Origin of the sequence: Collimonas sp., from assembly GCF_035566555.1 — a bacterium.
GTDB lineage: Bacteria > Pseudomonadota > Gammaproteobacteria > Burkholderiales > Burkholderiaceae_D > Collimonas.
Window position 1 is genome coordinate 1 of the sequence record NZ_DATMRB010000045.1, and the last position, 57,228, is coordinate 57,228.

Annotated in this window: 51 protein-coding genes and 1 tRNA gene (1 of these 52 only partly in view); 30 read left to right on the forward strand and 22 right to left on the reverse strand. The window is 60.3% G+C overall.

The genetic code is table 11. The features are described from left to right. From clpX to VNZ65_RS06820, 5 genes are all read left to right on the forward strand, one after another. Positions 1-1,164: ATP-dependent Clp protease ATP-binding subunit ClpX (gene clpX, locus VNZ65_RS06800; RefSeq protein WP_325667336.1), on the forward strand; the 1,164-nt coding region annotated here is incomplete at its 5' end. Between the two features lie 344 nt (positions 1,165-1,508). Further along, on the forward strand, positions 1,509-3,923 hold the full coding sequence (lon, locus tag VNZ65_RS06805; RefSeq protein WP_061941510.1) for an endopeptidase La: 2,415 nt from the start codon (positions 1,509-1,511) through the stop codon (positions 3,921-3,923). A gap of 296 nt (positions 3,924-4,219) precedes the next feature. Further along, positions 4,220-4,492 (forward strand): HU family DNA-binding protein, encoded by a 273-nt coding sequence (locus VNZ65_RS06810; RefSeq protein ID WP_062114624.1) that lies wholly within the window; start codon positions 4,220-4,222, stop codon positions 4,490-4,492. A 118-nt stretch (positions 4,493-4,610) separates the two neighbouring features. Beyond that, a tRNA-Asp gene (locus tag VNZ65_RS06815) sits at positions 4,611-4,687 on the forward strand. A gap of 130 nt (positions 4,688-4,817) precedes the next feature. Beyond that, entirely contained in the window at positions 4,818-6,755 is a 1,938-nt protein-coding gene (locus VNZ65_RS06820) for a SurA N-terminal domain-containing protein (protein WP_325667340.1), read from the forward strand. A 98-nt stretch (positions 6,756-6,853) separates the two neighbouring features. On the opposite strand, the gene VNZ65_RS06825 is transcribed toward VNZ65_RS06820, so the two are convergent. Together VNZ65_RS06825 and VNZ65_RS06830 are read right to left on the reverse strand one after the other, a co-directional pair. Continuing rightward, positions 6,854-7,609 (reverse strand): carbonic anhydrase family protein, encoded by a 756-nt coding sequence (locus tag VNZ65_RS06825; RefSeq protein ID WP_325667342.1) that lies wholly within the window; start codon positions 7,607-7,609, stop codon positions 6,854-6,856. Between the two features lie 257 nt (positions 7,610-7,866). Continuing rightward, positions 7,867-8,559, reverse strand: a complete 693-nt coding sequence (locus VNZ65_RS06830) for an arylesterase (protein ID WP_325667343.1) — start codon at positions 8,557-8,559, stop codon at positions 7,867-7,869. Between VNZ65_RS06830 and VNZ65_RS06835 the strand changes: the two genes are divergently transcribed. From VNZ65_RS06835 to VNZ65_RS06850, 4 genes are read left to right on the forward strand one after another with little or no spacing between them, the layout of a single operon-like run. Next, positions 8,558-9,307, forward strand: a complete 750-nt coding sequence (locus tag VNZ65_RS06835; protein WP_325667344.1) for an ABC transporter ATP-binding protein — start codon at positions 8,558-8,560, stop codon at positions 9,305-9,307. The genes VNZ65_RS06830 and VNZ65_RS06835 overlap by 2 nt on opposite strands. Before the next feature lie 55 nt (positions 9,308-9,362). Continuing rightward, positions 9,363-9,701, forward strand: a complete 339-nt coding sequence (locus tag VNZ65_RS06840) for a hypothetical protein (RefSeq protein WP_325667346.1) — start codon at positions 9,363-9,365, stop codon at positions 9,699-9,701. A 49-nt stretch (positions 9,702-9,750) separates the two neighbouring features. Then, positions 9,751-10,512 carry a YdcF family protein gene (locus VNZ65_RS06845; RefSeq protein ID WP_325667348.1) on the forward strand — a complete coding sequence of 254 codons (762 nt, stop codon included), beginning with the start codon at positions 9,751-9,753 and terminating at the stop codon, positions 10,510-10,512. A gap of 56 nt (positions 10,513-10,568) precedes the next feature. Beyond that, entirely contained in the window at positions 10,569-11,483 is a 915-nt protein-coding gene (locus VNZ65_RS06850; RefSeq protein WP_325667350.1) for a LysR family transcriptional regulator, read from the forward strand. A gap of 10 nt (positions 11,484-11,493) precedes the next feature. On the opposite strand, the gene VNZ65_RS06855 is transcribed toward VNZ65_RS06850, so the two are convergent. Then, on the reverse strand, positions 11,494-11,916 hold the full coding sequence (locus tag VNZ65_RS06855) for a thioredoxin family protein (protein ID WP_325667351.1): 423 nt from the start codon (positions 11,914-11,916) through the stop codon (positions 11,494-11,496). A 90-nt stretch (positions 11,917-12,006) separates the two neighbouring features. On the opposite strand from VNZ65_RS06855, the gene tsaB reads away from it, so the two are divergent. The 5 genes from tsaB to VNZ65_RS06880 all read left to right on the forward strand — a co-directional run bounded on the left by tsaB (position 12,007) and on the right by VNZ65_RS06880 (position 16,010). Further along, a complete protein-coding gene (gene tsaB / locus VNZ65_RS06860) occupies positions 12,007-12,717 on the forward strand; it encodes a tRNA (adenosine(37)-N6)-threonylcarbamoyltransferase complex dimerization subunit type 1 TsaB (RefSeq protein ID WP_325667353.1) in 711 nt (236 codons plus the stop codon). Continuing rightward, on the forward strand, positions 12,714-13,199 hold the full coding sequence (gene rimI, locus VNZ65_RS06865) for a ribosomal protein S18-alanine N-acetyltransferase (protein ID WP_325667355.1): 486 nt from the start codon (positions 12,714-12,716) through the stop codon (positions 13,197-13,199). The genes tsaB and rimI overlap by 4 nt, the downstream gene beginning before the upstream one ends. Further along, positions 13,196-14,095: a uracil-DNA glycosylase gene (locus tag VNZ65_RS06870; RefSeq protein WP_325667357.1), complete on the forward strand. Its 900-nt coding sequence runs from the start codon at positions 13,196-13,198 to the stop codon at positions 14,093-14,095. Before rimI ends, VNZ65_RS06870 begins: the two co-directional genes overlap by 4 nt. Then, positions 14,076-15,056: a DUF1853 family protein gene (locus VNZ65_RS06875; RefSeq protein ID WP_325667359.1), complete on the forward strand. Its 981-nt coding sequence runs from the start codon at positions 14,076-14,078 to the stop codon at positions 15,054-15,056. Before VNZ65_RS06870 ends, VNZ65_RS06875 begins: the two co-directional genes overlap by 20 nt. Positions 15,057-15,191: 135 nt before the next feature. Continuing rightward, entirely contained in the window at positions 15,192-16,010 is an 819-nt protein-coding gene (locus VNZ65_RS06880; protein WP_325667361.1) for a hypothetical protein, read from the forward strand. Between the two features lie 85 nt (positions 16,011-16,095). Here VNZ65_RS06880 and lplT read toward each other — a convergent pair whose 3' ends face one another. Next, positions 16,096-17,358 carry a lysophospholipid transporter LplT gene (gene lplT, locus VNZ65_RS06885; protein ID WP_325667363.1) on the reverse strand — a complete coding sequence of 421 codons (1,263 nt, stop codon included), beginning with the start codon at positions 17,356-17,358 and terminating at the stop codon, positions 16,096-16,098. A gap of 187 nt (positions 17,359-17,545) precedes the next feature. Here lplT and alr point away from each other — a divergent pair, with 187 nt between their 5' ends. From alr to fghA, 4 genes are all read left to right on the forward strand, one after another. Further along, a complete protein-coding gene (gene alr / locus VNZ65_RS06890; protein WP_325667364.1) occupies positions 17,546-18,622 on the forward strand; it encodes an alanine racemase in 1,077 nt (358 codons plus the stop codon). A gap of 85 nt (positions 18,623-18,707) precedes the next feature. After that, positions 18,708-20,078, forward strand: a complete 1,371-nt coding sequence (gene radA, locus VNZ65_RS06895) for a DNA repair protein RadA (protein ID WP_062114656.1) — start codon at positions 18,708-18,710, stop codon at positions 20,076-20,078. Positions 20,079-20,146: 68 nt separating this feature from the next. Beyond that, on the forward strand, positions 20,147-21,253 hold the full coding sequence (locus VNZ65_RS06900; RefSeq protein ID WP_098496737.1) for an S-(hydroxymethyl)glutathione dehydrogenase/class III alcohol dehydrogenase: 1,107 nt from the start codon (positions 20,147-20,149) through the stop codon (positions 21,251-21,253). After that, entirely contained in the window at positions 21,253-22,107 is an 855-nt protein-coding gene (fghA, locus tag VNZ65_RS06905) for an S-formylglutathione hydrolase (protein ID WP_325667368.1), read from the forward strand. The genes VNZ65_RS06900 and fghA overlap by 1 nt, the downstream gene beginning before the upstream one ends. Before the next feature lie 134 nt (positions 22,108-22,241). Here the strand turns inward: fghA and VNZ65_RS06910 are convergent, their stop codons facing one another. Next, positions 22,242-22,964, reverse strand: a complete 723-nt coding sequence (locus VNZ65_RS06910) for a TerC family protein (protein ID WP_414649064.1) — start codon at positions 22,962-22,964, stop codon at positions 22,242-22,244. Positions 22,965-23,290: 326 nt separating this feature from the next. After that, positions 23,291-24,196, reverse strand: coding sequence for a LysR family transcriptional regulator (locus tag VNZ65_RS06915; protein WP_325667370.1), 906 nt, complete (start codon positions 24,194-24,196; stop codon positions 23,291-23,293). 263 nt (positions 24,197-24,459) lie between these two features. On the opposite strand from VNZ65_RS06915, the gene aceB reads away from it, so the two are divergent. Then, entirely contained in the window at positions 24,460-26,058 is a 1,599-nt protein-coding gene (gene aceB, locus VNZ65_RS06920) for a malate synthase A (RefSeq protein WP_325667372.1), read from the forward strand. Between the two features lie 126 nt (positions 26,059-26,184). On the opposite strand, the gene VNZ65_RS06925 is transcribed toward aceB, so the two are convergent. Then, positions 26,185-26,784: a TetR/AcrR family transcriptional regulator gene (locus tag VNZ65_RS06925; protein WP_325667374.1), complete on the reverse strand. Its 600-nt coding sequence runs from the start codon at positions 26,782-26,784 to the stop codon at positions 26,185-26,187. Positions 26,785-26,971: 187 nt separating this feature from the next. Here VNZ65_RS06925 and VNZ65_RS06930 point away from each other — a divergent pair, with 187 nt between their 5' ends. Genes VNZ65_RS06930 through VNZ65_RS06940 form a run of 3 tightly spaced genes read left to right on the forward strand, consistent with a single transcriptional unit; the run spans position 26,972 to position 31,184 of the window. Continuing rightward, complete coding sequence (locus VNZ65_RS06930) at positions 26,972-28,405, forward strand: efflux transporter outer membrane subunit (protein ID WP_325667544.1); 1,434 nt, start codon at positions 26,972-26,974, stop codon at positions 28,403-28,405. 34 nt (positions 28,406-28,439) lie between these two features. After that, positions 28,440-29,630 (forward strand): HlyD family secretion protein, encoded by a 1,191-nt coding sequence (locus VNZ65_RS06935; protein WP_325667376.1) that lies wholly within the window; start codon positions 28,440-28,442, stop codon positions 29,628-29,630. A gap of 12 nt (positions 29,631-29,642) precedes the next feature. Next, positions 29,643-31,184, forward strand: coding sequence for a DHA2 family efflux MFS transporter permease subunit (locus tag VNZ65_RS06940; protein WP_325667378.1), 1,542 nt, complete (start codon positions 29,643-29,645; stop codon positions 31,182-31,184). 25 nt (positions 31,185-31,209) lie between these two features. Here the strand turns inward: VNZ65_RS06940 and VNZ65_RS06945 are convergent, their stop codons facing one another. The 4 genes from VNZ65_RS06945 to VNZ65_RS06960 form a co-directional block, all read right to left on the reverse strand. Then, complete coding sequence (locus VNZ65_RS06945; protein ID WP_325667380.1) at positions 31,210-31,683, reverse strand: spore coat U domain-containing protein; 474 nt, start codon at positions 31,681-31,683, stop codon at positions 31,210-31,212. Continuing rightward, on the reverse strand, positions 31,680-33,893 hold the full coding sequence (locus VNZ65_RS06950) for a fimbria/pilus outer membrane usher protein (protein ID WP_325667382.1): 2,214 nt from the start codon (positions 33,891-33,893) through the stop codon (positions 31,680-31,682). Before VNZ65_RS06950 ends, VNZ65_RS06945 begins: the two co-directional genes overlap by 4 nt. A gap of 67 nt (positions 33,894-33,960) precedes the next feature. Then, positions 33,961-34,686, reverse strand: coding sequence for a fimbrial biogenesis chaperone (locus VNZ65_RS06955; RefSeq protein WP_325667384.1), 726 nt, complete (start codon positions 34,684-34,686; stop codon positions 33,961-33,963). Positions 34,687-34,707: 21 nt separating this feature from the next. Further along, positions 34,708-35,130 carry a spore coat protein U domain-containing protein gene (locus tag VNZ65_RS06960; RefSeq protein WP_325667386.1) on the reverse strand — a complete coding sequence of 141 codons (423 nt, stop codon included), beginning with the start codon at positions 35,128-35,130 and terminating at the stop codon, positions 34,708-34,710. A 432-nt stretch (positions 35,131-35,562) separates the two neighbouring features. Between VNZ65_RS06960 and VNZ65_RS06965 the strand changes: the two genes are divergently transcribed. The 5 genes from VNZ65_RS06965 to VNZ65_RS06985 all read left to right on the forward strand — a co-directional run bounded on the left by VNZ65_RS06965 (position 35,563) and on the right by VNZ65_RS06985 (position 40,619). After that, the gene (locus tag VNZ65_RS06965) at positions 35,563-36,009 is read left to right on the forward strand and encodes an Rrf2 family transcriptional regulator (protein ID WP_325667388.1); all 447 of its coding nucleotides are present in this window, start codon (positions 35,563-35,565) and stop codon (positions 36,007-36,009) included. Positions 36,010-36,114: 105 nt separating this feature from the next. Next, the gene (gene hmpA / locus VNZ65_RS06970; protein ID WP_325667390.1) at positions 36,115-37,323 is read left to right on the forward strand and encodes an NO-inducible flavohemoprotein; all 1,209 of its coding nucleotides are present in this window, start codon (positions 36,115-36,117) and stop codon (positions 37,321-37,323) included. Between the two features lie 235 nt (positions 37,324-37,558). Next, positions 37,559-39,574 (forward strand): S46 family peptidase, encoded by a 2,016-nt coding sequence (locus VNZ65_RS06975; protein WP_325667391.1) that lies wholly within the window; start codon positions 37,559-37,561, stop codon positions 39,572-39,574. 112 nt (positions 39,575-39,686) lie between these two features. Next, positions 39,687-40,247 carry an NnrU family protein gene (locus VNZ65_RS06980; RefSeq protein ID WP_325667546.1) on the forward strand — a complete coding sequence of 187 codons (561 nt, stop codon included), beginning with the start codon at positions 39,687-39,689 and terminating at the stop codon, positions 40,245-40,247. Between the two features lie 51 nt (positions 40,248-40,298). Continuing rightward, positions 40,299-40,619 carry a hypothetical protein gene (locus tag VNZ65_RS06985; RefSeq protein WP_325667393.1) on the forward strand — a complete coding sequence of 107 codons (321 nt, stop codon included), beginning with the start codon at positions 40,299-40,301 and terminating at the stop codon, positions 40,617-40,619. A gap of 10 nt (positions 40,620-40,629) precedes the next feature. On the opposite strand, the gene VNZ65_RS06990 is transcribed toward VNZ65_RS06985, so the two are convergent. The 4 genes from VNZ65_RS06990 to VNZ65_RS07005 all read right to left on the reverse strand — a co-directional run bounded on the left by VNZ65_RS06990 (position 40,630) and on the right by VNZ65_RS07005 (position 45,622). Then, positions 40,630-42,135, reverse strand: coding sequence for an NAD(P)H-hydrate dehydratase (locus tag VNZ65_RS06990; protein ID WP_325667395.1), 1,506 nt, complete (start codon positions 42,133-42,135; stop codon positions 40,630-40,632). A 118-nt stretch (positions 42,136-42,253) separates the two neighbouring features. Further along, on the reverse strand, positions 42,254-43,519 hold the full coding sequence (locus VNZ65_RS06995; protein WP_325667397.1) for a D-amino acid dehydrogenase: 1,266 nt from the start codon (positions 43,517-43,519) through the stop codon (positions 42,254-42,256). 186 nt (positions 43,520-43,705) lie between these two features. Then, entirely contained in the window at positions 43,706-44,908 is a 1,203-nt protein-coding gene (locus VNZ65_RS07000; RefSeq protein WP_325667399.1) for a DUF2252 domain-containing protein, read from the reverse strand. 114 nt (positions 44,909-45,022) lie between these two features. After that, positions 45,023-45,622 (reverse strand): short chain dehydrogenase, encoded by a 600-nt coding sequence (locus VNZ65_RS07005; RefSeq protein ID WP_325667401.1) that lies wholly within the window; start codon positions 45,620-45,622, stop codon positions 45,023-45,025. Between the two features lie 122 nt (positions 45,623-45,744). Between VNZ65_RS07005 and VNZ65_RS07010 the strand changes: the two genes are divergently transcribed. Next, positions 45,745-46,671, forward strand: a complete 927-nt coding sequence (locus tag VNZ65_RS07010) for a LysR family transcriptional regulator (RefSeq protein WP_325667403.1) — start codon at positions 45,745-45,747, stop codon at positions 46,669-46,671. Here VNZ65_RS07010 and VNZ65_RS07015 read toward each other — a convergent pair. The 7 genes from VNZ65_RS07015 to VNZ65_RS07045 all read right to left on the reverse strand — a co-directional run bounded on the left by VNZ65_RS07015 (position 46,655) and on the right by VNZ65_RS07045 (position 53,164). After that, a complete protein-coding gene (locus tag VNZ65_RS07015; RefSeq protein ID WP_325667548.1) occupies positions 46,655-47,251 on the reverse strand; it encodes a spore coat U domain-containing protein in 597 nt (198 codons plus the stop codon). The two genes, VNZ65_RS07010 and VNZ65_RS07015, sit on opposite strands and share 17 nt — an antisense overlap. Then, positions 47,244-49,589, reverse strand: a complete 2,346-nt coding sequence (locus VNZ65_RS07020) for a fimbria/pilus outer membrane usher protein (RefSeq protein ID WP_325667405.1) — start codon at positions 49,587-49,589, stop codon at positions 47,244-47,246. Before VNZ65_RS07020 ends, VNZ65_RS07015 begins: the two co-directional genes overlap by 8 nt. Before the next feature lie 51 nt (positions 49,590-49,640). Continuing rightward, complete coding sequence (locus tag VNZ65_RS07025; protein ID WP_325667407.1) at positions 49,641-50,390, reverse strand: fimbrial biogenesis chaperone; 750 nt, start codon at positions 50,388-50,390, stop codon at positions 49,641-49,643. A gap of 24 nt (positions 50,391-50,414) precedes the next feature. Continuing rightward, positions 50,415-50,930, reverse strand: coding sequence for a spore coat U domain-containing protein (locus tag VNZ65_RS07030; protein WP_325667409.1), 516 nt, complete (start codon positions 50,928-50,930; stop codon positions 50,415-50,417). Between the two features lie 7 nt (positions 50,931-50,937). Further along, complete coding sequence (locus VNZ65_RS07035) at positions 50,938-51,402, reverse strand: Csu type fimbrial protein (protein WP_325667411.1); 465 nt, start codon at positions 51,400-51,402, stop codon at positions 50,938-50,940. 228 nt (positions 51,403-51,630) lie between these two features. Further along, the gene (locus tag VNZ65_RS07040) at positions 51,631-52,098 is read right to left on the reverse strand and encodes a Csu type fimbrial protein (protein WP_325667413.1); all 468 of its coding nucleotides are present in this window, start codon (positions 52,096-52,098) and stop codon (positions 51,631-51,633) included. A 148-nt stretch (positions 52,099-52,246) separates the two neighbouring features. Continuing rightward, positions 52,247-53,164 carry a LysR family transcriptional regulator gene (locus VNZ65_RS07045; protein ID WP_325667415.1) on the reverse strand — a complete coding sequence of 306 codons (918 nt, stop codon included), beginning with the start codon at positions 53,162-53,164 and terminating at the stop codon, positions 52,247-52,249. Positions 53,165-53,298: 134 nt separating this feature from the next. Here VNZ65_RS07045 and VNZ65_RS07050 point away from each other — a divergent pair, with 134 nt between their 5' ends. Continuing rightward, on the forward strand, positions 53,299-54,300 hold the full coding sequence (locus tag VNZ65_RS07050) for a zinc-binding alcohol dehydrogenase family protein (RefSeq protein WP_325667417.1): 1,002 nt from the start codon (positions 53,299-53,301) through the stop codon (positions 54,298-54,300). A gap of 186 nt (positions 54,301-54,486) precedes the next feature. Further along, positions 54,487-57,228, forward strand: the 5' portion of a protein-coding gene (gene purL, locus VNZ65_RS07055) for a phosphoribosylformylglycinamidine synthase (RefSeq protein WP_325667419.1). The gene runs 1,290 nt beyond the window's last position; 2,742 of the gene's 4,032 nt are visible here — the first part of the coding sequence; the start codon lies at positions 54,487-54,489; its stop codon lies beyond the right edge, outside the window.

A 57,228-nucleotide genomic window follows, 5' to 3' on the forward strand; every position in this document is an offset into this window, starting at 1 on the left:
ATCTGCGATGAATGTATCGATCTCTGCAATGACATCATTACCGATGAAGCTTCGAACGTCGAAACGCTGGATGGTCAGAAATCGGAATTGCCGACCCCGCAGGAAATCAGCGAGCTGCTCGACCAGTACGTGATCGGTCAGGAACCGGCCAAGCGCATCTTGTCGGTGGCGGTATATAACCACTACAAGCGTCTCAAGCATCTCGGCAAGAAAGACGACATCGAACTGGCCAAGAGCAACATCCTGCTGGTGGGCCCGACCGGTTCCGGCAAGACCTTGCTGGCGCAGACGCTGGCGCGCATGCTGAACGTGCCTTTCGTGATCGCCGATGCGACCACCTTGACCGAAGCCGGCTATGTCGGCGAAGACGTCGAGAACATCATCCAGAAGCTGCTGCAGAACTGCAATTACGAGGTCGACAAGGCGCAGCGCGGCATCGTGTATATCGATGAGATCGACAAGATCTCGCGCAAGTCGGACAATCCGTCGATTACCCGCGACGTTTCAGGCGAAGGCGTGCAGCAGGCGCTGCTGAAGCTGATCGAAGGCACCATGGCGTCGGTGCCGCCGCAGGGCGGCCGCAAGCATCCGAACCAGGATTTCGTGCAGATCGACACCACTAATATCCTGTTCATCTGCGGCGGCGCTTTCGACGGCCTGACCAAGATCATTTCCGAGCGTTCGGAAAAGAGCGGCATTGGCTTTTCGGCAAATGTGAAGAGCCAGAGCCAGCGCACCTCCAGCGAAGTCTTGCTGGATGCCGAGCCTGAGGATCTGACCCGATTCGGCCTGATCCCTGAACTGGTCGGCCGCCTGCCGGTGATCGCGACGCTGGCGGAGCTGAACGAAGCCGCCCTGATCGAGATCTTGATCGCGCCGAAGAACGCGCTGGTCAAGCAGTACTCGAAATTGCTGCAAATGGAAGGCGCCGAGCTGGAAATCCGTCCAGCTGCCTTGCAAGCCATCGCCAAGCGCGCGCTGGCGCGTAAGACCGGCGCCCGCGGCCTGCGCTCTATCCTGGAGCACGTATTGCTGGATGTTATGTACGATTTGCCAAGTCAGCAAAACGTCGCCAAGGTAGTGGTCGATGAAAATACCGTCAACAGCGGCGCCAAGCCCTTGTTGATTTATCATGAGCAGCCAAAGGTGTCGGGCGCCAAGTAAGCGCCCGGGATTGAGTCGATTCTTGCCGGTGCTGGCCGGGGCGGATTTTGCCTGGCCGGCGCCATGTAGGAAAAGCGGGTAATTTTGTAAAGCCTTGTAAAAAGCAGGGGTTTAAGCAGGCTTTTCACTCAAAAGTAGTACAATTTCCCAAAATATACGATTTGGCTTCAATCGCAAAGCCACCCGAAGTCAGCTTCGCGTGTGGCTTTTTTTATTGCCCCACGCAAAAACCGGGGGCTTTCCCGAAGGCCCCCATAGAAGTGGTGATTTATTGTTGAAACTGGGGCTTGATTCTCGGCCACTCGTGCCAACATCATTAGTAAGTTTTTTTGATAAGGCTCGCCATGACGACTTCTACATTTACTGAACAGACTCAGTTGCCTCTCTTGCCTTTGCGGGACGTGGTTGTATTTCCGCATATGGTGATCCCATTGTTCGTCGGTCGTCCTAAGTCCATCAAGGCCCTGGAAGCTGCGATGGAGCAGGGTAAGAGCATCATGCTGGCAGCCCAGAAAGCTGCCGCCAAGGACGAACCGTCGCCGGACGATATTTATGAAATCGGCTGCGTCGCCAACATCTTGCAAATGCTGAAACTGCCTGACGGTACCGTCAAGGTGCTGGTGGAAGGTGCGCAGCGCGCCCGTATCCATCACATCAGCGAACTCGACACGCATTTCGTAGCCGACCTGACGCCGCTTGAATCCGAACTGGGCGACGAAGCCGAGGTGGAGGCAATGCGCCGCGCCATCGTCCAGCAGTTCGACCAGTACGTCAAACTCAACAAGAAAATCCCGCCAGAAATCCTGACTTCGCTGTCCGGCATCGATGACGCCGGCCGTCTGGCCGACACTATCGCCGCCCACTTGCCGCTGAAGCTGGAGCAAAAGCAGGTGATCCTGGAGATCTTCAATATCGCCAAACGCTACGAGCACTTGCTGGGCCAGCTCGAAGGCGAGCTGGACATCCTGCAGGTGGAAAAGCGCATCCGCGGCCGCGTCAAGCGCCAGATGGAAAAGTCGCAGCGCGAATACTATCTGAACGAGCAGGTCAAGGCGATCCAGAAGGAATTGGGCGAAGGCGAAGAGGGTGCGGATCTGGAAGAGCTGGAAAAGAAGATCCTGGCTGCCAAGATGCCGAAGGAAGCACTGGAAAAAGCCCAGAGCGAACTGAAGAAGCTGAAGCTGATGTCGCCGATGTCGGCCGAAGCCACCGTGGTGCGTAACTACATCGATACGCTGGTCGGCTTGCCATGGAAGAAAAAATCCAAGGTCAACAACGAGCTCGGCAATGCCGAGAAAGTCCTGGAAGGCGATCACTATGGCCTGGACAAGGTCAAGGAACGCATCCTGGAATACCTCGCCGTGCAACAACGCGTCGACAAGTTGAAAGCGCCGATCCTGTGCTTCGTCGGTCCTCCTGGCGTGGGTAAAACTTCGCTGGGACAATCGATCGCCCGCGCCACCAACCGCAAATTCGTGCGCATGGCTTTGGGCGGCGTGCGTGACGAGGCTGAGATCCGCGGCCATCGCCGTACTTACATCGGCTCGATGCCAGGCAAGATCCTGCAAAGCCTGACCAAGGTGGGGGTGCGCAATCCGTTGTTCCTGCTGGACGAGATCGACAAGCTCGGCATGGATTTCCGCGGCGATCCGTCGTCGGCGTTGCTGGAAGTGCTGGATCCTGAACAGAACCATACTTTCTCGGATCATTACATCGAAGTCGATTTCGACTTGTCGGATGTGATGTTCGTTGCGACCTCGAATTCCTTCAACATCCCGCCGGCCTTGCTGGACCGGATGGAAGTGATTCGTCTGTCCGGCTACACCGAAGATGAAAAGACCAACATCGCGCTGCGCTACCTGCTGCCTAAGCAAATCAAGAACAACGGTTTGAAGGCAGAAGAAATCAGCGTCGCCGAAGGTGCGATCCGCGACATCATCCGTTACTACACGCGTGAAGCCGGGGTGCGTTCGCTGGAACGTGAAATCTCCAAGATCTGCCGCAAGGTGGTCAAGCTGCTGCTGTTGAAGAAGCAAGAGAAGAAAGTGGCCGTCACTACCAAGAACATCGACAAGTTCCTCGGTGTGCGGCGCTTCGACTACGGCGTGGCGGAGAAGGAAAACCAGATCGGCCAAGTGGTCGGCCTGGCATGGACCGAAGTCGGCGGCGAGCTGCTGACCATCGAAGCGGTCAAGATGCCTGGCAAGGGCGCCATCATCCGTACCGGTACGCTGGGCGACGTGATGAAGGAATCGATCGAGGCCGCGCGCACCGTGATGCGCAGCCGGGCCGCAAAGCTGGGCATCAAGGGCGAGGCTTTCGAGAAGAGCGATATCCACATCCATGTGCCGGAAGGCGCGACGCCGAAGGACGGTCCTTCGGCCGGCGTCGGCATGACCACGGCGCTGGTGTCGATCTTTACCGGCATCCCGGTGCGCGCCGACGTGGCGATGACAGGTGAAATCACTCTGCGCGGCGAAGTCTTGCCGATCGGCGGCTTGAAAGAAAAACTGCTGGCGGCGCATCGCGGCGGCATCAAGACGGTACTGATCCCAGAGCAGAATGTGAAGGACTTGGCCGAAATTCCGGACAACGTCAAGAACAAGCTGGAAATCGTGCCGGTGCGCTGGATCGACAAGGTGCTGGAAATCGCACTGGAACGTCAGCCGGTGCCGTTGACCGAAGAGGAAGCAGTGCTGGATGCGGCGACGGTTGCCAAGACCGGCGAGAAGAGCGACCCCAGCGTGGTCAAGCACTAAATCTCTTTAAGCTGTTGAATTCACGGTCTTAATTTCCGTGATTGAAGAAAGCGTCCGCAAGGGCGCTTTTTTTTATGCGCACAGCTGTCTGATGTTGAAACTATCAAGTTTGTAAAATCAGGTTAAACCCACCCCGTAATGCCGGAAAGGCGCTTGACACAAGGCTTTGCGGCTTGTTTAATACGAGCTTGCAGATTTTTTCTGCACGCCGCCCGCGATGTTTTTACTGCACGATGCTGACCTTGTCGCATCTCGAAACTCGCATCTCGAATTTCCATTCATATGAGGGGACCTAAGTGAATAAAACCGAATTGATCGATCATATTGCCAAGTCGGCAGACATTTCCAAGGCGGCGTCGACACGCGCGCTGGATGCGATGATCGCGGCAGTAAAAACCACGCTGAAGAAGAACGGCAGCGTGACGCTGGTTGGTTTCGGCACCTTTTCCGTAGGCAAGCGCGCAGCCCGTACCGGCCGTAATCCGCGCACCGGAGAAGCAATTAAGATCAAGGCAGCGAAAGTTCCTAAATTTAAGCCTGGCAAAGCGTTGAAAGATGCTGTAAACTAGCGTTCTTTGGCGTGGTGACAAACGCCAAAATGTTTGACCGGTAGGTTTGTCGTGTTTTCTGCGGCGTGGTCAGGCAGGAAAATGCGAATTTGTTTTATAAGATTTGCGAGCAGTTTCAGGAGTGGTAGTTCAGCTGGTTAGAATACCGGCCTGTCACGCCGGGGGTCGCGGGTTCGAGTCCCGTCCACTCCGCCAAAATACAAAAAAGGCGAACGAGAGTTCGCCTTTTTTCTTATGTGCATTTGGTTTATATAGTTGCCTCATATGAAGTATTCCTATATGTTGCAGCTTTATTTATTAGCCGCTTGATCTCGATTGGCCGACCATGTTTGAATTTGTCCGTACCCATCAGCGCTTGATGCAGTTCTTGCTGCTGCTGTTGATCATCCCTTCCTTCGCTCTAGTCGGTCTGCAAAGCTATAGCAGCTTTGGCGACAGCGCCAATACGGTAGCGAAAGTCGCCGGCCAGCCGATCACCCAGCAAGAGCTGGATGGCGCCTTGCGCCAGCAGATGGAGCGCATGCGCCAGGCGTTTGGCGACCGTTTCGATCCGAAGATGATGGAGACGCCGGAAGCCAAGCAAGGCGTGCTGGACAATCTGATTTCGCAACGGGTGCTGGCGGCAACCGCCAACAGCGAGCATCTGACAGTCACTGATCCGGCCATTCAGCAGGTCATCCTCAGCCAGTTTCCAAACCTGCTCGGCGCGGATGGAAAATTCGACAGCAAAACCTTCGATCAATTGCTGGCCATGCAAGGCATGACACAGATCAGCTACGCTGCCCGCTTGCGCCAGGACATGGCCATGCAGCAGCTGAACGGTGCGGTGCAGTCGACGGCATTCACGCCGAAGACCGTCGCTACCCGTCTGTCTGATATCAACGATCAGGAACGCGATGTGCAGGAACTGCTGTTCAAGTCTGCCGACTACGCTAGCCAGGTGAAGGTCACTGACGCCATGCTGCAAGACTATTACAGCAAGAATCCGAAGGAATTCGAGATTCCGGAGCAGATCAAGGCTGAGTACGTCGTGCTCGACAGCAGTGCGGTTGCGGCGCAAGTCACGGTCAGCGATGCCGATATCAAATCCTATTACGACCAGAATGTTGCCCGCTATACGGTGCCGGAAGAGCGCCGCGCCAGCCACATCCTGATCGCTGTGAAAAAAGACGCGCCTGCCGCTGAGCAAGCTGCCGCCAAGGCCAAGGCGGAAAGCCTGTTGGCCGAAGTGCGTAAGACGCCAGCCGACTTTGCGAAAATCGCCAAGGCGAATTCGCAGGATACCGCTTCCGGTGAACTGGGCGGCGATCTCGGCTATTTCAGCGCCGGCAGCATGGTCAAGCCTTTCGAAGATGCCGCCAACAAGCTGAAGCAGGGCGAGATCAGCGATCTGGTGCAATCCGATTTCGGCTACCACATCATCGAACTGACCGGCATCAAGCCGGCCCAGGTCAAGCCGCTGGATGAAGTCAAGACAGAAATCGCCGGCGAGATCAAGAAGCAGCTGGCAGCACGTAAATTCACTGAAATGGCGGAAGCCTTCAGCAATACCGTGTATGAGCAGGCGGACAGCCTGAAGGCAGTCGCTGACAAACTGCATCTGCAGATCCAGACTGCCGCGAACCTCGGTCGCCAGCCGAATCCTGCAGCTGCGCCTACCGTTCCTTACAACAATCAGAAGTTCCTGACTGCGCTGTATTCCGACGAGGCCTTGAAGAACAAGCACAACACCGAGGCAATCGAAATTGCGCCAAGCACCTTTATCGCCGGCCACGTCCTCGAGTACAAGGCAGTGACCAAGCGGCCATTTGAAGAAGTCCAGGCCATCATCCGCGACAAGGTCACGCGCACTGAAGAAGCGGTGCTGGCCAAGCAAGCAGGTGAAGCCAAGCTGACTGCCTTGAAAGCGCAGGACAACGCCAGCGGTTTCGCCGCGGCGCAATCCGTATCGCGCACCAAGAACCAGGGCATCAATCCACAGGCCTTTGAAGCGGTCATGAAGGCTGACGTCAACAAGCTGCCTGCCTATGTCGGCGTTACCCTGCCGTTGCAAGGCTATGGCCTGTATCGGATCGGCAAGGTCGGCCAGCCGGCTGCGCAGGACCAGGCGCGCCGCGTGGCGGAACAAGAACAGATCACCGGCATCCTGGCGCAACAGGAAATGCTGGCTTATGTGGATGTCTTGAAAGAGAAAGCCAAGGTCAAGATCCTCAAGCCGATCGCAGCGGCGCCGGTGGATGGCGGCAACGGCGAAAACAAATAGAGGCGGAAACTTCTAGCCTGATCAGAACAGCCCATGCAACGTCAGTCGCATGGGCTTTTTTCTGTCTGTCTGTGCGGCAGAGGAAATGGCGTAGAAAATTATTCCTCGCTGATCTGGCGTTGATTCAATTTCTGCAGTGGCCGGTGATTGTCGCGGAAGATCGCCTCGAATGCGGCAATCTGTTGCTTCGACATGGCGATCGGCTGTTCCAGCACGATCCAGTTGACCGATTCCGAGCAAGGCGGCGTAGTCAGCGAACCGGAGTAGATCAGGGCTTTTTTGTCGCTCGGCAGCAAGGCCGCGATATCGACTTGCGCCTGTCGCCCGGCTGTTGCCTGGGTTGCCGGCAGATCGACAAAGACTGGCTCCAGCGCCGGATTTTCTGCGCCTTCCTGGATGAAGATGCCAACCACGGTGATTTGTCCGTTGCTGCTCTTGTTCACCAGGTGCAGTTCCATCGGATAGGATTTCCCATCCAAGGTGTGCTCGCTGGGGGTGTGGAAATGGAATTGATCAAGCTTGTATGTTTCGCCTTTGTAGACCACGGTGTCGTTGGCATCGCTGACATTGGCCTGGATGGTATGGCCGTTATTCAGCAGAGCCACGCTGCCGGCTTCGTAGTGGATCGCAAAGTCCTTGCTGGCGACGCGCTGGGCAGTAGCTTCGGACAGGGCGATCGGCGATTGCCGGCGGCCAGAACGGCAAGCGGCATTGTCCGGAACGCCGTCGGCCCAATGGGTCGGATCGGCTTTGCCATGATAGGACCAGTGCACCCCGGTTTCAGTTGAAAATGCCGATGTCATGGCAGTAGCCAACAGGCTGGCGGCGATAGCGGATTTGAGAAGTCTCTTCATTGTTTTCTCTGGAAAATGGAGGAGGGCTGTGATCGGATTCGATGACAGCAAGCCGTATTCTAAGAAAAGAGATCTTCAAAATCTGTAGGAATGGTCCTTTGCGCGAGCCGGGTTTTTCTGGAAAACTTCCGGTTTTCGGAGCTGCCGGCAGCTTGTGCGCGCCGGGCGTGGCAACTATCCGCATGCGCCCTGGGCAGATATTAATCCTGGCTGGTGCTGCGGTTGATTGGTCGCCGCTCGAAACGCATGCGCAAAGACTATTTCGCCAGCAGCGGCTTCAATCCCGACCAGACATTATTCAATATGATCGGATGCGCCTGTGCCAGCGGGTGCATGCGGTCGGCCTGGAACATGTCCGGCTTGTCGGCGACGCCATCCAGCAGGAAGGGCACCAGCGCTGCCTTGGTCTGCTTTGCCAGCGTCGCATACTGTGCAAAGAATTTTTCGGTGTAGTCGCGGCCGTAGTTGGGCGGTATCCGCATGCCCACCAGCAGCACCTTGGATTTTGCTTGCTGGGCCGCGCCGATCATGGCGCGCAGGTTGCTTTCGGTAGCGCTCAATTGCAGGCCGCGCAGCGCATCGTTGGCGCCCAGTTCGATGATGACGATATCCGGCTTGCGCTGCAGCAGGGCCGGCAGGCGCGTCTTGCCGCCGCTGGTGGTCTCGCCGCTGATGCTGGCGTTGGTGATGGTGGCGTCAATTTTTTCAGCCTGCAGCCGCTGCTGCAGCAGCGCCACCCAGCCGCTGCCGCGCGGCAAGCCGTATTCCGCGGAAAGGCTGTCGCCTAACACCAGTATCGTTTTTGCTGCAGAATAGGCATTGTTCGTCCATACTAGACCCAGCAGGCCGAGCAGAATGACAGCTCGCCGCGAACCGCTAGCGATCTTGCCGGTCATACGTCCAGCCCATTCCTGACAACCATTCTTCAACCCGGAGTCGATAATCTGCATGCCTCAGTCCTCTTCTGTTAATCCTGCAACGGTGAATTCCAGGGCGCCGGCCATCGATGTCCAGCATTTGAGCAAGCGGGTCGCCGACGCCAGCGGCGAGCTGGTGATTCTTGATGATATCAATTTTAACGTCCAGGGCGGCACCACGCTGGCGATTGTCGGCGCCTCCGGTTCCGGCAAGTCGACTTTGCTGGGCTTGCTGGCTGGCCTGGATACGCCATCCTCGGGTACGGTGCAGATCGACGGCAGCGATATCTTTGCGCTGGACGAAGACGGCCGCGCCGGCTTGCGCAAGGAAAAGCTGGGTTTCGTGTTCCAGTCCTTCCAGCTGCTGAGCCATCTGAGCGCGCTGGAGAACGTCATGCTGCCGCTCGAACTGCGGGGCGACAAAGATGCGCGCCAAAAGGCGCAAGCCAAACTGGAGCGGGTCGGCCTGGGCAGCCGTTTGCAGCATTATCCCAAATACCTGTCGGGCGGCGAACAGCAGCGCGTGGCGCTGGCGCGCGCTTTCGTGACCGAGCCGCCGCTGCTGTTCGCCGACGAGCCGACCGGCAGCCTGGACGCTGCGACCGGCGATGCGGTGATCCAGTTGATGTTCGACTTGAACCAGGAGCGCGGCTCCACCCTGGTGCTGGTGACGCACGATACTTCGATAGCCGAGCTGTGCCGCCAGACCATCACGATTGCCGCCGGCCGTTTGCTGCGGCCGGGCGATACGGCGGCGACCGACCAGCAGATATTTCAGTAAGTCCGGATCAAACCGGATACGCGCTAGCGCAGATCAGGAAATGGGAGATTGGTGGATGTCAGCATGGCTTTCGGTAACAAAGGCGGTGCTTCCGTATGTCAGCGATATTATCTCGGTGGCGGTGCCGGTATTTACCCGCCGCAAAGGGAATACGGAAGAAAGCCAGATCCAGATCCTGCAGCAGCAGGTGACAGAGTTGCAAGGAGCTTCTTTGCAGAACGCGAGCGACATCAAGGCGCTGGCGGAACAGCTGAGCGCAGCTTTGCCTTTGCTGGAGCGGGAAGTGCAGGCGGTTGACGCCAAACTGGCGCGCGCCAGCCTGGTGTGCGGGGTTGGCGTCGGAGTTGCCGTACTGGCGCTGGTGGTCAGCTTCATGGCTCTGCTGGCCAAATGAGCGGATGCCTGGAAGCCAGTAATTTTCTATATGACTTGATGCCGCTGACATGACTTTTATTGTTCTCTTCCTCCTGATCGCCACCGCCGCCATACTCACGTTTCTTCAATGGCAGCGTTCGGGCCGCCTGTTGTATGCGCTGGCGCTGCTGTTGTTCATCGCCACCGGGGTCGGCATCCTGCCGAAATATTTGCTTGGCAGCCTGCAAGTGCCTTATCTCGCTTCCGCCGCCGTGGCGGATATGCGTTGGGGTGCACAGAATGTCATCGTCCTGCTCGGCGCCGGTACCGAAGCAGTCGCCGACCAGGTCGAGACTGGCACATTTGCCTATGGACGCGTGGCGAAAACGGCGATCTTGTATAGCGCTTGCAGAAAATCCGCAGGGCAATGCAAAGTGATCGTCAGCGGTGGCGACGCACAGCGGCGCGGCGTTGCCGAAGCCGTTGTGTACGGCGCATACCTGGAGCAGTTGGGAGTGGATAAAGCCGATCTGACGCTGGAGACAAGCAGCAGGAATACATGGCAGAATGCGCAGTTCAGCGCGCCCTTGCTTACCCGCGACGCGGGCCAGGTGGTGCTGGTGACGTCCGGCATTCACATGCGCCGCAGCCTGCTTTATTTTTCGCATTTCGGCATCGACGCCAAGCCGGTGCGGGCCGATTATCTGGCGGCCAAGGGCAACTGGTTTCCGCTGGCCTACAATTTTTGGGTAACTGATCTGGCGCTCAGCGAGTACATCGGCGTATGGCGCTATCATGCGTATAACCTGCTGGGCTGGAATGCGCCGGCTGTCAAGCCGGCGCTGCATTGAAGCGGCGATCAGGCGCGCTGGCGATCAAATACTTCTACGGGAAATAAGGACACTGGATGGACCGCTTGCAATCCATGCGCGTATTCGCGAAAGTGGTGGAGCAGGGCAGCTTTGTCGCTGCCGCCCAGGTGCTGGACATGTCGAATGCCGTCGTCACGCGCCTGGTGGCCGATCTCGAGAACCATCTCGGGATCCGTCTGTTGCACCGTTCGACCCGCCGCATGGCCTTGACCGAACCAGGCCAGGCCTACCTGGAGCGGGTGCGCCAGATCCTGGACGAAATCGACGAGGCGGAGGCTGCCGCCTCCGTGCTCTCGACCAAGCCTGCCGGCACCTTGCACATCTATTCGCAGATCGGTTTTGGCCAGACTCAGCTGGCGCGCCTGCTGCCGCTGTACTCGAAACAATATCCGGATGTCCAGCTGGATGTGACGTTGTCGGACCGCACCGCCGATCTGATCGAAGAAGGTTTCGATGTCGGGATCTTCTCGGTCAACCAGAAATTCGATGTCAGCATGGTGGCGCGCCAGCTCGGCATCGCCGAAGTACTGCTGTGCGCTTCGCCGGCTTATATCGCTGAGCACGGCGCACCGCAGGCGCCGGAGGATCTGGCGCGGCACGCCTGCCTGAACTTTTCCCTGGAACACTTGCGCCATCACTGGACCTTCCAGTCGGCGGAAGGCACCTCGGTGATCCCGATTGCCAGCAAAGTCATGTCGAATAATACGGAACTGCTGCGGCATTGCCTGCTGGCCGGGATGGGCATCGCCATGCGCAGCTCCTACACGCTGGGCGACGACATGGCAGCGGGGCGGGTCGTGCGGGTGCTGCCCGAGCATCAGATCAACAAGGTGGCGGTGCGCCTGGTGTATCCGAGTCGGCGCCTGTTGTCGGCCAAGGTGCGCAGTTTTGTTGATTTCATGATGGCGCAGTTTCCGCACCCGGATTGCGACCCCTGGCTGGTGTCCTGAGCTCTAGGTTTTAGCTGTTGGTCAGGCGCCGCAGCAAATTGCCTTCCTGTTGCCACAGGCGGCGTTCTTCGCTGCTCTCGGCTTCAGCCCGCAATTCTTCTACGCTCTTGCTCATCTGCGACTGCAGGATGCGTTCAGCCAGGCGCAAATCCATTTCCACCGGGGCCAGGAAGGCCACCACATCGCCACGCTGGATCAGCAAGGTGGGAAAATTGTCGATATCCAGGTCGCCCACCAGTTCAGCCTGGTCTTCGATATCGATCCAGGCAAATTGCACTTGCGGGTGGCGTTGCGCCAGCGCCGTGAAATTCGCTAGATATTCCCGGCAGCTGCCGCACCAGGCGGCACACAGGCAGGCCACCACCCAGCCGTCGTCGCTGAGGATATCGGCAAGTTGCGAGTGGTTGTGGCGGTCGAGAGTCAGGATCAGCATAGCCGGTATTTTACCGTGACTGCGTCCGAATCTGGACGATCCTGCTCGAATACCGCTCGGAGGCCTGCGCGGCACGGTAAAATACTGTCTATGCAAACAATTCTTGCCATCGAAACATCCACTGAACTGGCTTCCGCCGCCTTGTTGCGCGACGGCCAGGCGATTACCCGCGAATCGGCGGGCGTGCAAACCCATTCCCTCGCTATCTTGCCTATGGTGCAAAGCTTGCTGTCTGAAGCCGGCATCAGCCTGGCGCAGTGCGACGCGCTGGCGTTCGGCGTCGGCCCCGGTTCGTTTACCGGCGTGCGTACCGCCTGCGGCATCGTTCAGGGCCTGGCCTTCGGCGCCGGCCTTCCGGTGCTGCCGGTGGTGACCCTGGCCGCCATGGCGCAGGCCTGCCGCGAACTGAATGGCGCGGACGACGTGCTGGCCGTGCTGGATGCACGCATGGGCGAGGTCTACTGGGCGCAATACCGTTTCGCCGACGCGCACTGGCACATCATTGTCGAACCGACCTTGTCGGCGCCGGCGGCCGTGCAGCCGTTGCCATTGGCGGCCGGGGCAAAGGCTTTGCAAGCCTGCGGCAACGGTTTGTCGGCCTATGCCGAGGCTTTTTCCGCGGCGCCATTTGCTGCCGCCGGCTTGCCGGACGTGATGCCGAATGCGCGCCAGATTGCCGAGCTGGGCAGCATCGCTTTTTCTCAAGGAAAAGGCTTGAGCGCGGTAGAAGCGCAGCCTTTGTATTTACGTAACAAAGTCGCGCTCACTACCGCCGAGCGCGCGGCCAAGGTGCAGCCATGAGCGCCAGCCTGCAAGAAGCTCCGGCATTGCGGCCGCCGCTGGCCTTCGCGGCGATGCGTATCGAAGATCTCGACGAAGTGGTCGCGATCGAGAAGAGCGTGTATTCCCATCCATGGACCCACGGCAATTTTGTCGATTCGATCCAGAGCGGCTATCAATGCTGGGTGCTGCGCGATGCCGACAGCGTCCTGCTGGGATATTTTTTCATGATGGCGGCGCTGGACGAGGCGCATTTGCTGAATATCAGCGTGCACGGCGACATGCACAGGCGCGGCATCGGCAAGATGCTGCTGGATAAGGTATGCATCCTGGCGCATCAGCAGCAGATGCAGTCGGTGCTGCTTGAAGTGCGGCCCTCCAATACGCGCGCGATCGGGATTTATCAGCGCTACGGTTTCGCCGAGATCGGCCGCCGCCGCGATTATTATCCGGCCGCCGATAATCAGCGCGAAGAAGCGATCGTCATGAGGCTGTTCCTATGAGCGAAGCGACCAGGCGCAGCGTTTTCCTTGACGAGATCGGACTGGGGCCGATCTGGCTGCGGCGCGAGCGTGTGCCTGCCTCGAACGAAGCTGCGCCAGAGCTGGCCGATGTTTCTCCGCCGGCGGCTGTGGCGCTTGCGGCGCAGCTGCCCGTTGTTGCCATGAGTGAGGCGGAGCCGCAGCCCGCAGCAGTGCTCGCACCTGCTGCTGTTGCGTCGGCGCGGGATGCGGCGCCCTCGGCCTGGGCCGAGGATGGGGCCGTCAATTCTGCGCCGCCGGCGCCGGCCACGGCTATTTCATTGCTGCAGTCGCCGGCCGCGATGGACTGGCCGCAGCTGCAGACAGCCGTTGCCGAATGTACTGCATGCGGACTTTGCCGGGGACGCAAAAACACCGTATTCGGCGTCGGCGACAGCAAGGCCAGATGGCTGTTCATCGGCGAAGGGCCTGGCCGCAACGAGGATATCCAGGGCGAGCCGTTCGTCGGCCCGGCCGGCAAGCTGCTCGACAATATCCTGCTGGCGATGGGACTGGCGCGTGGCCAGAACGCCTATATCGCCAACATCGTCAAATGCCGTCCGACCGATGAAAATGGCCGCGACCGGCCGCCTGCCGCCGACGAAGTGGCCGCCTGCATGCCGTATCTGCAGCGCCAGATCGAACTGATCCAGCCTACCGTGCTGGTAGCGCTGGGCAAGACCGCCGCCTTGTCCCTGCTCGGGCTTGATCCGTCGACACCGGTGTCCAAGCTGCGCGGCAGCGTCCATCGCTATGCCGAACGTCCTTTGATCGTGACCTATCACCCGGCCTATCTGCTGCGGCAATTGGCGGACAAGGGCAAGGTCTGGAGCGATTTGTGCCTGGCGATGAGCACCTATGCCAATACCCCGGAATGAGGCTGCAGGGCTAGCGCAGGTGGTGCCAAGCGCTACCTGCCAGGAACAATTCCATCGCCGCTGGAATCACTTGCAGGATCCGCATGTCAGGGCGCTGGCCTGGCTGCTGGATGCGCCCGACTTGCTCGATCCGCAGGCGCCGCAATGGCTGGGCCGGATCGCCACCTATGCCGACGCGGATCTGGCGCCATGGCTCAATGCGCTGGACCGGGAGCCGCAAAAACTGCAGGATTTGCATGACTACATAGGCAGCTTGCCTTCAACCCGCCTCGGCCTGTATGCGGAAAAACTGCTGGCGTACTATTTCGAGCGGCGGCAGTTGCTGGTGGCGCACAGCGTACAGGTGCGGGCCAGCAAAAACGATACAGTCGGCGAGTTCGATTTCCTGTTGCGGCTCAATGGCGGCCTGGTCCACTGGGAGTTCGCCAGCAAGTTCTATCTGCTGGCAGCCAGCGGCGCCAGCCCAAAGGCGGACGATTTTATCGGCCGCGACATGGCGGATTCGCTGGGTTCGAAAATGCACAAGCTGTTGCACCAGCAACTGGCTTTATCGCAGCATCCTGCGGCTCAGGCACATCTGAGCGAAGCGGTTGTGTCGGCGCAGGTATTGATGAAAGGCTGGCTGTTTTACCAGGACCCGCTGCACCCGGCTGGCGTTCCCGGCGTATCGTCAAATGCCTGCCGCGGCTATTGGTGCGCCTGGTCCGATTTGCAGTTGGATGAGACCGCCGGGTATTATCTCTTGCCGCGTCAGCGCTGGCTGGCACCGGCCAAGGTGGCGTCTGAAGATGTGCGCAGCGCGGCGCAAATGCAATTGACGTTGTCGGGACATTTTGCTGACGATGCCTCGCCAGTACTACTGGTTACCTTACGTTCTGAAGGTGAGTTTTCCCTGGAAACCGATCGCGGGTTCGTTGTGAGGCCCGGCTGGGCGCTGCAAGCCGCTGCCCGTCGCCGTTAATGGCTTATCTGTTCTGCCGCGGAATAAACGAAAAATTCTTTTTGGTAAGAATTTCTTTCCAGGCAATGTTGTTTCCGGCATAATGTATTTTTAACTCAATATTTCAAAAACACTGCATTAAAGACCAGGGAACACATGAGGAAGTTAGCAATAACCACAACAGCACTGCTTGGTGCTTTTTTTTCGTCTGCCGCTCAGGCAGAGGATATCATTTCTCGCTTTACGGTCCGGGACCAGGGCCAGTTTGCCGTTGACGGCAGCTTGGCGGGGAGCCGCGGCCATTCTTCTTATGGTAGTCCTTATGCCCCGGGACTCTCGGCGGAACAGCATGACTACGACAGCAGGGCTATTCTTGGCGGAAATATTGGACTGGGCTACGGCATCGAGTTGTACGCCGCTCTCCCATATGTCCTGAGCAACCATGTCGGAGTGGATTACACCTACCAAGGCAATCACTTTTCCCGTGACTTTGACGGTGACAAGGGCTTCAGCGATGCGACCTTCGGTCTGAAATATCGGGCTTTCAAAAGCGCTGATGGCAGCAATGAAGTGCTGCTCAGGGCCGCCGTTTTGCACCACAGCGGCTCTTCGGGATTTATCAGTGCGGAAGCAAGCTACCTGCATATGTTTGCTCCGGCAATCAAGACGGCCATTTCGCTGAATTACGAGAAAGTGCAGGGTGGACCTGATAGCGCAGGCATGGGTACGTATCTGATGTGGCAGGTGTCGCCGCAAATTGCTTTCGTACCGTATGTCCGGGCTGATCGTATCAGCGGATACCAGGGGCTAGCTAGCTATAGCGCGGTGGCGGGCGGCGTGCAGTTGCGCTATTCGCCGGTCAAAGGCTGGAACATCACGCCAGGCCTGAGCGGAAGCCATGCCGGTAAGCGTGGCAGCTATATCGGTAGCTCGAATTCCATAGGTGCGTCGTTGATTGTACAGAAGGAATTTTAATCATCCTGGCCATGCTGCACGATCAGGGAACAAAAAAGCGGGCTTGCCCGCTTTTTTTATTGCCCTGATTTCACCACCAGTTTGACTAGTGCTTGACTTCGCCAATCAAGGCCAGCGAATCATGCTCGCGCTGGTTGGCTGCATGCTTGCGCATGATGAGCAGCATGATGCAGGCCACGAAGGAGCCGAACATCAGGATCACGATATTCACGTCCAGATCGATCTTGATCATCAGGGCGTACAACACCAGCATGGTCAGCACCGACAGGTTCTCGTTGAAATTCTGCACCGCAATCGAATGGCCGGCGCTCATCAGCACATGGCCGCGATGTTGTAATAACGCATTCATTGGCACCACGAAATAGCCTGACAGGGCGCCGATGATGATCAGCAGCGGATAGGCTACCCAGACTGAATGCACCACGGTCATGGCCATTACGACAATCCCCATCACGATGCCCATCGGCATGACAGTCAGCGACTTTTTCAGCGGGATCATGCGGGCTGCGGCGCCGGCGCCGATGGCCACCCCGAACGCCACCACGCCTTGCAGAATGGCAGCCTTGTCGAGCGGCATGCCGAGCGATTTCTCCGCCCATTTCAAGACAATGAATTGCAGGGTGGCGCCGGCGCCCCAGAACAGGGTGGTGACGGCCAGTGAAATTTGGCCCAGCTTGTCTTTCCACAAGATCGCGCAGCAATTGGCAAAGTCGGCAATCAGCTTGCTCGGCCTGTGCTGCTGATGCGGATAGCGGGCGCCGGTGTCGGGAATCTTGAGGTTGAAGATGGTGGCGATCACATACAGCGCGCCGATCACCATCAGTGCCGCATGGGTGGGCGTGTTCAGGTGCCAGTTGAAGATAGGTATGTGCCATTGCAGCAATATCGACACCACGTGCGGACTGACCAGAGCGCCGCCCAGCACTGTACCGAGGATGATGGAGGCCATGGTCAAACCTTCAATCCAGCCATTGGCCGCGACCAGTTTCTCAGCGGGCAACAATTCTGTCAGGATGCCGTATTTGGCGGGCGAATATGCCGCCGCGCCAAAGCCGACCACCGCGTAGGCAAGCAAGGGATGGACATCGGCGAACATCATCAGGCAGCCGGCGATCTTGATCATGTTGGTGATGAACATGACTTTGCCTTTGGGCAAAGAATCGGCAAAAGCACCGACAAAAGCGGCTAACAGCACGTAAGACAAGACAAAAAACAATTTCAGTAAGGGTGTCATCCAGTCCGGCGAGGACATTTCCGCCAGTAAGGCGATGGCCGCTATGAGTAGGGCGTTGTCGGCTAGCGAAGAAAAAAACTGCGCTGCCATGATGGTGTAAAAACCGCGATTCATCCGCATCCCAGAATGTAACAATGTGTCCCCGGCCTGCTTTATACCATGAAAATATGACCGTTCCGTGTTTATGACGGCAGCAAAAGTCAAAACGTTCAGGGGAATTATTGAGAAATTGCCAATCCTTTGCCGCGCTTGCTTCCGGTAAAATAGGGCGCTCTACGAATCTTCAGCATTTCTGCCATTCATGCCCAGACCGCTCCTTGCCTCGATAGACATTTCTGCGCTACAACACAACCTGCGTATTGCCAAGTCGCATGCCCCATTGGCGAAAATCTGGGCGGTGGTCAAGGCCAACGCCTACGGCCATGGCCTGGAGCGCGCCATGCGCGGTTTCGCGGAAGCCGACGGGCTGGCCCTGATCGAGCCTGAAAATGCGCTGCGCTTGCGCGAACTGGGCTGGCAAAAGCCGATTCTGTTGCTTGAGGGAATTTTCGACGCCGCCGACCTGGAAACCGTCGTACAGGCCGGGCTCGACTTTGCCGTGCATTCGCCGGACCAGATCCTGCTGCTGGAACGCGCTGCCTTGAAGGGGCCGCTGGATGTCCACCTGAAAATGAACAGCGGCATGAACCGGCTGGGCTTCAAGTCCGAGGTTTACCGTGCGGCCTATCAACGCTTGCGAGCGATTCCTGCCATCCGCAAGATCACGCTGATGACGCATTTCGCCAATGCCGACGATCCGCTTAATCCGGGCTTGCCATTGCTGCAACAAGTGCAGTTGTTCGAGCAAGGTACGGCCGGCATCGAGGAACAGCGCAGCATCGCCAATTCAGCTGCCGATCTCATGCATCCCGAACTGAAATCGGACTGGGTGCGGCCCGGCATCATGCTGTACGGCGCCAGTCCGGGCGGCGCCAGCGCCGAACAGTTCGGCCTGAAGCCGGCGATGACGCTGACCAGCAAGATCATCGGCATCCAGCGCATAGGCGCGGGCGAGGCGATCGGCTACGGCAGCCGTTTTGTCGCCGCCGCGCCGATGATCGTCGGTGCGGTAGCCTGCGGTTATGCCGACGGCTATCCGCGCCACGCCCCCAACGGCACGCCGGTGCTGGTCGATGGCGTCCGCACCGCCACCGTCGGCCGGGTGTCGATGGACATGTTCTCGGTCGACCTGACCAATGTGCCCGGCGCGGCGGTCGGCAGCAACGTGACCTTGTGGGGCGCCGGCTTGCCGATAGACGAAGTGGCCCATGCCGCCGGCACCATCGGCTATGAATTGATGTGTGCTTTGGCCGCGCGGGTTAAAGTGCTGGAGTCTTGAACGCAGGACGGTAAAAAGCGTCCACCAAATGGGTAGATGGTGGGCAGATCAGTTGTGCATGCATGTTATGAAACTATAGAAGCGAATGGCCAAAGCTAAAACCAATTACACCTGTACCGAATGCGGCGGCGTCGCCAATAAATGGACCGGCCAGTGCCCCTCGTGCGGGCAATGGAATACGCTGGTGGAAACCATCGTGGAAGCGGTCGGCAACCGTTTCTCCAACCAGCACCAGGGCCTGGCGCAGACGGCGCCGGTGATGACCCTGGCCGATATCGAGGCGATCGACGTGCCGCGCTTCGGCACCGGCATCGAAGAGTTCGACCGCGTGCTGGGCGGCGGCCTGGTGGCTGGCGGCGTGGTGCTGATCGGCGGCGATCCGGGCATCGGCAAGTCGACCTTGCTGCTGCAGGCGCTGGCCAACCTCTCCAAGATCAAGAAAGTACTGTATGTCAGCGGCGAAGAGTCGGGCGCGCAGATTGCCTTGCGCGCCAAGCGCCTGGCAGTAGATGCCGGCGACCTGCGCTTGCAGGCGGAAATCCAGCTGGAAAAAATCCTCAACACCCTGGTGGAACACAAGCCGGAGGTTGCTGTGATCGACTCGATCCAGACCGTGTATTCCGACGCCCTCAGTTCCGCCCCCGGTTCGGTGGCCCAGGTGCGCGAATGCGCGGCGCAGCTGACGCGGGTCGCCAAGCAGTCCGGCATCACCATCATCATGGTTGGTCATGTCACCAAGGAAGGCGCGCTGGCGGGGCCACGCGTGCTGGAGCATATTGTCGATACCGTGCTGTACTTCGAAGGCGACACCCATTCCAGTTTCCGTCTGGTGCGGGCGTTCAAGAACCGCTTCGGCGCGGTGAATGAGCTCGGCGTATTCGCGATGACCGAAAAAGGTCTGAAGGGCGTGTCGAACCCGTCGGCGCTGTTCCTGTCGCAGCATGACAGCCAGGTGCCGGGTTCCTGCGTGATGGTGACGCAGGAAGGCACGCGGCCCTTGCTGGTGGAAATCCAGGCCTTGGTCGACGCTTCGCACGTACCGAACGCGCGGCGGCTGTCGGTGGGGCTGGAACAGAACCGTCTGGCGATGCTGCTGGCGGTGCTGCACCGGCATGCCGGCATCGCCGCGTTCGACCAGGACGTGTTCATCAACGCCGTCGGCGGCGTCAAGATCACCGAACCTGCCGCCGATCTGGCCGTGCTGCTGGCGATCAATTCCTCCATGCGCAACCGGCCTCTGCCGCGCGGACTGGTGGTGTTCGGCGAAGTCGGCCTGGCCGGCGAGATCCGGCCGGCGCCGCGCGGCCAGGAGCGCCTGCGCGAAGCCGCCAAGCTGGGCTTTTCGATTGCCATGATTCCCAAGGCGAACATGCCGAAACAAGAGATCGAGGGCTTGAAAGTGATTGGCGTGGAACGCATCGATGACGCTCTGAGCAAGATACGTGACGCGGAATAAATGGCAAGCTCGCCATCCGTAATGAATAATCCTGTATTCACCAATATATCCTGGTAAAGGTCAGTCAAATGAAAACCAAAGCAGCTATCGCATGGAAAGCCGGTCAGCCACTGACCATCGAAGAGGTCGAGCTGGGCGGCCCGCGCGCCGGCGAAGTGCTGGTGGAGATCAAGGCCACCGGCATCTGCCATACCGATTACTACACCCTGTCGGGCGCCGATCCGGAAGGCATTTTCCCGTCTATCCTCGGCCATGAGGGCGCGGGCGTGGTGGTCGATGTCGGCCCTGACGTCAAGAGTTTGAAAAAGAACGATCACGTGATCCCGCTGTATACGCCGGAATGCCGCCAGTGCAAATTCTGCCTGTCGCAGAAAACCAATCTGTGCCAGTCGATCCGCTCGACCCAGGGACGGGGCCTGATGCCGGACGCCACCAGCCGTTTTTCCATCGACGGCAAGCCGATCTACCACTACATGGGTACTTCGACCTTTTCCAACTACATCGTGGTGCCGGAAATCGCTCTGGCCAAAATCCGTGAAGATGCGCCTTTCGACAAGGTTTGCTACATCGGTTGCGGCGTCACCACCGGCGTCGGCGCGGTGCTGTTTACCGCCAAGGTGGAGGCGGGCGCCAATGTCGTGGTGTTCGGCCTCGGCGGCATCGGCCTCAACGTGATCCAGGCAGCGCGCATGGTGGGCGCCGACAAGATCATCGGCGTCGACATCAATCCGGCGCGCGAAGCGATGGCGCGCAAGTTCGGCATGACCCATTTCATCAATGCCAAGGAAGTCGAAAACGTGGTGGACGCCATCGTCGGCCTGACCGATGGCGGCGCCGACTACAGTTTCGAATGCATCGGGAACACGACTACGATGCGGCAGGCGCTGGAATGCTGCCACAAGGGCTGGGGCCAGTCGATCGTGATCGGCGTCGCCGCCGCCGGCCAGGAAATCAGCACCCGGCCATTCCAGCTGGTGACTGGCCGGGTCTGGAAGGGTTCCGCTTTCGGCGGCGCCCGCGGCCGCACCGATGTGCCGAAAATCGTCGACTGGTACATGGACGGCAAGCTGAACATCGACGACCTGATCACGCACCGCTTGCCGCTGGAGCGCATCAATGAAGGCTTTGACCTGATGAAAAGCGGCGAGTCGATCCGTTCGGTGGTGATCTACTGATGGAAATCATCAGCGAGCATGCCTGCTTTGGCGGCACGCAAGGTTTCTACCGCCATGCATCGCGCGAAATCGGCCTGCCCATGCGGTTTTCCGTATTCCAGCCGCCGCAGGCTCGTTCCGGTCCGGTGCCGGTCCTGTTTTTCCTGGCTGGGCTGACCTGCACCGACGAGACCTTCATGATCAAGGCCGGCGCGCAGCGCAATGCGGCGCAGCACGGCATCATGCTGGTGGCGCCGGACACCAGCCCGCGTGATACCGGCATTGATGGCGCCGCCGACAGCTGGGATTTCGGCAACGGCGCCGGCTTTTACCTGGATGCGACGCAAGCGCCGTGGGCGCAGCATTTCAAGATGTATTCTTATATATTGCACGAGCTGAGGCAGACGGTGATCCGGGAGTTTCCGGCGCAGGCCGGCAAGATCGGCATCTTCGGCCACTCAATGGGCGGCCATGGCGCGCTGGTGCTGGCCTTGCGCAATCCGGACGTGTTTCGTTCGGTGTCGGCGTTTGCGCCGATTGCGGCGCCCAGCCAGTGTCCGTGGGGGCAGAAGGCATTCGGCAATTATCTGGGTGCGGACCAGGCCGGTTGGCGCGACTACGACGCAACGCAGCTGATGCTGGATTTGCCGCAGCCGTTCCCGCAGGAGATCCTGATTGATCAGGGGCTGGGTGACAAATTCCTGGCAGAGCAGCTGCTGCCGGAGCAGTTTGAAGCTGCCTGCGCGCAGGCAGGACAGCACTTGACGCTGCGCCGCCATGCGGCTTACGACCACGGTTATTATTTCATTTCGACCCTGATCGAGGATCATCTGGCTTTTCACCAGCGGATACTCACGGCGAAACAAGCGCTTTGAAACGCCGGTAGGGTGGGCACGTTTTTGTGCCCACGCTGTGTCGCTATCCGCGTGGGCACAAAAGCGTGCCCACCCTACGACGTAAAAAAGCCCCGCCTGGCCAGGCGGGGCTTTCACATTCAGCTTCCTCGGTCTTACTCGGCGACCTTGGCGCCTTCACGTCGCTTCGACACCAGCCAACCCCCGCCCAGCACCACCACAAAGCCCAGCACGTAAGCAGCATAGTTCAGGCCGGGCAAGCTGTCCCAGAATGTCTTCAAGACAGGTTCGGTAACGATCATGTGCATCGCGGTGTACACCAGGATCGCAGCGCCGATGAAGATCGTCAGCGGGAAGCGTTCGATCAGCTTCAGCGCCAGGGTCGAGCCCCACACCATGATCGGCACCGAGATCAGCAAGCCGATGATCACCAGCGCCATGCTGCCCTTGGCGGCGCCGGCCACGCCGAGGACATTGTCGATGCCCATGACGGTGTCGGCGATGATGATGGTTTTCAATGCGGCGGCCATGGTGGTGGCCTTGATGCCGTGCGCTTCGCCGCTATCCGACTGCGTCAGCAGGCGGTAGGCGATCCACAGCAGCGCCGCGCCGCCGACCAGCAGCAGGCCCGGTATCTTGAGCAGCCAGACCACGCTGATGGTCATCAGCACGCGCATCACCACGGCGCCGGCGGTGCCCCACAGGATGGCCTTGCGGCGCAGGTGGTCGGGCAGGCTGCGCGCCGCCATGGCGATCACGATGGCGTTGTCGCCGGCCAGCACCAGGTCGATCACGATGATCGCCGCCAGCGCCGTGAAGAAGGCGCCGGCATTCCAGTCGGCCATGCCCAGCATTGAAAGTAAACCAGAAAAATCCATAAAGTCTCCAACAGGGTTAACGAATAACCTCAAAACATGGATAACAGCAGGAGTGACGAGAAGTAGACGCGACACAATGCCTGCATGGAATCCATGCTGACAAAGGTCTTGCTCAACAGCGTTGCTGCCAAGGTAACCGGGCGCAGGCGTTGTGCCTGTTCCGTGATGACGACTACCTTGCAAAACATTGCGGCGACAGGTCGTTGAAACGCGTCAGCCAGTACAATATTCAGGAGCTACTCCCCTTTGAGAGGGTGTTGCACGAAAGCAATCGTGCAGCTGGCGATAATTATAAACCAATATTTCCAAACTGCGAGAATTTAGCGTCAACCCTGGCGCCAATAGTCGGGCTGGGCATAGGCGCGTCGCAAAAAATCCACAAATACCCGGATCCGCAAGGGCAGGTGACGCCGCTGCGCGAAGACGGCGTAGATATCGTTGCCGGGTGCGGCGAACTCGTCCAGCACGGTCACCAGCTTGCCGGATTCGATCTCGCTGCCGACTTCCCACATCGAGCGCCAGGCCAGGCCCTTGCCGGCCAGCGCCCAGTCGTGCAGCACCTGGCCATCGTTGCAGACCATGTTGCCAGCCACCCTGACGGTGACGATCTTGCCGTTCTGACGGAAGCTCCAGCCGCGCTGGCTGCCTTCGCTGCTGATCGCCAGGCAGTTGTGTTTTTGCAGGTCGTCCACGGTCAGCGGCTTGCCGTGCCGCTTGATGTAGGCGGGCGAGGCCACCACGATGCGTTTGTTGTCGGCCAGTTTGGCGCCGATCAGCGACGAGTCCGACAATGAGGCGATACGGATGGCGACGTCGATGCCTTCGCCGATCAGGTCGACCACGCGGTCGTTCAGGTTGAGGGTCAGGGTGACGTCGCGGTGCTCGGTGAGAAAGGAGGGCATCAGCGGCGCCACGTGCTGCCGTCCGAAGCCGGCCGGCGCCGAGATCAGCAGGTGGCCGCTGGCATGGGCGCTGCGCTCAGAGACCGCGGATTCCGCATTTTCCAGGTCGGACAGGATGCGCTGGCAATCTTCCAGGAAGGCTTCGCCCTCGTTGGTCAGCGCGATCTTGCGCGTGGTGCGTTGCAAAAGTTTAACACCGAGGCGTTCCTCTAATGCATCCAGCCTCCTGCCGATCATGGCCGGAGCGATGCCTTCGGCGCGGGCGGCGGCCGACAGGCTGCCCTTGGCGGCCACCTCGACGAAGGTAGAGATCTGCTTAAATTGGTCCATTGCGTTGGTCTACTGCGCTGCCGCCTCGGGTTGGGGAAAGGGAGCTGTGGTAAGCTCACTTGTGACTAAAACGCATAGATCAAATGATAATTCGTTCAACCTATGATGATTTGGTTTAAATATACTATATAGCGTAAAAATTAGATAATGCCATTCGGGATTTTGCATAGCCGACATGGTAAAAAGCGGAATGTAGCACTGCACCATGGTCCAGTGCGCAGGCTGTAGAAGACACCAATTCATAGAACAAACAGGAGTAGAGCATGACGCAACTGACACTGCCAGCAGGAATGGAAATCAAGGGCACGATTGAAGCCGAGGATGCAGAAAAATACGCAGAAATTCTGACGCCTGAGGCGCTGGCGCTGGTCGCCAAGCTGAGCCGCGCTTTCGAAGCGCGCCGTCAGGAATTGCTGGCTGTGCGCGTCGAGCGCGCCAAGCGCCTGGACGCCGGCGAGCGTCCGGATTTCCTGGCTGAAACCGCGCATATCCGCAGCGGCGACTGGAAGATCGCGCCGATCCCGGCTGCGCTGGAATGCCGCCGTGTGGAAATCACCGGCCCGGTCGAGCGCAAGATGGTGATCAACGCCTTCAATTCCGGCGCTGACAGCTACATGACCGACTTTGAGGATTCCAATTCGCCGGTCTGGGACAACCAGATCACCGGCCAGATCAACCTGCGCGACGCGATCCGCAAAACCATTTCGCTGGAACAGAACGGCAAGTCCTACAAGCTGAACGACAAGGTTGCTACCCTGGTGGTGCGTCCGCGCGGCTGGCACCTGGATGAAAAGCACGTGCTGGTCGACGGCAAGCGCATTTCCGGCGGCATCTTCGACTTCGCCCTGTTCATGTTCCACAACGCCAAGGAGCAGCTGGCGCGCGGCGCCGGTCCTTACTTCTACCTGCCGAAGATGGAATCGCATCTGGAAGCGCGCCTGTGGAACGACATCTTCGTGATGACGCAGAACGAACTCGGCCTGCCGCAAGGGACCATCAAGGCCACCGTGCTGATCGAAACCATCCTGGCCGCTTTTGAAATGGATGAAATCCTGTACGAGCTGCGTGAGCACAGCTCCGGCCTCAACGCCGGCCGCTGGGATTACATCTTCTCCTGCATCAAGAAATTCAAGCTGGACAAGGATTTCTGCCTGGCCGACCGCGCCAAGGTCACCATGACCGCGCCATTCATGCGCTCCTACGCCTTGCTGCTGCTGAAAACCTGCCACAAGCGCAACGCGCCGGCGATCGGCGGCATGGCCGCGCTGATCCCGATCAAGAACGATCCAGAGAAGAACGAGATCGCCATGGGCGGTGTGCGCACCGACAAGGCGCGCGACGCCACCGACGGTTACGATGGCGGCTGGGTTGCCCATCCAGGCCTGGTCGAGCTGGCCATGACCGAGTTCACCAAGGTATTGGGCGACAAGCCGAACCAGATCGGCAAGCAGCGCGAAGACGTCAACGTCAGCGCCGCCGACCTGCTCGATTTCAAGCCGCAAGCGCCGATCACTGAAGCCGGCCTGCGCTACAACATCAACGTCGGCATCCATTACCTCGGCGCCTGGCTGGCCGGCAACGGTTGCGTACCTATCCATAACCTGATGGAAGATGCCGCCACCGCGGAAATCAGCCGCGCGCAGGTATGGCAGTGGATCCGCTCGACCAAGGGCGTGCTGGAAGACGGCAGGAAGGTGACTGCCGAGATGGTGGTCGCGATGATTCCGGAAGAACTGGCCAAGGTCAAGGCATTGGTGGGCGACGGCGCTACTTACGACCGCGCCGCCAGGATCTTTGAAGAAATGTCGACGTCGGCTTCGTTTGCCGAATTCCTGACGCTGCCGTTGTACGAAGAAATCTGAGTTTGCTTTGCGGCGCTTGCGCCGCATGCAAGCAAGTAAAAAGCCGATCTCGCGATCGGCTTTTTTTATGTCGGTGCGCAGCGGCGTTCAGGAGATGCGACAGACGTGCCGGCCGCCTTGCCTTGATCAAAAGGCGTAGATGCGCATGAAAGCATCGACGGCGCGCTCGGTAGAAGCCTTGATCTGGTTTGGCTCCGCTCCCGTCACTACGCCCAGCATCCTGATTTCCATCCACTCGCTTTCCACCAGTCCGCGCAATTGCAGGGCCGCCACCCAGGCGTCGGCGCTGCGCAGCTGCTGCTTGTCCATTGCCTTTTTCAGGAAATCGGCAACCCGGGTCCAGCCCAGTTTCGGACCGCGTTCGTACAGCATCTTGCCGATATCCCAGCGCTCGGCGTGCGACAGCACCAAGCGTTTGACTGCCACCACTTCCGACATCAGGATCACTTGCAGGTACTTTGCACCGAGGCGTTGCAGGGTCCGGCGCAGATCGTCGCTTTCCACCAACTGCTCGAACACCGCTTCATAGTGCTGGCCAATCTGCTGGCGCATGGTTTCGACAAAAATTTCCTCCTTGGAGGAAAAGTAGTTGTACAGGGTCGCTTTCGATCCTCCCAGGCGCGCCGATATTTCCGACATGGAGGCTCGTTCAAATCCTATTTCATTAAAGATCGTTGCCGCGACATCGATGATGGCCTGCCGTCTTTCCTCGCTTTTCTTGCGCATGTGTCAATTTTTCCTGTTTTGCGGCATCAAAACCGCCGTATTTGTGCGTTGCTTTTTGGGCTTGTCGGCGCCTAGTTTTACTTGACGACGCTCAAAAGTCAATACTATACTGTACCGTACAGTTCAGTTATGAATGGATTTTCTCATGCAAGGCTTCCGTTTTTCCCCACCTGTTTCACCTTATGCCATGCCTGGTTTGCGCGGAGCCGCAACCCTGTGCGTGCTGGCGTTCGCCCTCAGCGGTTGCGCGCAATTTTCCGAAATCGGACCGCGCGCCGAACCGAAAGATATCGCGGCGTATCAAGCGTCGCAGCAACTGGCCGGCAACGCCGTGGCCTGGCCCGATGATCAATGGTGGGTCGTCTACGGCGACAAGCAGCTCGACACCTTGATCAGTGAAGGCTTGCAAGGCGCACCCTCGCTGGCGGCAGCGCAGGCGCGCCTGCTGAAAGCGGAGGGCAGCGCGCAGCAGCAGGGCGCCGCCTTGCTGCCGCAGGTCAGCGCCAATGCTTCGGTCAACTATATGAAGCAGAGCTACAACAATGGCGTGCCGGCAGAGTTTGTGCCGCAGGGCTACAACAACGAAGGCAGCGCCACCCTCAATTTCAGCTACGAAATCGATTTCTGGGGCAAGAACCGCGCCGCGCTGGCGGCTGCCACCTCCGAGCTGGAAGCCGCGCGCGCCGATGCGGCGCAGGCAAGAATCACCTTGTCGACGTCGATCGCAGCGGCCTACGCCGAATTCGAAAGATTGCTGAGCCAGCGCGATACCGCCGAAGCAGCGCTGCAGGTGCGCCGCGAAACCTACGATCTGTTCGAGCAACGCCGCGTCAACGGCCTGGAAACCCTGGGCAGCGTCAAGCAGGTGCTGGCGCGGCGCGCCATGGCAGAGGCCGACCTGCTGAACGTGACCGAATCCATCAATCTGCAACGTAACAAGCTGGCCACGCTGGTCGGCGCCGGACCGGATCGCGGCCTGCGCCTGCTGCGCCCCGAGATCGACATGTCGCATCCGTTCGGCATGCCGCAGCAGCTGCCGGTCAACCTGCTGGGCCGGCGGCCGGATGTGGTGGCCTCGCGCTTGCGGGTGGAAGCCGCGGCCAAGCAGATCAAGGTGGCCAAGGCGCAGTTTTATCCGAACGTGAACCTGACTGCCTACCTGGGTTTGCAGGCGCTGGGCCTGGGCATGCTGAGCAAGGCCGGTTCCGACGTCGGCAGCATCAGCCCGGCGATTTCGCTGCCGATTTTCGAAGGCGGCCGCCTGCGCGGCCAGTTCCGCTCCGCCAGCGGCAGCTACGACGAAGCGGTCGCCAACTACGACAGCGCAGTGACGCAGGCCTTGCAGGACGTCGCCGATGTGGCGGTCAGCGAGAAGGCCTTGACAGGCCGGCTCGACAAGACGCAAGAGGCGGTCACGGCGGCCGACGATGCTTACCGCATCGCCCGCAATCGCTATGAAGGCGGCCTGGCGACCTATCTCGACGTCCTCAATGCGCAGGACACCTTGCTGACCGACCAGCGCGAGCTGTCAACGCTGCGTTCGCGCCTGTTCGCGCTCGATGTCGCGCTGGTGCGCGCGCTCGGCGGCGGCTACCAGCGCGATGAGCGCGGCCAAGGCTGATCAAACACTCAAAACATATTCTAAGGATAGCAACATGTCACACAGCGATTCGCAAGTCATCAAGGACCTGGCTGCAGAAGAAGCCGTTGCCAAGGCAGAGGCCAAGGCCACCACGCAAAAGCGCAAGAAGTTGTTCGGCGCCCTGGCCGGGGTGATCCTGGTTGCCGGTCTCGGCTATACCGCCTACTGGCACTTCATCGGCTCGCGCTATGTCAGCACCGACAACGCCTATACCGCAGTGGAAATCTCGCAGTTGACGCCGGCCATCAACGGCATCGTCGCCGACGTCAAGGTGGTCGACACCCAGGCGGTGAAAAAAGGCCAGGTGCTGGTGGTGATCGACGACAGCGACGCCAAGCTGGCGCTGGCGCAAGCCGAAGCCGACCTGGGCCGGGCGCAGCGCCGGGTGCAAGGATATTTCGCCAATGACAGCGGGCTGGCGGCACAAGTGCTGGCGCGCGAAGCGGAGCAGAAGCGGGCCGCGGCGCAGACTATCTCGGCGCAGGCTGACCTGCAGCGCGCCGAGCTGGACTACCGCCGCCGCGAAGCGTTGTCGAAATCGGGTTCGGTCTCGGGCGAAGAGCTGAGCAATGCGCATAGCGCCTTGCTGACCATGCAAGCCAACCTGAAAGTGGCGGAAGCCGGCGAAGTGCAAGCCAAGGCCAACCGCTTCGCCACCGTCGGCGCACAAAAAGCCAGCACGGTGCTGACTGCTGACACTACCGTCGACACCAATCCTGAAGTAGCGCTGGCGCGCGCCAAGCGCGACCAGGCCAAGCTGGACCTGGAACGCACCGTATTGCGGGCGCCGGTGGATGGCGTGATCGCGCGCCGCCAGGTGCAGATCGGCCAGCGGGTGCAGGCCGGCACTGTCTTGCTGTCGGTGGTGCCGACTCAGCTGATGCACGTCGACGCCAATTTCAAGGAAGGCCAGCTGACCCAGGTCAAGATAGGACAGCCGGTCACCATGAAGGCCGACATCTACGGCGGCGCGGTGGAATACCATGGCACGGTGGAGGGCATGTCCGGCGGCAGCGGCTCGGCATTCGCGGTGATTCCGGCGCAGAACGCGACCGGCAACTGGATCAAGGTGGTGCAGCGGCTGCCGGTGCGGATCTCTGTCGATCCCAAGCAATTGCAGCAGCAACCGCTGAGCGTCGGCTTGTCGATGGAAGTCGAGATTGATACCCGCGCCGCCAAGGCAGCGCCTTCTTCCGCCATGTAAGAAAGCAGCATCATGTCATCCACCTCGTCTTCCGAACTGCCGCTGCAGCCGCTGCAGGGCGCGCAATTGCTGGGCGTCGGCCTGCTGCTGGCGGCCGCCAACTTCATGGCGGTGCTCGACACCACCATCGCCAACGTCTCGGTCTCCACCATCTCCGGCGCGCTGGGCGCCTCCTCCAGCCAGGGCACCTACGTGATCACCTCGTATGCAGTGGCGGAGGCGATCACGGTGCCGCTTACCGGCTGGCTGGCCAACCGCTTCGGCGCGGTGCGCGTGTTCATCACTTCGATGATCATGTTCGGCATTTTTTCCGCACTATGCGGGCTGGCGAATTCGCTGGGATTGCTGATCGCCTTCCGTGTCATGCAAGGGCTGGCCGGCGGTCCGCTGATCCCCTTGTCGCAAACCTTGCTGCTGCGGGTTTTTCCGAAAGAGAAGGCGCCGGCCGCGGTCGGCTTATGGGCCATGACCACCCTGATCGCGCCGATCGCCGGGCCGATACTGGGCGGCGTCCTGTGCGACCAGTACAGCTGGCCCTACATCTTCTACATCAATGTGCCGGTGGCGCTGATTTGCGGCTATATCGGCTGGAAAATGCTGAAGCGCTTCGAGTCGCCGCTGACCAAGCTGCCGATCGACAAAGTCGGGCTGGGGCTGATGGTCGTCTGGGTCGCAGCCTTGCAGCTGATGCTGGACAAAGGCAAGGAGCTCGACTGGTTCGCCTCGACCGAAATCGTGGTGCTGGCGTTGACCGCCGCCGTCGGTTTCATCGCCTTCCTGATCTGGGAGCTGACCGAGCGCAATCCGATTGTCGACCTGCGCGTGTTCCGTCATCGCGGCTACTCGGCCAGCGTCACCACCATCTGCCTGGCTTTCGGCGCTTTCTTCGGCGCCACGGTGCTGACGCCGCTGTGGCTGCAAGGCTATATGGGCTATACCGCGACCCATTCAGGCCAGACCACGGCCCTGTCCGGCATCCTGGCGGTGCTGACCGCGCCGTTCGTGGCCAAGCTGTCGACCAAGGTCGATCCGCGCAAGCTGGTCTGCTGCGGCGTGCTGTGGCTGGGCATGGTGACTTTGTTCCGTAGTTTCAACAGCACCGACATGACCACCTTCCAGATCGGCTGGCCGCTGTTGATGCAGGGGATAGGCATGCCGCTGTTCTTCGTGCCGCTGACGGCGCTGGCGCTGAGCAGCGTGAATCCGTCCGAAACCGCATCGGCGGCCGGTCTGATGAGTTTCTGCCGTACCATGTCCGGCGCGATTGCGACTTCACTGGTCAACACCGGCTGGGAAAACAACGCCACCCGCTATCATGCGGAACTGGCTGGACTGGTGGACCAGGCCGGCGACGCCGTCAACAGCCTGATGCAGTCAGGCATGTCGATCGACCAGGCGCGGGCCAGCATCGAGCAGACGCTGCAGTCGCAAAGCATCATGTTGTCGACCAATCATATGTTCATGATGGCGGCGCTGTCTTTCCTGCTGGGGGCGATTGCGGTGTGGTTTGCGCCCAAGCCGAAGCGCATTGCGGATACATCGGCGGCGCATTAAAGAATCACGAACCGGGGGAAGTTGGCTAGTAAGTGATAGTGACGGTCAAGGTATCGGTATAGGTTCCTGCCGGTTTGTTTTGAGCAGCCGGGATGCGGCCATACGGTGTGTAGTGGCGTGTCGTGGGGGTCAGTAGAATCAGATAGCTGTCGGATTCGGTTTGCGTGGCGCCGGTGCCATCACCCCAGACGATGCTGCGGGCGGTGTCGGTGTAGACATTGTAGGTGAGGGCATTGGCGCCCGATTTTAAAGTGCGGTTGACAAAGGTGCCGCTTCCCGCGTTAAGGGCAATTGTATAGCTGCCGGTGCCGATCACCAGTGTGGCGGTGCAGGTGACGGCAATGTCGCCGGTGCTGTCTGCGATGGCGCCGCCGGGAGAGGTATAGGCAGGAAACGTGATGCCGGTAGCGCTTACGGTGCATGTTGCGAGCAGGGCGTGTGCGCTCAACGGCAGCGCCAGCATGCACAGGGACACCAAGCATTTCAAAGCGTGTTTCATTTCATCTCTCGATCGCAGGCAAATGGCCCCAGCACTGGAAAAGCCTCGATCCTGGCAGGGCTTGGGATTTCGAAGCTGCAAATTGCCTGTGCTGCATTGTCGATGACCGTAATTTTGGCAGGATACGTCATTGCAGGAATAAAGACCTGTCCGCGCAAGGCCACTTCCATCGCTTCCGCACCGCCATTTACATACACGCGAGTGCCGGTGGCAAGCGGCGCTCCCCGCCGGTCTCTGAGTATCAGTGTCGCACTCTGGTTCTGCTGCGCGCTGAATTTCAGCAGGCTGCCGGTGCGGGGGCCGGGAGTTACCGATTTCTGGTTCAGGTCCAGCGTCATCGACAGCGGCAAACCGGCGGTATCCAGGTAAACGTTATTCGGTTCGTAGGCAATCAGGCGCGGAATGAAACCGACGCCATCCTTATCGGTATGGCCGACCTTGATATTGTTGGCATAGATGTCGATAGGCTGCGACACCGGCACTTCCACCATGGCGAAGCTGTCGTCCATCCAGCGCGTTGCCCGCACATGACCGCCGAGCAGGGCGATGCCGCCGCGCGCTTCCAGCTGGAGATTGCTTTGGCTATCGACATGATTCGCGCTCATCGTGTATTCGCCGGTGGTGCCCAGGTAATTGGCGCCGACATCTTCGCCGCCGTTGTCGAACAGGCTCTTGCGCGCGCGGTAGCCCCAGCCGCCTTCCTGCGGCGCGGCTTGCTGGTATTCGGCGCTGAAGGATTTGCTGCCGGGCTGGCCATTGGCCACCAGCTGTACAAAGCTCTGGTGTTCCAGCGGGATCACCCAGACCACATTGGCCGACAACGGCCGGTCCTGCGTCAGCGATTTGAGCAGCCCGACGCTAATGCTGCCATAGCGGCGCAAATTGAAATTGACGCCGGCATTCACGGCCCGTATGTTGTCCTGGCCACGGTTGACCTGGCTCAGGTAGCCGAACGCCAGGTTGGTGCTTTGGCTGATTGAAAAATTGGCTTGTGTCTGGATCTGTTGCGCCGGCGCCAGAATGTCGTCACCGAGGCCTAACTGCCAGAAGCGCGCACCTGCGGTCTGTGCACGTACGGTCAAAGCGTATCCGCTGCCTTGGCGGTCGAACTGCAGGTATTGCAGGGTGTCGCTGCCGCGCTCGGAATTGCTGGCGGCGACACCGCCGCTCACCAAGCCTATATCCTTGAGCGCAAATGTGCCGCCGATACCGACCGATTCCCGTCCGCGCATCACCTCGCCATGGCCTTCAACCGTGCTGCTGTCGCTGACGCCGTAGCGTACGGTGGCAGAGCTGAAGACCTGGCCATAATCGCTGTCCTTGCTGCCGAAATTATTGCGCAGCGCACCGACTTCATAGGACACATCCTTGCTGCCTTGCCGCAGCAGCTGGGCGCTGGTGATGTAGCTTTGCGTGTAGACCTGCTGCCGCCCCAGCACGTCGTGCACCACCATCTGCACATTGCCCTGGCCGGCATACACCGGCAGGTTATTGATGGTGAACGGACCGGTGTCGACCGGCTGCTTGAGGCGCAGGATATTGTCGACGTAGATGTCGACCACCGAGGGTGCCGCCGCAGTGCCGCTGAAGGCCGGCAGCGGAATCGGCTGGTAGCCGGGAATGGTGGAGAATTTGGTGTGCCATTGCAGGCCGCCGAAATACACCTGGCGCGAAAAGGAACTGCTGCCGGTGACGCTGTCGCCCACCACCAGGGTTGCCTGTTGCGCAGGGAAGTCGCGCGTGTACTGGCTGTCGAGCCGGAACACCGAGCGCGCGCCAGTCAGGTCCTGGCCGACGAAGCGGCTGGTGTAGGTGCCGCCGCCGCTGAATACGCCGAGTTCGGTTACCGCCGACAGATTGTTCTGGCCCTGTCCCTTGGCGTAATTGATGTCGTAATTGAGGAAGGCGCCGGTTTCGGATGCCTGCTCCAGCAAATGGCGATGAACGCCAAGATCGAATTCCGAACCGGTGAAGGCGGCCGCGCTGGCGCGGATCAGCAGCGTCTGGGTGCTGCTGTCGATTTCGGCGCTAACGCCCGGCAGGGCGTCCAGTGGATAATAGTTTTCCTGGTGACTGCTGATGGCGGCGGTAGTCGGCAAGCGCAAGCGGGCCTCCGTCAATAGCTGCGACGGCACGATGATGCCATTTGCCGCAGTGCGCAGAATAAGCGTTGCGTCGGTCAATTTCTTGTCGTTGACGACAACGGCCAATAGTATTTCCTGCTCTGCCAATGGCTGCTCCGTTGTTGCCAGTGCCGGGATCTGGCAGGCGATCAGGCTAGCGGCTAGATACCTGGTCAGCCTCCAGCGTGAGGTGTTCTTCAATCTCGCCCTTGTCTGTCAGAATGTGCAGTCGGACCGCGCCGTCACGGATTTTGCCGTTCGCCAAGGACCATTCCTTGCGCTGGCCCGGCAAAACATAAGCGGGAGCATTGATTTGCAGAGCGTCCTTGTCGTCGCCGTTGCTGAGCCGCAGCTGGTTGATCTTGCTGTGAACGTTGCCCTCGTTGGCGGCGCTGAGCACCAAAGCGCCAGCGACGCGTTTGAGTTGCCAGGAAATTTTTTCCTGTCGGACCTTGGGGGTGATAAATACCGGGATGCTGACCCTCAGCAAAGTCCTCAGGCCGGGGCTTTGCGGGCCGGCTTGCGGCACTTCATCGATCAGCAGCCGATAGCTTTTCTCGGTGGGTGAATTCTGCGGATGACGCAGGCCGAAGCGTAGAAACTGCAGCTGTCCCGGCTCAATGCTGAAGATCGGCGGATTCAGCAGCAGCGCATCGGTATCGCTCAGTACCTCCTTGCTGCCATCGGTGCTCCAGTCGACCGCTTCTACCTGGATGCGCACCGGCTGGTCGCCGGTGTTCCTGATCTGCAGGACGCCGGCACTGCGCTCGGTCGTGAGGTCGAAGCCGATCGGGTTGACGTTGAACGATGCGGCGCATGCCATGGCTGTCGCGCCGGCACACAGTCCGGCGGCCAGCAGCTGCCGCCATTTATTCAGCATGGACGCCATTGATTACCCCGTCTAGAAAGTGACAGTGGCGATGACAGAGTCGGTATAGGTTGCGGCAGGCTGGGACTGGGCCGCCGGAATGCTGGCGTAGATCGTGATCGGTGTCGCCAGGCCGGTGGCGGTGACAGCGGTAGGCGCGGTCGCAGGCGTGCCGCCCCAGGTTGTGACATGGCCGCTGTCTTGAAACAAGCCGTAGTTGAGAAAGGCGGTGCCGTTGGAAAGGCGGCGCAGCGGTACAGCGGCTGTCGAGCCGGTATTGGCGTGCGCGCCCTGGTCCAGCGTGATCACCGGACTGGCGCCGACGGTGCAAGTGGTGGTGACGCTGGCCGTCGCGGTCTGAGGCGTCGTGAGGTTGGTGACAATCGGATCGTAGGTAGTGGTGAAGCCAATCGTGGAAATGGTGCAGATGTTGGCGATGGTGACCGTGTTGGTCATGGTTGCCGTGGCGGTGCCTGCGGAAGCAGTATTGGAAACAGTGCTATATACAGTTGCAGACGCGATAATCAAAATGCCGTTCCGAACAAACCTTTTCATGACAAATCTCCCGATTGACATTTACTTTTGTGGAAACCCAAGCAAGCGCTTGGACATTTGTTATGTGCCGCACCTTCCCCTTTTTTTAATTTTCCATTAGGAAACTTTTCTTTGGCTCAATAGTGGCGTCATAGGGAAGCGACGTCAAGTTACATTTTGTATTTTGTCAAAAAAATAAGAATATTCTTCCGCGTCCTCCGGCATCGGTTAAATCCTCAACGAATGTATTTAAGGCAGGATTGTTAAATGGTTTAATTGTTGCTTTTTAAATGCAACAATTATATGATGATTGCATCCCGGACCCATGTCCGGTGTTCAGCGGGAAGCAAAGCCATGCAATTCACTAAATTTACAGATTTCGGTTTGCGCGTCTTGATGTATCTGGCGGCCACGCCGGAGCAGGGCGTGATTACGGTAGGCGAGCTGGCGGGCCATTACGACATCCCCAAGAATCACCTGAACAAGGTGGTCAACCGCCTGGTCAAGCTGGGCTGGGTCAGCGCCACGCCTGGCCGCAATGGCGGTCTGCGGCTGGCGCAGGCGCCGGCCAGCCTGAAGCTGGGGGATATCCTGAGTGCTCTGGAAGGCGACAAAGGCCTGGTGGATTGCGACGAACCGCCTTGCGTGCTGCGCGGCAGCTGTCATCTGAAGCGGGTGCTGGATATCGGCCAGCGCGAATTCTATGCCGGCATGAACCGGCATAGCCTGGCGGAACTGGTCATGCCGCCGACTTCGACGGCGATTGCGCGCATGCAGTTCCAACCTGTGGCGGCCCATTGATTTTATAGAAAACCGGTGCGCTGTCCGTTGCTTTCTAGGGCAAACATGGCGGCGCGTTTTTTTAACTTAATTGTAGTATTTTAAATGTCACAATAGGAGTTTGATATGCTGTCAGCTGCTTCCCGTCCCTACATCGCCGCTTCCGTTCCAGTCCTGCGTGAGCATGGCGTCGCCATTACCCGTTGCTTCTACCAGCGCCTGTTTGCCGCCCATCCGGAACTGAAGAACATTTTCAACATGCCGAACCAGGAGTCCGGCAAGCAGCAACAGGCGCTGGCTTCGGCCATTTTCGCCTACGCCGCCAATATCGATGATCCTGCCGCGCTGGCGCCGGTCATCAGCCGCATCGTGCAAAAGCACGTCAGCCTGGGGATCCGCGCCGAGCACTACCCGATCGTCGGCAAGCATCTGCTGGCGGCCATCGCCGACATCCTCGGCGCCGCCGCCACCCCGGAATTGATGGCCGCATGGGCCGAGGCCTATGGCTTGCTGGCGGACGCCTTGATCGGCGAAGAGCGCAAGCTGTACCAGGCGCTGGGCGTCGAGCCGGGCGAGTATCGTGCGGTCACGATCGTCCGCAAACAGAGAGAAAGCGAAACCGTCAGCTCTTTCTATCTGCAGGCCAGCGACGGCGCGGCGCTGCCGCCTTTCCAGCCGGGCCAGTACATCAGCATCGCCGTCAATGTCGCCGAACTGGCCTTGCGCCAGCTGCGCCAGTACAGCTTGTCCGATGCGCCGGCCAGCGGTCACTGGCGCATCAGCGTCAAGCGCGAGGAGGGCAGCCCGGCCGGACTGGTGTCGAACCTGCTGCACGACCGCTATCAGGAAGGCGACGTGCTGTGGGTCAGCCCGCCCTGCGGCGATTTCGTGCTGCCGTCGGGTGATATCGACACGCCGCTGGTGCTGATCAGCGCCGGCGTCGGCGTCACGCCGATGATGAGCATGCTGCATGGCAGCTTGCTGGAAAGCCCGCAACGCCCGGTCAGCTTCCTGTACGCCACGCTCGACGGCCAGCATCATCCGCTCAAGCGCGAATTGCGCAGCCTGATGCTGCAGCATAGCCGGATGCAGTCATACGTGGCTTATGAAAGGCCGGCAACCAACGATTGCGTACCGCAGGACTATCAGCAGCAAGGTTACCTGAGCCTGGCGACAGTGCCGGACAGCTTGCTGCCGCAGAACGCGGTGTATTTCCTGTGCGGCCCGGCGCCGTTCATGCGCGCCCAACGCAAGGCCTTGCTGGCGCGCGGTGTGCCGCCGCAGCGCATTCAGCAGGAGGTGTTTGGTCCGTCCTTGCTCGAACATTTGCAATAAGCGCTTGAACACAGGCGGCAGGCATGCGGCGCTGCCGCCGCAAATCGCTGGTTCCAATGTCAAACTGGATGGGGAATTCAGTCAGGTGAATGTCAAATCGCCGCCAGCGAATCTGCCCCGCATTCATGGTGACGATTCTCATTTCAGTGTGGTAATGTCTCACTCCTAAAAATTATTTATAGTTAGGAAGACGATGCGAATTCATTGGCTTTTTGCAGCACTGCTGGTTCCAGGCATGAGCATGGCAGCGGAGGGGATGTGGACCTTGGACAATTTGCCGAAGGCGAAAATGCAGGCCGAGTACGGCTTCACGCCCAGCGATGCATGGATCAAGCGCACCATGCTGGGTTCAGCGCGGATCGCCGGCGGCTGTTCGGCGTCCTTTGTCTCGAAAGACGGCCTGGTGATGACCAATCATCACTGCGCCTCTGAATGCCTGGACCAGATGTCGACGGCGAAAAAGAACCTGATCAAGGATGGCTTTCTGGCCAAGAGCCGCGAGCAGGAACTGAGCTGTCCGGAAATCGAGCTGAACCGTCTGGAGCAGATCACCGATGTCACCACTGAAGTCAAGAATGCCACGGCGGGACTGGACGGCGCCGCTTTCAAGAGCGCGCAGAACGCCATCAAGGCCAAGCTGACTTCAGCCTGCGTCGGCAAGGACAAGGAAACTGTCCGCTGCGACCTGGTCGATCTCTATCACGGCGGCCAGTACCAGGTTTACAAATACCATCGTTTCCAGGATACGCGCCTGGTGTGGGCGCCGGAAAAGGCTGCTGCGTTCTTCGGCGGCGATCCGGACAACTTCAATTTCCCGCGCTACGATCTCGACATCACCATGCTGCGTGCCTATGAAGACGGCAAGCCTGCCAAGATCGACAATTATTTCCCGTTCAGCAAAGACGGCGCGCAAGACGGCGAAATGGTGTTTGTCACCGGCCAGCCCGGTTCGACCCAGCGCCAGCTGACCGTCGCCCAACTGACCACCATGCGCGACCTGACCCTGGTCAACACGCTGATCCGCTTGTCGGAATTGCGCGGCGTGCTGGAACAGTACAGCAAGAGCAGCCCGGAAGCAGCCCGCAATGCGGGACAGATGCTGTTCGGCGTGGAAAATGGTTACAAGGCCTTGCGCGGGCGTCTGAGCGCCTTGCAGGATCCGGTCTTGATGCAGCAGAAGCAGGATGACGAAACCGCCTTGCGCAAGTTCGTGGCGCAGACGCCGGCGCTGCAAGCCAAGGTCGGCGGTGCCTGGGATGCGATTGCCGCGTCTCAGCAAGCCTATCGCCAGATGGAAGCGCCTTACGGCATGATCGAAGGCGGCCGCGGTTTCAGCAGCAAGTACTTCAGTTACGCACGCGACCTGGTGCGCGGCGCCGAAGAGCGCGCCAAGCCGGACGGCGAACGCCTGCCGGAATACGCCAACGCCAAGCTGCCGGAAGTAGAGCAGGAACTGTTTTCCACGGCGCCGGTTTACCCAGACTTTGAAAAAGTCACGCTCTGCCTGTCGCTCACCAAGATGCGCGAAATGCTTGGCACCGACGACGCTTTCGTCAAGCAGGTGCTGGGCAAGCAGTCGCCGGACCAGCTCAGCGCTGCCTTGATCGACAACACCAAGCTGGGCGATCCGGCAGTGCGCAAGGCGCTGTGGCAGGGCGGCAAGGCAGCCATCCTGAAATCCGACGATCCGTTCATCAAGATGGAACTGGCGCTGGATCCGGCCGCGCGCGCGATTCGCAGCCGTTATGAAAAGGAAGTGGATTCGGTTCAGCAAAAGAACTCGGAACTGATCGCCCAGGCTCGCTTTGCCCAGCAAGGCACCAGCGCCTATCCGGATGCGACTTTCACCCTGCGCTTGTCGTATGGTGAAGTGAAGGGCTGGAAAGAAGGCGACAAGCAGATTCCGCCGTTCACCACCATCGGCGGCGCCTTTGAGCGCGATACCGGCGCCGATCCGTTTGCCCTGCCGGCTTCCTGGCATGCCGCCAAGAGCAAGCTGAACCTGGCGCAACGCTATAACCTGGTCAGCACCAACGACATCATCGGCGGTAATTCCGGCAGCCCGATGATCAATCGCAACGGTGAAATCGTCGGCCTGATTTTCGACGGCAATATCCATTCGCTGGGCGGCGCATTCTGGTACGACCCGCGCTTCAACCGTTCGGTGGCGGTGCACAGCGGCGCGATTCTGGAAACGCTGAAAAATGTCTATGGCGGCGGCGAGCTGGCCAAGGAAATCCTGGCGCACTAAGCCACGCCGGGCGCATTTCTCCTATAATCAATCCCTCCCGGTGGCGACGCCGGGAGGGATTTTTCATTGCAGCTCCCGTCGATAGCCTGTCTTCAAGGAGAGTGATTTGGAAATGTTGATTCTCGGCCTGGTGCTGTTCATCGGCCTTCATCTGGTCCCCACCTTGCCGGCGGTGAAAGCCGGCATGCTGCAATCGCTGGGGGAAAAACGCTACAAAGGCATGTTCGCCATGCTGGCTGCGCTTGGATTGATCCTGATCGTCGTCGGCTACGCCAGGGCGCCGGCCGAACCGCGTCTTTTCAACTCGTTCATCGGCGCCAGGCATGGCGCTCCGCTGGCCATGGCGATCAGTTTCATCCTGTTGGCGGCGGCCAACATGAAAGGCCACATCCGCGCCTGGGTAAAGCATCCGATGCTGTTGGGGATTGGCATCTGGGCATTGGTGCATCTGCTGGCCAACGGCCACGAGAAAGCCACCATACTGTTTTCAGCCTTCCTGGCTTTTGTTGTGATCGATTTGATTTCAGTGCTCAGGCGCCGCAGCTACAAACCGTTCGAGCCGGTGCTGAAGTACGATGTGATCGCTGTGGTCGGGGGTTTGCTGCTGGCGCTGCTGGTCATGACCTTCCATCGCCAGCTGATGGGCGTGGCCGTGGTGCCGTGGGGTGTGTAGTGTAGCAACCGGCGGTACTGCTCAAGCGCCGCTATTCAATCAGGGATTTTTATGATTTTTTTGCAATACGTGGCGAATTTCTTCGCCGGCGCCTTCCTGTGCAACTGCATCCCGCATTTGTCCTGCGGCTTGCGCGGGGAGCCGTTCCCTACACCCTTCGCCAAACCGCGCGGGGTGGGCGATTCGTCGCCGCTCGTGAATTTCCTGTGGGGCCTGGCCAATCTGCTGATCGGTGCCGCACTGTACGCGCCTTATCCGTTTGCGTTTGGCTTTAATCCGGGCTGCGCTCTGTTCTTTGCCGGCTTCCTGGTCCTTGGGCTCTACCTGGCGCGCCATTTTGGCGCAGTCCGGCGCGACAGGAATGCACGATAGCAAGCGCTGCTCAGCGCTCTTGCACCAGTTGATTCAGTAGCAGCCGGACTTCCGGAATCAGCTCGCTGGCAGTCAGTCCGATTGGACCGATGCCTTGCGCCACCAGCTGGTCGGCGGCGCGGCCATGCAGCCATACCGCCGCCAGCGCCGCTTCCCACTGGGGCCAGCCTTGCGCCAGCAGAGCGCCGCAGATGCCGGAGAGGACGTCGCCGCTGCCGGCGGTGGCCAGCGCCGGATTGCCGGTGGGGTTGACGACTACCGCGCCATCGGCGCGGGCAATAATGCTGCCGGCCCCTTTCAGCACCACCACGGCATTGAAGCGGCTGGCCAGCTTGCGCGCCGCCGCTACCCGGTCGGCCTGGATGTCACTGGTGCTCAGGCCCAGCAGGCGCGCCGCTTCCAGCGGGTGCGGCGTCATCAGCACGGCGTGCTGGCGCTGGGCTACCTGCGCCTGGAGCTGCGGCTGGCGCGCCAGCAGGTTGAGTGCATCGGCGTCCAGCAGCAGCCAGCTGAGCGCATCCAGGGCGCGCGTCAGCAAGGCCAGCGCGCTGTTGGCCATGCCCATGCCGGGGCCGACCACCAGCACCGCGGAGGAAAAATCCAGGTCGGCGGCATGGCGGCACATCAGTTCCGGTTGTGCCTGGTCATACGCCGGCGGATTGTCCGTGTAGCCGACAAACACGCGGCCGGCGCCGCATCTGGCGGCGGCACGCGCCGCCAGGATCGGGGCGCCGGCCATGCCGGCAGCGCCGCCGATCACGGCGACGTCGCCAAAACTGCCCTTGTGCGAATTGCGTTTGCGTGGCCGCAGATAGTCGCCGAACAGCTCGGGGTGGCTCAGCCACATAGTAGGTGCGGGCAGATATTGAGCTGCAATCGCGAGGGTCGCCAATTCGACGCTGCCGGCGTAATCGGGGCCGTCGCCGGTGTACAGGCCGGCTTTGTCGGCGATGAAGGTAATCGTGTGGCTGGCCGTGACGGCGATGCCGCCGGCGCCGCCGACCACGGTGCCGGTATCGGCATCGAGGCCGCTCGGCACATCCAGCGCCAGCACCGGACAAGGCATGGCGTTCACTGCCTGCACCAGGCTGCGCCAGTCGCCGTCGAGAGGGCGGCTGAGACCGATGCCGAACAGGCCGTCGATGACCAGGGTCCACTGCGCGCTGTCGATATCGGCAAACTGCTCGGGCGGCATCAGGTGCACCCCTTGTTGCTGGGCGCGCGCCAGGGCCTGGGCCGCATCGGGTGGCAATTGCGAGGGCGGGGTCTTGAGCAGCGCCAGCACTTCGCAGCCAGCCTTGGCCAGACCGGCTGCCGCTTCCAGGGCGTCGCCGCCATTGTTGCCGGGGCCGGCCAGCACCAGGATGGCGGCGCTGTGGGGCGGGCAGGGGAGCAGGCGCAAGGCGGCCTGGGCAGCGGCGTGGCCGGCGCGTTGCATCAGGGTGTATGGCGGCAGATCGCGCAGGGCTGCCTGCTCGATTTTACGGATGTCGGCTACGGGATAAATAGCGCTCATTGGGGTGGTGTGCTCCGTGGTCCGTTAACTGGGGTCAGAGTAATTTTACGACGATAAAGCGTGTCGTAAAAAAAACTCTGGCTCCAGTTAACTACATTGGTCGTTGACCCGGCGGCAGTTAGCGATAGCGGGCTACAGTCAGGCCATCCAGGTCGACTTCCGGCACGCGGCCGGAAACCTGGTCGGCCAGGACCTTGGCGGCGCCCAGCGCCATGCTCCAGCCGGAGCCGCCGTGAGCGATATTGACGAACACGTTGCTGGCGCCGGTGGGGCCGATCAGCGGCACTTCGTCGGCCAGCATCGGCGTGTGGCCGCACCAGAAGCTGGCGCTGTTGAAATTGGCGGCGTCGGGGAACCAGTCGTGCGCCACTTTCAGCAAGGTGCGCAGGGCTTTGTCGTCGAACGCCATGTCCTTGGCGCCGAACTCGGCGACGCCGGCCAGGCGCATGCGGGCGCCGATACGCGCCATGGTGATCTTGTAGCTGTCGTCCAGCACCGCCATCTGCGGCGCCACTTCATAGTTCTTGACGCTGGCGGTGGCGGTATAGGTCTTGATGGCGTGCAGCGGCAAACGCAGTCCCAGCGGCCGCAGCAGCTGGGCGCTGGCGCTGCCGGCGGCGCATACCACGGCATCGGCGCTCAAGACTTCGCCGCCTATGTGCAAGCCGACTCTGGCGCCTTGCGCATCGATAGCGGTGACGGTGCTGTCGAAATGAAACTGTACTCCCAGCCCCTGCAGGATGGCTTTCAGCTGTTTGGTGAACAAGGTGCAGTTGCCGGAACCGAGATCCGGGAAGTGCAGGCCGCCGGCCAGCTTGCCGGCGCTCAGCAGCGCCGGCTCCAGCCTGCGCACCGCAGCTTCATCCAGCAGCTGATGGGCGACGCCGCACTCGCTCAACAGCTCGCGGGTGGGCGCCAGCGCGGCGAGTTCGGCTTCGCTGCGGAACAGCCGCAGCAGGCCCGGGCTCTGTTCGAAATCGAGCTGGAAATGCTGCTGTATCTGTTCCAGCAGATCCTGGCTGTAGGACGCCAGCCTTTGCATCTGGTGGGTATGGGAGCGGTAGCGCTGGAGTTCGGATTCCGCCATCCAGCGCCGCATCCAGCGCCATAGCGATGGGCTGAAGCGGGCATTGAGGACGTTCGCGGCTTCCTGGTTGAACATGCCGGCAAGGATTTTCTTGCGCATGCCAGGCGCGGACCAGGGCAGCGCCGAACCGGCCGACAAGATGCCGGAATTGCCCAGTGTCGACTGTTCTGCCACATTGCTGCGTTGTTCGACCACGGCGACCTGGTGCCCGGCTTCGGCCAGGAAATAGGCGCTGCAGACTCCCATGACGCCGCCGCCGATCACCACGATTTGTTTCTGTGTCTGTTGCTGTATCACTATTGTTCTCAAGGGGGTTTTGCGCAGATGTCCGGGCAGGTTCGAGCGTTGCTCCAGGATCTCTTTCTGGTCTGCGTACTGGATGCAGCGATCAGAATCATACCTTGAATTACTTAATAATAGGACAGCACCGTACGCTTTTAGTCTTCCTGCCGAGACCGGCGTGCGAATTGCCGGCTTCCCGGGCTACGGCGTAAAGACGCCGGCGTCATAGGCCTTGCAGTAAGCCAGCCAGTCCTTGCGCACCTGTGCGGCGCAACTGTGGGCAGCGTCCAGCAGCTGCTTTTTCCATTTTTTGCTCTGGCCGAAGGCGATCAGTTGGTCGGCAGTGGCCGAACCCTGTCGGCCGGAACTGCGCAACTGCGCCCAGGCGACGATGTCGCCCATCACGGTCATGACTTGCTGGATTTCCGCGACGCTGTGGCGCGGCTGCTTGAGCACAACCCGGTCTTCGCTAGGTTGCAGGCCGCGCAGCACATACGAGGTCTTGCCCAGCTTGACCGGCTGCAGGAAAGCCATGGACACCGCCTGGCAGCGCCGCTGCAGGCTTACTACGCGCTGCGCTTCGCTGCTCCACTTGGGTTGCGCCACCTTCAGGTAGGGCGTCAGCGACGAGGGCAGCGCCTGTTTCAGGTCCAGCAGGTAATTGCCGTCCGGCGAACCCTTGCCTTCGACCAGGATCACATAGCGGTCGACGCCCAGGCTGCCGGTGCCGGCGATGCGGCGCGCCACGTCGAGCACCTTGTAGAACGCCGGATTGGGCTGTTCGCTGGCGAATTTCTGCATGAATTTGGTGACCCTGGCGCGCTGCTTGTCGGTGACCGGCAGCGCTTTCTTGCCGTCCACCCGCAGCGAACGCTGCTTGCCCTTGCGCAGGCTGCGGCTGTCGAGATAGGTCGATCGCAGGCGGCCGCGCAGGCCGTTCAGTAAATCGCCGACCATGCCGCTGGCGGTATCGCGTTCGATCCAGCGCGGCTTGCCCAGGCTCAGGGCATTGCTATAGGCGTCGATGAAGCTGCGGCACAGCAGGCGCGTATCGGCAGCGCTGGCTGTCGAGCCGTCGGCGGCAATCAGCACGCTGGTCAGGAACCGCACCAGCTCCCAGCTCGCGGGGGCCAGCACCGCTTCGTCGAAATCGTTCATGTCGAAGTAGGCGAGGCGGTTGTCGCCCTTGTAGCTGCCGAAGTTTTCCAGGTGCAGGTCGCCGCAGATCCATGTCAGCGGCGCGCTGCGCATCAGACCGCTATACGGGAGACGCTCGTAAAACAGGTGGCAGGTGCCGCGCAGGAAGGTGAACGGATCGTTGCGGATGTTCTTGTACTTGAGCTGGAGCCGCTGCGGATCGCGGCCGGCGTTGTACTCCTGGATGCGCTTTACTACGTTCACCATGAAAGGCCTCTTGAAAGGGGGGGATGGGCTGCGCGTGTTATGCCGCCAATCTTACCGCATCATCTTGACAAAATCCTGACAGCGACGATGCGGCTTTCCCTGAGGCCGGTCTGATTACCAGACCCGGTAAACCTGGCCGCTTTGCGCGCCTTCGACGCTGCGGCTGTAAGCCTGCGCCACGCGGCTGGCCGGCGCCGCTTCAAAACCATAGAAAAACGGACCATAGCTGGCCAGCGATTCCTGCAGTACGGTAGGGCTGACGACGTTGATGCGGATGCCGCGCTTGAGCTCGATGGCGGCGCTGCGCACGAAACCGTCCAGGGCAGCGTTGACCGTGCTGGCGTTGACGCCTTGCAGGATCGGCTCGTCGCTGAGGATGCCGCTGGTGAGGGTGATCGAGCCGCCGTCGTTGAGGTGGTGCTGGGCCACCAGCGCCAGGTTGATCTGGCCCATCAGCTTGTCGCGCAGGCCGACTTGGAATTTTTCCGGCGTCAGTTCCTGCAGCGGGCCGAAATGCAGTTTGCCCGCCGTCGAGACGATAGCGTCGACCTTGCCGATCTGCTCGAACAGTCGTTCAACGCTGTGAATGTCGGTGATGTCGACCTGGTATTGGCCGCTGCTGTTGCCGACTTCGATGATGTCGTGGCGGCCAGCGAGTTGCTGGACTACTGCCTTGCCGATGGTGCCTGTGGCGCCGATAACTGCGATTTTCATGATGTGCTCCGGGTTAAGTGAGATCAGTAATCGATTATGATTGCTTCTCATTGGTGGATAAATATCTTATTATTACTTTCACTTGAAACCCATGGTGTTTAATTGAGAATGGATGGCAAATCATGGACCGGCTGACCAGCATGCAGATTTTCGTCCGCGTGGTAGAGAAAGGCGGATTCTCCGCCGCCGCCGAAGAGGCCGGGATTTCGCCCACCATGGTCGGCAAGCATGTGCGGCAGCTGGAGGAGCAACTAGGGGTGCGGCTGCTCAACCGCACCACACGGCGCCAGAGCCTGACCGAGATCGGCCAGCTGTATTTCGAGCGCTGCAAGCAGGCGCTGCTGGAAATCGAGGCAGCCGACGCCTCGGTCAAGCAGATGCAGCTGCTGCCGCGCGGCGTGCTGCGGGTGACCGCGCCGGCCACCTTCGGCGGCCTGATGTTGGCTGCGGTGATACGTGACTACCTGGAGCGTTATCCGGATGTCGAGCTGGATCTGTCGCTGAACGACCGCGTGGTCGACCTGGTCGAGGAGGGCTTCGAAGTGGGATTACGGATCGGTGCGCTGCCAGATTCCAGCCTGGTGGCATGGCCTTTGCAGCCATATCGCGCCTTGGTGTGTGCATCACCAGACTATCTGGCGCGGCATGGCGTACCGCAAACACCGCAGCAGCTGCCGCGGCACAATTGCCTCAGCTTCGTTCACGGCAGCCGCTACAACCTGTGGCAGTTTTCCAGTGGCGGCATCAAGCAAGAGATTGAAGTGCATGGCAATTTTCGCGCGAATAACGGCCTGGCCCTGCGCACCGCGGCTTTGCAGGGCATCGGCATCATCATGCAGCCGGAAGCCCTGCTGCGCGACGAAGTGGCGGCCGGACGGCTGCAGCGCTTGCTGACCGATTACGAACTGGAGCATCGGCCGATGCATCTGGTGGTGGCCTCGAACCGTAAGATGACCCCCAAGCTGAAGTCGTTCATAGAATTCGTACTGGCGCATTTTGGACGCGACCGCATGGCAAATGACGGTCCAGCTGTCATGGCTCGATCGTAACAACGATGTTTTCTTCGTAGCTGCCCGGCCGTATATTCTGGCTGGCGCCGATTTTGCCGAACACGTCCAGCACCACAATTCCTGCGCCCGAGCCTCCGATGGTCGAGGTGGTCTGCGTGTTGTCGCCCCAGATCTTCGTATGGTTCCAGTCTATATACAGCTGATAGCCGAGCGTATCGTCGCCGCCGATCTGGTTCATCTGGCGCAAGAGATAGTTCCCGGTTCCGGTGCTGGGAGTGACGCTAGCCGTAATGGCTTGGAAACTGTCGCAATTGACGGTCATGCCCCATGAACCATTCAACGGCGTGGACTGGCCGGATACATAGCTGCCGAACGTAAAATTATTGACTATCAGAGTGCACGCCCCGGCCATTGCCGGCGCCGGATTGGCATTGATGCCGCGCGAGTTTCTCGCCTTGGGCTGGGGAATCGCTAATGAGGGCCTTGATCCGGCAGGCATCGCGCCGCCGCTCAATTGCGCGTGCGCTGGCGGCAAGATGCTCAGATGCAGGCCCAGTGCCGCCAGCAGCGAGGGAAGCAGACACGTGCCTGATTTTTTTTTGTTGCGGACATCATTCATCTTCACAATGCACTTCTCCAATCTGGAATATCGCTGGCGCGCCAGGCGGGACCGCCACGCTGGCGCTGCAACTGCCGGCGACCCGCAGGCGATAACTGCCGCTGACAACGCCGTCGAGTTCAAAAAAGCCGTCGCTGCCGGTGCGCGACATGCTGGTCTTGCCGTCCGGGCCGGTGATTTCAATACTGCGATTTTTTACAGGGCCATCGGCTCTGCGCAAATTGCCACTCAGGGCCGCAATTTTGGGCAACGCAAATTTCAGCAATAGGCCGGCGCCGTCGGCGGGCACGACTTCCAGCTGCGGCGCCAGCAAATCGACATCCAGCGGCAGATCGTCTGCTTCGATCACGATCGTGGTGTCGGCATAGGGCGCCAGCTGCGGGATCAGGATCGATCCGCCGGCATCCGTACGGCCGATCATTTGGCCGGAACGATATACCCGGACATCGGGATATCCCACCGAGGCAACCGCAAACGCTTCACGTATGAATGGCGCCGCGCGGATCTCTCCGCCGACCGTCGCCAGCGCTCCGGAGACCTGCAGCCGCTGGGCTTCGTAGCTGGTGGAGCCAGTGTTGGCGCTGCGCGCGCTGGCGCTCAGTTCCAGCCATTTCGCCTGCCAGTTGAACTCGGCCTCCTGGTCTTTGTTGCCGCCCTGTTCGCTGCCGTACAGGCGATAGCCGAAACCGCCGTCGGAGGCGACATTCTGCGCCGCCTGCAGGTAGTACTGCGGCGGGCTGTCCTGGCTTTTTCGAAGGCCGCTGTTGATGTAAGAGCGTTCGCCGAGTGCAAAGCTGGCGGAAATGAACAAGGAGCGTTGTCGCGTGGTGTCGCCGAATGTGGTCAGCGCGCCGACCTGCAAGGTGCCGCGCCCCGGCAGTTTGTGCGACCAGGAAATCGAGGCATCGGCTTCCGTCTTGCCGTCAAAGCGCCAGCGGCGCGTCGCTACCGTGGAGAAGTAGCCTAGCGCGCCTAAATTCTGGTCCCAGCCCAGCGACAGTGCGTCATGCGCGCGGATATCGGGCAGCAGCTGGACGCCAGGCGACGCTGGCGGCGCATCGTCAAAGCCGTTCGAGGTGGCTCGCCATTGGGCACGCAAGGTGGTGCCGCGCTGTTGTGCGCTGAGATTCAGTTCCTGGGCGGTATAGCGCTGCCCGTCATGCCAGCGCGTGGCCGCGATCAATGTCGCTACGGCGATCTTCCCCAGTCGCGCGGTCAGCAGTGGCGACAGCCGCTGGTCTCCCGGCACCGAATTGCCGCGCAAGCCGACGGTCATATCCTCGCTCAGTCCGTAACGGTACTGGCCGCTCGCCGCCAACCCGCTGTAGCTGCCGACACCAAAGCCCTGGCGCTGCTGGCCGACGCCGATGTCGAAATCGTCGATACCCTTGCGCAGCAAGGTATTCGTGAAGTAAAACGGCAGGGAATAGGTTTGCTGCGTGCCCGCAGCGTCGCGCACGACAACCTGGATGTTGCGCAAACCGCCGTAGTCGCGCAAATTCTGTAAATTGAACGGGCCCGCGCCCAGGTTCGTGGTTCCCGTCAATACCCCGTCCATATAGATCTCGGCTGTCGATGGCGTTGCGGTAATGCCGGACAAGCTGGCCGTCTGGTCACTGATGAAGCCCGGCTGCAGATTGTAATTGCGCTGCAGGCGCAGGCCGAAAAATGGCGTGGCGCGCCCCAGTTCCGCCGTATCGATGGTGTTGTCGCCGACCGATAGCCGCAACGCCTGCGCCGGCCAGTCATGAAAGGCCGCGGTTTGTATGCGTTGCTTGAGAAAGCCGCTGTCGCTGTCTTGGAAAACGTGATCGTCATAGAGCGACCAGCCGAACAGCCGTAGATGCGAGGACAGGCTGCCCTGGCGCGCGAGGTTGCCGCCGGCGCGGGTCTCGCTGTAGCTGTAGTCAAGATAAGCCGACCATGGCGGTTCTGGCGACAGCGGCAATATTTTTGACGGCGACAGATCAATGGTTTGTGCCTTGAGCCGTTCCGGCGGCACATGCAAGTGATAGTTTTGCTGGTCGAAGTCGGCGTTGACCTTCGCACCCTCGATCTGGTCCGGCAAGAAATACCAGCCGTCGTCGAAATGCAGCAAGGCGGGGAAGGGAGCTTGCGTGACGATGCCGGCTTCCTGCAATAGCGCCTGAGGCAGATACACCACCTTGCCGTCGGTACGGGCAAAGACTTCAACCCCAGGACGTCCATTGACGTCAACCAGCCAGACCGTCGGCTCACTGGTTTGTGGGGTGGCGGGGGCGGACCAACTCGCGGCAGGGAGCGCAATGCAGGCCGCAAGCAGTACGCAGCCTGCGATTGTGAGGTCATATCTTGCCATGGCCGTGGCGTGTCCGGCGGATGTCCTCACGCATTGGTCGGCCGCGGCTGGCTATTTAGCGCTGCATGTTTCGGCGGGCAGAGCGATGCTGACGGGAATCACGCGACTGTCGGCGCGTATCTGCAGCACGACCTTGAGATCGCTTTCCTGGCACAATGCCGGCGTCACCTGCAGGCGGTAACTGCGTTCCGCAGCGGGCAGCAAATACCATTGCTGGAATTTGTTCTCATTGATGCCTTCCGGCTTGGAGCGGATGGCTTCGATGCGTGCATGCGCATTGCCGGTGTTTTTCAGTTTGACATCCACCGTGCCGGGACTGCCGGTGACCGCAACGGCGCTCAGCGCAGGGGCAGCTTTGCCTTGACGTATAAAGACCGGCACGCCGAAACGCACTTCCAGCTGGATGGCTTCGCCATGTTCGGCGCGTTGTGCCGGCGCCAACTCTGTAATGTAAAGCCGGTAGGCGGCTTCGACAGCCGGCCGCGCCGCGCCAGGCTTGGCGCTGACCCGGATGCTGCGTTTCGCGTGCGGCGCCAGGCTGAACGCCGCCGGATAAAACGCCAGCGCATCGGTTTTTTCATGCTGGTCGGCCGCAGCGTCGTCCTGCGTCCAGGTCATCGCGTTCACGGCCAGGTCAAGCGCCTGGTCGCTGTCATTGCTGATCGTCACCACTGCGGATTTATTTTCCGCCAGGTCGAGCCGCAGCGGCGTCACACTCATGTTCGCTGCCATGCTCGGCGTTGCCCAGGAGATCAGTATGCCGATAATGCCGGCCATTGCGGCCGCTGTTTTCTTGTTCATGATAACCCTTGTCTTGACGATGAATTATGGTTCGATGGTAATCACCAGATTGTCGCGATAAGCCGACGCAGCTGCGTTCCTGAAGTCTTCTGCGCGGATGGTGGCGACCATCTGGAAGGTGTCGGGCGGCGTCGGTCCGTTGCCGATGTAAGGATTGCCCGACGGTTCCTGCAAGGCATAGGGCAGCGTAGCGCTGCCTTCTTCCTGCATCATTTGCCGCAGGCCTTTGCCGCTGTCATAGTTCTCGCCGTTGCCAAGCCGGATGTTGTATGGCGTGCCTTTCGCGCACCAATAGCTGACTGTGCCGGTCGCCGTTGCCGGGCTATTGCTGGCGGGATTGAGCACGCCAAAGTTGAGTTCGCCGGAATCCACGATGGTGCATCCGCCTTCGACCACCACCCGCACCACTATGTCGCCGGTATCGGCCCATCCGCTGCGCGCGGCGAGCGCAAGCAGAAACAGGAAAGCGCACTGGAGATGGCGGCGGTAGCGTGCCGCCGGCAGCACCGTTGGCAGGTGGGCGTGACTGCTTTGCGCCATGGCGTCGCTATGGTTCGATGGTTACAAGGACATTGTCCAGGTAGCTCGCGGCGGCAGCATTCTTGACATCGGCGCTCAGTATGGTTCCTGTCAGTGTCAGCCGTTCGTTGGTAGCCGGACCGATGCCGGTGCCGCTGCTCTTGTCTGCCGTAAGCTGATAAGGCAGCAGCGCTGCACCGCCGTTTTGCTTCATTTGCCGGCGTGCGCTGCCCGCATCGTAATTTTCGCCATTGCCTAAGGTGATGGTGTAAGGCGTATCTGTTGTGCACCAATAAGTTACCAGGCCGGTGGCGGTGGTGGGGCTGTTGCTGGCCTGGTCCAGGGCGCGAAAATCCAGCTCCCCGAGACCGGCCAATGTGCAGCTGGCGGCAATCGACGCCTTTACCACCACATTTCCGCTGGCGGCCCAGGACGGACTGACGGACAAGGCGTATAGCATCGCACTTGCTAGTAGAACGGTTTTGAGTTTCATATTTCTATCCCATGGCACTAATACGATGAATTTTTTCTACGGATTAACTGTTGGATATGAAGGCTGAAATTTCCTGGTGGAATTATTTTTAATATAGCCCCAAGCCCGGATTGCGGTCAATAAAACCCAGTTCCGCAGAATTGCTCAACTGCCGTTGTGTACCCTTTATTCCACAGTATTCTATAAATACTTTTGTTCGGACTTCTCCGCGGGCGCTGCATGATAGTGCTATGGCTCGATAGTCACAGTCACATTGTCAACGTAGTCCGCTGCGACGCTGCTCCTGATGTCGTGACCAAAAATTGTGCCCGACAATACCGCCCTGGCATTGACAGGAAGTCCATTGCCGATTCCGCTTTCCTTGTCGATGCTGAGTTGGTAGGGTAGCAGCCCGGGGCCGCCCAGCTGTTTCATTTGCCGCTTTGCGCTGCCGGCGTCGTAATTTTCGCCATTGTCCAGCGTGATGGTGTAAGGCGTACCCTTGGTGCACCAGTAGAACACCGAGCCGGTGGCGGTGGACTCGTTGCTGGATTGATCGAGTGCGCCGAAATTCAATTCCCCAACGACGACAATCGTGCAGTTGGCAGCAACTGAAGCCTTCACCGCGGCCTTGTCGCTGGCCGCCAAGGCAGTCGCCGCAACGGTGGCGAATGCCATCACGCCGGCGTTGCTCAGATAGCCTGGGGTGTATTTCAAAAGACGCTCCGATCATTGACAGTGACGCACCGAATATATTATTCGCTGCGGGAACAGGTCAATAAATGCCCTCGGTGGACATTTGCGGCGTGTGTGTTTTATTCCACACAGAGGGCGCTCACGATATTGTGACGCCTCTACCCAGGATTCAGCTGGGAACGAAAGGCATGGATGGACAATCGAGCGTCGCAAAGCGTTCACGCAGAAACGCCAGCAAGGCGCGCAGCGACGGCGACATGCTGCTGCGGTGCGGGTACACCATGTTCAGCGGCGTGTCTTCGCCGCCAAACTGTTCCAGCAGGATTTCCAGCCGGCCTGCGGCCACATCCTGCCGTACATCCAGCCAGGACTTGTAAGCGATGCCGATGCCAGCGACGGCCCAGGCGCGCGCAATCGAGGCATCGTCGCTCATGCGGTCGCCGCGCACCTTGACGTCGATCGCTGTCTTGCCGGAGTAAAAGCGCCAGTTGTTGAACAAGCCGTGCTGCAGGTAATACAGCAGGCAGTTATGGCCGGCCAAGTCCTTGGGTGCCTGCGGCCGCCCATGCTTGGCCAGGTAGGACGGCGCCGCCACCACCACCCGGCGGCTGGCGGCCAGCACTTGCGAGACCAGCGTCGAGTCGTCCAGCGGACCGTAGCGGAAGGCAACGTCGACCGGATCGCGGAACAGATCGATGACGCGGTCGGAAAACTGCAGCGATAGCGTGACTTGCGGATGGCGCGCCTGGAAGGCGTCGAGCCAGGGCAGCAGCACATTGCGGCCGACATCGGACGGCATCGACAAGCGCAAATGGCCGCTCACCGGCCCATCGGCGTTCAGCAGCGCCTGTCCTTCGTTCAGCAGGGTCAGCGCCTGACGGCTATAGTCCAGGAACATGCTGCCCTCGGGCGTCAGCCGCATGCTGCGGGTAGAGCGCACGAACAGGCGGGTGTTGAGCTGCTGTTCCAGGCGCTTCAGGCTGGCGCTGGCGGTGGCCGGCAGCAGGTCGAGCTGGCGCGCCGCCTTGGACAGGCTGCCCAGGTCTGCCGTGTGGATGAAAAGCTGGAGGTCGGTGGTCGAGTACATTATCAAATTTTAATTGAAAGTGAATCAAATATTGCCATGTTTATAAAATAATTCAACATTATCATAATGGCGTCCAGGTACCCCAATTTACGACTGCGTTCGGATCGAAGCGGTCACACATCAGGAGTTTGAACTTGAAAGCCATTGCTTTAACCCGCTATCTGCCTATCGACAATCCCGAATCGCTGCTTGACGTCCAGCTCGATCAGCCTGTGCCGCAAGGCCGCGACCTGCTGGTCGCCATCAAGGCCATCGCCGTCAACCCGGTCGACGTCAAGGTGCGGGCGCCGAAAGACACGGTAGAAAAGGCGCCGCGCGTGCTGGGCTGGGACGCCGCCGGCGTGGTGCAGGCGGTGGGGCCGGAAGTCAGCCGCTTCAAGGTCGGCGACCGGGTGTTCTATGCCGGCGACATCACCCGTCCAGGCAGCAACAGCGAATTCCAGCTGGTCGATGAACGCATCGCCGGCAACATGCCGCAGACGCTCTCGTTCGAGCAGGCGGCGGCCTTGCCGCTGACCGCGATTACTGCCTGGGAAGCGCTGTTCGACCGTCTCAAGGTGGCGCCCGGCAAGTCGCTGCTGATCATCGGCGGCGCCGGCGGCGTCGGTTCGATCGCAATTCAGCTGGCGGTCAAGGTCGCCGGCCTGAACGTGATTGCGACCGCATCGCGTCCCGAGTCGGAGCAATGGGTGCGCGAGTTGGGGGCACAGCACGTGATCAACCATTTCGGCGACCTGCCGGCGCAGCTCAAGGAGCAAGGCTTCGACAGCGTCGACTACGTGCTGATCCTGAACGATACCGACCGCCACTTCCCAGCCGCTGCTGCGGCAGTGGCGCCGCAAGGCATGATCTGCACCATCGTCGAGAACGCCGCGCCGCTCGATGTCAGCCTGCTGAAAGCCAAGAGCGCTGGCTTTATCTGGGAATTCATGTTTACCCGCTCGATGTTCCAGACCGCGGACATGCAGGAGCAAGGCAAGCTGCTGGACCAGGTGGCGCGGCTGATCGACCAGAAAACGCTGGTCACCACGCTGAGCCAGGTCTTGTCGCCGATTAACGCCGCCAACCTGCGCCAGGCCCATGCCACGCTGGAAACCGGGCGCGTGATCGGCAAGATAGTCTTGAAGGATTTTTGAAGTAATTTCTTGCATTAAATGCAATGGCGGGCCGGCAGCTTTCCGGCTTTTCCGGCCCGCCAGCCTTTTGCCTGTGGCAATGGGGTGATTTTGTCATCACTTACAGGGGCGGCGGGGCAGTCAGCACTGTATAATGACGGCTTCTGATTTAACCCGCAGCCACGCTGCATCAACTCCCCCCTCGCCATGTTGATTTTGCCCGGTTCCAACGCTCTTCCCGCCTTCCGTTCCCAACGCCTTCTGGCCCAGCTGCAAGCGATCGACAGCAATGTCGTCGAAGTCAGTGGCCGTTTCGATCATTTTGTCGACGCCTCGGCTGCGCTCAGCCAGGACGATATCAGCCGCCTGAACGCCTTGCTGACCTACGGCGATCCGTTCTGCGCCAGTGACGGCGGCGAAGAATTCATCGTGCGATTTGTTGTAACCCCGCGTTTCGGCACCATTTCGCCGTGGGCCAGCAAGGCCACCGACATCGCCCATAATTGCGGCATGGCGCATATCAAGCGCATCGAACGCGGCATTGCCTACCAGGTGAAGATGAAGAGCGGCTTGCTGGGCGGCGTCAAGAAACTGAGCGAGGAAAGCGTGCGCGCCATCGCCGACGTGCTGCACGACCGCATGACCGAAACCGTGCTGCGCAGCGCCGAGCAGGCGGCCGATCTGTTCCGCGAACTGGACGCCAAGCCGCTGGCCTTCGTCGATCTGCTGGCAGGCGGCAAGGCTGCGCTGGAACACGCCAACAGCGAACTGGGCCTGGCGCTCTCGGACGACGAGATCGATTATCTGCTGAACGCTTTCACCAGCGCCAAGCGCAATCCGACCGACGTCGAGCTGATGATGTTCGCGCAAGCCAACAGCGAACATTGCCGCCACAAGATTTTCAACGCCGACTGGGTGATCGACGGCGCCGCGCAAGACAAGTCCTTGTTCGCCATGATCAAGAACACCCATCAGCTGGCGCCCAAGGGCACCATCGTCGCCTATAGCGACAACTCATCCATCATCGAAGGCGCTACTGTGTCGCGCTTCTACGCGCGTGGCGCAGCCGAAGGCAATACCTACCGCGCTTCGGAAGAGCTGACGCACATCCTGATGAAGGTCGAGACACACAACCATCCGACCGCGATTTCGCCATTCCCGGGTGCTTCCACCGGCGCCGGCGGCGAGATCCGCGACGAAGGCGCGACCGGCCGCGGCGCCAAGCCGAAGGCGGGCCTGACCGGTTTCACCGTATCCAACCTGTTGCTGCCGGATGCGCAGCAAGCCTGGGAGAATTCAGCGGACGTCAGCGCCGCTGACGTGACCGCCGCCGGCCAGGGCGATGCAACAGCGTACGGCAAGCCAGAGCGCATCGCTTCGGCTCTGCAGATCATGATCGACGGCCCGCTCGGCGGCGCTGCCTTCAACAACGAATTCGGCCGCCCCAATCTGGGCGGCTACTTCCGCACCTACGAGCAAAACGTCGGTGGCAACGTGCAGGGCTATCACAAGCCGATCATGATCGCCGGCGGCATCGGCAGCATCTCCGACAAGCACACCAAGAAAAACGAGCTGCCGGTCGGCAGCCTGCTAGTGCAGCTGGGCGGTCCTGGCATGCGTATCGGCATGGGCGGCAGCGCGGCGTCGTCGATGGCAACCGGTTCCAATACCGCAGACCTGGATTTCGACTCGGTCCAGCGCGGCAATCCGGAAATGGAACGGCGCGCGCAGGAAGTCATCAACGCCTGCTGGGCGATGGATGACAAGAATCCTATCCTGTCTATCCATGACGTCGGCGCCGGCGGCCTGTCGAATGCCTTCCCGGAAATCACCAACGACGCCAAGCGCGGCGCGATTTTCGATTTGCGCAAGGTGCCGCTGGAAGAAAGCGGCATGGCGCCCAAGGAGATCTGGAGCAACGAATCGCAGGAGCGTTATGTGCTGGCGATCGCGCCGGAAAGCCTGCCGCTGTTCGAATACTTCTGCCAGCGCGAGCGCTGCCTGTTTGCGGTGGTCGGCACCGCCACGGAAGAGCGCCAGCTGAAGGTGATCGACCCTGAACACGACAATAATCCGGTCGACATGCCGATGGATGTCCTGCTCGGCAAGCCGCCAAAAATGCTGCGCGACGTCAAGCACGTCAATCCGGTGCTGCCGGCGGTCGACCTGACCGGCATGAACCTGCTGGAAGTGTCGCAGCGCGTACTGAAGCTGCCGACAGTGGCCGACAAATCTTTCCTCATCACCATCGGCGACCGTACCGTCGGTGCGACTTCGGTGCGCGACCAGATGGTCGGCCCGTGGCAGATCCCGGTGGCCGACTGCGCGGTCACCAGCATGAGCTTTGAAGGCTACCTGGGCGAAGCGATGGCGATGGGCGAGCGTACGCCGCTGGCCGTCATCAACGCGCCGGCTTCCGGCCGGATGGCGGTGGGCGAAGCACTGACCAACATCGCGGCAGCAGCGATTGCCGACATCTCCGACGTCAAGCTGTCCGCCAACTGGATGGCTGCCTGCGGCCAGCCCGGCCAGGACGCCGCCTTGTTCGATACCGTGAAGGCGGTCGGCATGGAACTGTGCCCGGCGCTCGGCATCAGCATCCCGGTGGGCAAGGATTCGCTCTCGATGCGCACCACCTGGAAAGACCAGGACCAAGCCAAATCGGTGACTTCGCCGGTATCGCTGATCGTTTCAGCCTTTGCGCCGGTCAGCGACGTCCGCCGCTCGCTGACGCCGCAGATTCGCACTGATGCGGGCGACACCGCGATCATCCTGATCGACCTCGGCCGCGGCAAGAACCGCATGGGCGCTTCGGCCCTGACGCAAGTCATGCAGCAGATCGGCAATGAAACGCCGGACGTCGACAGCGCGGAAGACCTGAAAGGCTTCTTCGCCGCCATCCAGCAGCTCAACAGCGAACAGAAACTGCTGGCCTACCACGACCGTTCC

Coding starts and splice junctions, on each gene's coding strand:
- rimI (WP_325667355.1), top strand. CDS start 12,714: ATGAGCGCCAGCCTGCAAGAAGCTCCGGCATTGCGGCCGCCGCTGGCC.
- alr (WP_325667364.1), top strand. CDS start 17,546: ATGCCCAGACCGCTCCTTGCCTCGATAGACATTTCTGCGCTACAACAC.
- VNZ65_RS06915 (WP_325667370.1), bottom strand. CDS start 24,196: ATGGACCAATTTAAGCAGATCTCTACCTTCGTCGAGGTGGCCGCCAAG.
- tsaB (WP_325667353.1), top strand. CDS start 12,007: ATGCAAACAATTCTTGCCATCGAAACATCCACTGAACTGGCTTCCGCC.
- VNZ65_RS06855 (WP_325667351.1), bottom strand. CDS start 11,916: ATGCTGATCCTGACTCTCGACCGCCACAACCACTCGCAACTTGCCGAT.
- VNZ65_RS07025 (WP_325667407.1), bottom strand. CDS start 50,390: ATGAACAAGAAAACAGCGGCCGCAATGGCCGGCATTATCGGCATACTG.
- VNZ65_RS06930 (WP_325667544.1), top strand. CDS start 26,972: ATGCCTGGTTTGCGCGGAGCCGCAACCCTGTGCGTGCTGGCGTTCGCC.
- VNZ65_RS06870 (WP_325667357.1), top strand. CDS start 13,196: ATGAGCGAAGCGACCAGGCGCAGCGTTTTCCTTGACGAGATCGGACTG.
- VNZ65_RS06935 (WP_325667376.1), top strand. CDS start 28,440: ATGTCACACAGCGATTCGCAAGTCATCAAGGACCTGGCTGCAGAAGAA.
- lplT (WP_325667363.1), bottom strand. CDS start 17,358: ATGAATCGCGGTTTTTACACCATCATGGCAGCGCAGTTTTTTTCTTCG.
- VNZ65_RS06875 (WP_325667359.1), top strand. CDS start 14,076: ATGCCAATACCCCGGAATGAGGCTGCAGGGCTAGCGCAGGTGGTGCCA.
- VNZ65_RS06850 (WP_325667350.1), top strand. CDS start 10,569: ATGGACCGCTTGCAATCCATGCGCGTATTCGCGAAAGTGGTGGAGCAG.
- VNZ65_RS06880 (WP_325667361.1), top strand. CDS start 15,192: ATGAGGAAGTTAGCAATAACCACAACAGCACTGCTTGGTGCTTTTTTT.
- VNZ65_RS06910 (WP_414649064.1), bottom strand. CDS start 22,964: ATGGATTTTTCTGGTTTACTTTCAATGCTGGGCATGGCCGACTGGAAT.
- VNZ65_RS07000 (WP_325667399.1), bottom strand. CDS start 44,908: ATGGTGAACGTAGTAAAGCGCATCCAGGAGTACAACGCCGGCCGCGAT.
- VNZ65_RS06830 (WP_325667343.1), bottom strand. CDS start 8,559: ATGCAGATTATCGACTCCGGGTTGAAGAATGGTTGTCAGGAATGGGCT.
- VNZ65_RS06820 (WP_325667340.1), top strand. CDS start 4,818: ATGTTTGAATTTGTCCGTACCCATCAGCGCTTGATGCAGTTCTTGCTG.
- VNZ65_RS06960 (WP_325667386.1), bottom strand. CDS start 35,130: ATGACCAACACGGTCACCATCGCCAACATCTGCACCATTTCCACGATT.
- radA (WP_062114656.1), top strand. CDS start 18,708: ATGGCCAAAGCTAAAACCAATTACACCTGTACCGAATGCGGCGGCGTC.
- aceB (WP_325667372.1), top strand. CDS start 24,460: ATGACGCAACTGACACTGCCAGCAGGAATGGAAATCAAGGGCACGATT.
- VNZ65_RS06845 (WP_325667348.1), top strand. CDS start 9,751: ATGACTTTTATTGTTCTCTTCCTCCTGATCGCCACCGCCGCCATACTC.
- VNZ65_RS07035 (WP_325667411.1), bottom strand. CDS start 51,402: ATGAAACTCAAAACCGTTCTACTAGCAAGTGCGATGCTATACGCCTTG.
- VNZ65_RS06840 (WP_325667346.1), top strand. CDS start 9,363: ATGTCAGCATGGCTTTCGGTAACAAAGGCGGTGCTTCCGTATGTCAGC.
- VNZ65_RS06965 (WP_325667388.1), top strand. CDS start 35,563: ATGCAATTCACTAAATTTACAGATTTCGGTTTGCGCGTCTTGATGTAT.
- VNZ65_RS06835 (WP_325667344.1), top strand. CDS start 8,558: ATGCCTCAGTCCTCTTCTGTTAATCCTGCAACGGTGAATTCCAGGGCG.
- hmpA (WP_325667390.1), top strand. CDS start 36,115: ATGCTGTCAGCTGCTTCCCGTCCCTACATCGCCGCTTCCGTTCCAGTC.
- VNZ65_RS07030 (WP_325667409.1), bottom strand. CDS start 50,930: ATGGCGCAAAGCAGTCACGCCCACCTGCCAACGGTGCTGCCGGCGGCA.
- VNZ65_RS06955 (WP_325667384.1), bottom strand. CDS start 34,686: ATGCTGAATAAATGGCGGCAGCTGCTGGCCGCCGGACTGTGTGCCGGC.
- VNZ65_RS06945 (WP_325667380.1), bottom strand. CDS start 31,683: ATGAAACACGCTTTGAAATGCTTGGTGTCCCTGTGCATGCTGGCGCTG.
- VNZ65_RS07020 (WP_325667405.1), bottom strand. CDS start 49,589: ATGGCAAGATATGACCTCACAATCGCAGGCTGCGTACTGCTTGCGGCC.
- VNZ65_RS07005 (WP_325667401.1), bottom strand. CDS start 45,622: ATGAAAATCGCAGTTATCGGCGCCACAGGCACCATCGGCAAGGCAGTA.
- VNZ65_RS06975 (WP_325667391.1), top strand. CDS start 37,559: ATGAGCATGGCAGCGGAGGGGATGTGGACCTTGGACAATTTGCCGAAG.
- VNZ65_RS06900 (WP_098496737.1), top strand. CDS start 20,147: ATGAAAACCAAAGCAGCTATCGCATGGAAAGCCGGTCAGCCACTGACC.
- fghA (WP_325667368.1), top strand. CDS start 21,253: ATGGAAATCATCAGCGAGCATGCCTGCTTTGGCGGCACGCAAGGTTTC.
- VNZ65_RS06825 (WP_325667342.1), bottom strand. CDS start 7,609: ATGAAGAGACTTCTCAAATCCGCTATCGCCGCCAGCCTGTTGGCTACT.
- VNZ65_RS07015 (WP_325667548.1), bottom strand. CDS start 47,251: ATGAATGATGTCCGCAACAAAAAAAAATCAGGCACGTGTCTGCTTCCC.
- lon (WP_061941510.1), top strand. CDS start 1,509: ATGACGACTTCTACATTTACTGAACAGACTCAGTTGCCTCTCTTGCCT.
- VNZ65_RS07010 (WP_325667403.1), top strand. CDS start 45,745: ATGGACCGGCTGACCAGCATGCAGATTTTCGTCCGCGTGGTAGAGAAA.
- VNZ65_RS06940 (WP_325667378.1), top strand. CDS start 29,643: ATGTCATCCACCTCGTCTTCCGAACTGCCGCTGCAGCCGCTGCAGGGC.
- VNZ65_RS06980 (WP_325667546.1), top strand. CDS start 39,687: ATGTTGATTCTCGGCCTGGTGCTGTTCATCGGCCTTCATCTGGTCCCC.
- VNZ65_RS06985 (WP_325667393.1), top strand. CDS start 40,299: ATGATTTTTTTGCAATACGTGGCGAATTTCTTCGCCGGCGCCTTCCTG.
- VNZ65_RS06990 (WP_325667395.1), bottom strand. CDS start 42,135: ATGAGCGCTATTTATCCCGTAGCCGACATCCGTAAAATCGAGCAGGCA.
- VNZ65_RS07045 (WP_325667415.1), bottom strand. CDS start 53,164: ATGTACTCGACCACCGACCTCCAGCTTTTCATCCACACGGCAGACCTG.
- VNZ65_RS06925 (WP_325667374.1), bottom strand. CDS start 26,784: ATGCGCAAGAAAAGCGAGGAAAGACGGCAGGCCATCATCGATGTCGCG.